At 71.8% G+C, this 43,031-nt stretch carries 38 protein-coding genes, 2 tRNA genes and 1 pseudogene; 17 read left to right on the top strand and 24 right to left on the bottom strand.

Annotated features, from left to right (window positions below; translation table 11 throughout):
- The first annotated feature begins 131 nt into the window (after nucleotides 1–131).
- Entirely contained in the window at nucleotides 132–611 is a 480-nt protein-coding gene (locus AOM09_RS14450) for an acyl-CoA thioesterase (protein WP_062390058.1), read from the top strand.
- Nucleotides 612–781: 170 nt separating this feature from the next.
- Here AOM09_RS14450 and AOM09_RS14445 read toward each other — a convergent pair whose 3' ends face one another.
- The 7 genes from AOM09_RS14445 to AOM09_RS14415 all read right to left on the bottom strand — a co-directional run bounded on the left by AOM09_RS14445 (nucleotide 782) and on the right by AOM09_RS14415 (nucleotide 7,362).
- Nucleotides 782–1,684: a glycine betaine ABC transporter substrate-binding protein gene (locus tag AOM09_RS14445; protein WP_062390055.1), complete on the bottom strand. Its 903-nt coding sequence runs from the start codon at nucleotides 1,682–1,684 to the stop codon at nucleotides 782–784.
- A gap of 142 nt (nucleotides 1,685–1,826) precedes the next feature.
- On the bottom strand, nucleotides 1,827–2,774 hold the full coding sequence (locus AOM09_RS14440) for an ABC transporter permease (RefSeq protein WP_156162396.1): 948 nt from the start codon (nucleotides 2,772–2,774) through the stop codon (nucleotides 1,827–1,829).
- Complete coding sequence (locus AOM09_RS14435; RefSeq protein WP_062390052.1) at nucleotides 2,774–4,072, bottom strand: quaternary amine ABC transporter ATP-binding protein; 1,299 nt, start codon at nucleotides 4,070–4,072, stop codon at nucleotides 2,774–2,776. Before AOM09_RS14435 ends, AOM09_RS14440 begins: the two co-directional genes overlap by 1 nt.
- A 394-nt stretch (nucleotides 4,073–4,466) precedes the next feature.
- Nucleotides 4,467–4,925 (bottom strand): OsmC family protein, encoded by a 459-nt coding sequence (locus tag AOM09_RS14430; protein ID WP_062390049.1) that lies wholly within the window; start codon nucleotides 4,923–4,925, stop codon nucleotides 4,467–4,469.
- 30 nt (nucleotides 4,926–4,955) lie between these two features.
- Complete coding sequence (locus tag AOM09_RS14425; protein WP_062390047.1) at nucleotides 4,956–5,828, bottom strand: acyl-CoA thioesterase; 873 nt, start codon at nucleotides 5,826–5,828, stop codon at nucleotides 4,956–4,958.
- A complete protein-coding gene (locus AOM09_RS14420; protein WP_062390044.1) occupies nucleotides 5,828–6,250 on the bottom strand; it encodes a globin in 423 nt (140 codons plus the stop codon). The genes AOM09_RS14425 and AOM09_RS14420 overlap by 1 nt, the downstream gene beginning before the upstream one ends.
- Before the next feature lie 26 nt (nucleotides 6,251–6,276).
- Nucleotides 6,277–7,362: a mechanosensitive ion channel family protein gene (locus AOM09_RS14415; protein WP_169747673.1), complete on the bottom strand. Its 1,086-nt coding sequence runs from the start codon at nucleotides 7,360–7,362 to the stop codon at nucleotides 6,277–6,279.
- Nucleotides 7,363–7,426: 64 nt separating this feature from the next.
- On the opposite strand from AOM09_RS14415, the gene malQ reads away from it, so the two are divergent.
- The gene (gene malQ / locus AOM09_RS14410) at nucleotides 7,427–9,571 is read left to right on the top strand and encodes a 4-alpha-glucanotransferase (protein ID WP_062390040.1); all 2,145 of its coding nucleotides are present in this window, start codon (nucleotides 7,427–7,429) and stop codon (nucleotides 9,569–9,571) included.
- Between the two features lie 216 nt (nucleotides 9,572–9,787).
- On the opposite strand, the gene pepN (AOM09_RS14405) is transcribed toward malQ, so the two are convergent.
- From pepN (AOM09_RS14405) to AOM09_RS14380, 6 genes are all read right to left on the bottom strand, one after another.
- Nucleotides 9,788–12,355 (bottom strand): aminopeptidase N, encoded by a 2,568-nt coding sequence (pepN, locus tag AOM09_RS14405; protein WP_082099286.1) that lies wholly within the window; start codon nucleotides 12,353–12,355, stop codon nucleotides 9,788–9,790.
- Between the two features lie 395 nt (nucleotides 12,356–12,750).
- Nucleotides 12,751–15,351 (bottom strand): aminopeptidase N, encoded by a 2,601-nt coding sequence (gene pepN, locus AOM09_RS14400; RefSeq protein WP_062390033.1) that lies wholly within the window; start codon nucleotides 15,349–15,351, stop codon nucleotides 12,751–12,753.
- A gap of 12 nt (nucleotides 15,352–15,363) precedes the next feature.
- Nucleotides 15,364–15,885, bottom strand: coding sequence for a MarR family winged helix-turn-helix transcriptional regulator (locus AOM09_RS14395; protein ID WP_062390030.1), 522 nt, complete (start codon nucleotides 15,883–15,885; stop codon nucleotides 15,364–15,366).
- 162 nt (nucleotides 15,886–16,047) lie between these two features.
- Nucleotides 16,048–16,893, bottom strand: a complete 846-nt coding sequence (locus AOM09_RS14390) for a MetQ/NlpA family ABC transporter substrate-binding protein (RefSeq protein WP_062390027.1) — start codon at nucleotides 16,891–16,893, stop codon at nucleotides 16,048–16,050.
- A 31-nt stretch (nucleotides 16,894–16,924) separates the two neighbouring features.
- Nucleotides 16,925–17,605 carry a methionine ABC transporter permease gene (locus AOM09_RS14385; protein ID WP_062390024.1) on the bottom strand — a complete coding sequence of 227 codons (681 nt, stop codon included), beginning with the start codon at nucleotides 17,603–17,605 and terminating at the stop codon, nucleotides 16,925–16,927.
- Nucleotides 17,602–18,576 (bottom strand): methionine ABC transporter ATP-binding protein, encoded by a 975-nt coding sequence (locus AOM09_RS14380; RefSeq protein ID WP_062390022.1) that lies wholly within the window; start codon nucleotides 18,574–18,576, stop codon nucleotides 17,602–17,604. Before AOM09_RS14380 ends, AOM09_RS14385 begins: the two co-directional genes overlap by 4 nt.
- Before the next feature lie 330 nt (nucleotides 18,577–18,906).
- On the opposite strand from AOM09_RS14380, the gene AOM09_RS14375 reads away from it, so the two are divergent.
- Nucleotides 18,907–20,292, top strand: coding sequence for an MFS transporter (locus tag AOM09_RS14375; RefSeq protein WP_228375163.1), 1,386 nt, complete (start codon nucleotides 18,907–18,909; stop codon nucleotides 20,290–20,292).
- A gap of 19 nt (nucleotides 20,293–20,311) precedes the next feature.
- On the opposite strand, the gene AOM09_RS14370 is transcribed toward AOM09_RS14375, so the two are convergent.
- The gene (locus AOM09_RS14370; protein WP_062390019.1) at nucleotides 20,312–20,887 is read right to left on the bottom strand and encodes a DUF3558 family protein; all 576 of its coding nucleotides are present in this window, start codon (nucleotides 20,885–20,887) and stop codon (nucleotides 20,312–20,314) included.
- A gap of 124 nt (nucleotides 20,888–21,011) precedes the next feature.
- On the opposite strand from AOM09_RS14370, the gene AOM09_RS14365 reads away from it, so the two are divergent.
- A complete protein-coding gene (locus AOM09_RS14365) occupies nucleotides 21,012–21,476 on the top strand; it encodes a MarR family winged helix-turn-helix transcriptional regulator (protein WP_169747672.1) in 465 nt (154 codons plus the stop codon).
- A gap of 10 nt (nucleotides 21,477–21,486) precedes the next feature.
- Here AOM09_RS14365 and AOM09_RS14360 read toward each other — a convergent pair whose 3' ends face one another.
- The gene (locus tag AOM09_RS14360; RefSeq protein ID WP_062390014.1) at nucleotides 21,487–21,963 is read right to left on the bottom strand and encodes a tRNA (cytidine(34)-2'-O)-methyltransferase; all 477 of its coding nucleotides are present in this window, start codon (nucleotides 21,961–21,963) and stop codon (nucleotides 21,487–21,489) included.
- A gap of 75 nt (nucleotides 21,964–22,038) precedes the next feature.
- On the opposite strand from AOM09_RS14360, the gene AOM09_RS14355 reads away from it, so the two are divergent.
- The 3 genes from AOM09_RS14355 to AOM09_RS14345 all read left to right on the top strand — a co-directional run bounded on the left by AOM09_RS14355 (nucleotide 22,039) and on the right by AOM09_RS14345 (nucleotide 26,768).
- Nucleotides 22,039–23,886, top strand: coding sequence for an ABC transporter ATP-binding protein (locus AOM09_RS14355; RefSeq protein ID WP_062390011.1), 1,848 nt, complete (start codon nucleotides 22,039–22,041; stop codon nucleotides 23,884–23,886).
- 29 nt (nucleotides 23,887–23,915) lie between these two features.
- Nucleotides 23,916–24,956: a hypothetical protein gene (locus AOM09_RS14350; protein WP_062390009.1), complete on the top strand. Its 1,041-nt coding sequence runs from the start codon at nucleotides 23,916–23,918 to the stop codon at nucleotides 24,954–24,956.
- Nucleotides 24,957–25,067: 111 nt separating this feature from the next.
- The gene (locus tag AOM09_RS14345) at nucleotides 25,068–26,768 is read left to right on the top strand and encodes an alpha-glucosidase (protein WP_062390006.1); all 1,701 of its coding nucleotides are present in this window, start codon (nucleotides 25,068–25,070) and stop codon (nucleotides 26,766–26,768) included.
- A 14-nt stretch (nucleotides 26,769–26,782) separates the two neighbouring features.
- Here AOM09_RS14345 and AOM09_RS14340 read toward each other — a convergent pair whose 3' ends face one another.
- Both AOM09_RS14340 and AOM09_RS14335 read right to left on the bottom strand, forming a co-directional pair.
- Nucleotides 26,783–27,379: a hypothetical protein gene (locus AOM09_RS14340; protein WP_062390003.1), complete on the bottom strand. Its 597-nt coding sequence runs from the start codon at nucleotides 27,377–27,379 to the stop codon at nucleotides 26,783–26,785.
- An 84-nt stretch (nucleotides 27,380–27,463) separates the two neighbouring features.
- Nucleotides 27,464–29,401 (bottom strand): M13 family metallopeptidase, encoded by a 1,938-nt coding sequence (locus tag AOM09_RS14335; RefSeq protein WP_062390001.1) that lies wholly within the window; start codon nucleotides 29,399–29,401, stop codon nucleotides 27,464–27,466.
- A gap of 241 nt (nucleotides 29,402–29,642) precedes the next feature.
- On the opposite strand from AOM09_RS14335, the gene AOM09_RS15405 reads away from it, so the two are divergent.
- Nucleotides 29,643–30,047 (top strand): SgcJ/EcaC family oxidoreductase, encoded by a 405-nt coding sequence (locus tag AOM09_RS15405; protein WP_062389998.1) that lies wholly within the window; start codon nucleotides 29,643–29,645, stop codon nucleotides 30,045–30,047.
- 88 nt (nucleotides 30,048–30,135) lie between these two features.
- The gene (locus tag AOM09_RS14325) at nucleotides 30,136–30,588 is read left to right on the top strand and encodes a ribose-5-phosphate isomerase (RefSeq protein WP_062389995.1); all 453 of its coding nucleotides are present in this window, start codon (nucleotides 30,136–30,138) and stop codon (nucleotides 30,586–30,588) included.
- Nucleotides 30,589–30,607: 19 nt separating this feature from the next.
- Here the strand turns inward: AOM09_RS14325 and AOM09_RS14320 are convergent, their stop codons facing one another.
- On the bottom strand, nucleotides 30,608–31,876 hold the full coding sequence (locus AOM09_RS14320) for a GNAT family N-acetyltransferase (protein WP_062389992.1): 1,269 nt from the start codon (nucleotides 31,874–31,876) through the stop codon (nucleotides 30,608–30,610).
- A 61-nt stretch (nucleotides 31,877–31,937) separates the two neighbouring features.
- Nucleotides 31,938–32,447: a CoA-binding protein gene (locus AOM09_RS14315; protein WP_082099282.1), complete on the bottom strand. Its 510-nt coding sequence runs from the start codon at nucleotides 32,445–32,447 to the stop codon at nucleotides 31,938–31,940.
- 178 nt (nucleotides 32,448–32,625) lie between these two features.
- Between AOM09_RS14315 and AOM09_RS14310 the strand changes: the two genes are divergently transcribed.
- Nucleotides 32,626–33,126, top strand: a complete 501-nt coding sequence (locus AOM09_RS14310; protein WP_062389990.1) for a Dps family protein — start codon at nucleotides 32,626–32,628, stop codon at nucleotides 33,124–33,126.
- Nucleotides 33,127–33,195: 69 nt separating this feature from the next.
- Here the strand turns inward: AOM09_RS14310 and AOM09_RS14305 are convergent, their stop codons facing one another.
- The 3 genes from AOM09_RS14305 to cysK all read right to left on the bottom strand — a co-directional run bounded on the left by AOM09_RS14305 (nucleotide 33,196) and on the right by cysK (nucleotide 35,855).
- Complete coding sequence (locus tag AOM09_RS14305) at nucleotides 33,196–34,128, bottom strand: aldo/keto reductase (RefSeq protein ID WP_062389985.1); 933 nt, start codon at nucleotides 34,126–34,128, stop codon at nucleotides 33,196–33,198.
- A 91-nt stretch (nucleotides 34,129–34,219) separates the two neighbouring features.
- The gene (cysE, locus tag AOM09_RS14300; protein WP_082099281.1) at nucleotides 34,220–34,867 is read right to left on the bottom strand and encodes a serine O-acetyltransferase; all 648 of its coding nucleotides are present in this window, start codon (nucleotides 34,865–34,867) and stop codon (nucleotides 34,220–34,222) included.
- A 52-nt stretch (nucleotides 34,868–34,919) separates the two neighbouring features.
- Nucleotides 34,920–35,855: a cysteine synthase A gene (cysK, locus tag AOM09_RS14295; protein ID WP_062389983.1), complete on the bottom strand. Its 936-nt coding sequence runs from the start codon at nucleotides 35,853–35,855 to the stop codon at nucleotides 34,920–34,922.
- Nucleotides 35,856–36,224: 369 nt separating this feature from the next.
- Between cysK and AOM09_RS14290 the strand changes: the two genes are divergently transcribed.
- The 4 genes from AOM09_RS14290 to AOM09_RS14275 all read left to right on the top strand — a co-directional run bounded on the left by AOM09_RS14290 (nucleotide 36,225) and on the right by AOM09_RS14275 (nucleotide 40,636).
- The gene (locus AOM09_RS14290; RefSeq protein ID WP_062389980.1) at nucleotides 36,225–36,692 is read left to right on the top strand and encodes an SRPBCC family protein; all 468 of its coding nucleotides are present in this window, start codon (nucleotides 36,225–36,227) and stop codon (nucleotides 36,690–36,692) included.
- 63 nt (nucleotides 36,693–36,755) lie between these two features.
- Entirely contained in the window at nucleotides 36,756–37,253 is a 498-nt protein-coding gene (locus AOM09_RS14285; RefSeq protein ID WP_062389977.1) for an SRPBCC family protein, read from the top strand.
- A gap of 72 nt (nucleotides 37,254–37,325) precedes the next feature.
- Nucleotides 37,326–37,742, top strand: a complete 417-nt coding sequence (locus AOM09_RS14280) for a DUF1761 domain-containing protein (RefSeq protein ID WP_062389974.1) — start codon at nucleotides 37,326–37,328, stop codon at nucleotides 37,740–37,742.
- Nucleotides 37,743–37,777: 35 nt separating this feature from the next.
- The gene (locus tag AOM09_RS14275; RefSeq protein ID WP_062389971.1) at nucleotides 37,778–40,636 is read left to right on the top strand and encodes an aminotransferase; all 2,859 of its coding nucleotides are present in this window, start codon (nucleotides 37,778–37,780) and stop codon (nucleotides 40,634–40,636) included.
- Nucleotides 40,637–40,784: 148 nt separating this feature from the next.
- Here AOM09_RS14275 and AOM09_RS14270 read toward each other — a convergent pair.
- Nucleotides 40,785–40,855 (bottom strand) — tRNA-Gly (locus AOM09_RS14270).
- 90 nt (nucleotides 40,856–40,945) lie between these two features.
- On the opposite strand from AOM09_RS14270, the gene AOM09_RS14265 reads away from it, so the two are divergent.
- The 3 genes from AOM09_RS14265 to AOM09_RS14255 all read left to right on the top strand — a co-directional run bounded on the left by AOM09_RS14265 (nucleotide 40,946) and on the right by AOM09_RS14255 (nucleotide 42,620).
- Nucleotides 40,946–41,019 (top strand) — tRNA-Pro (locus AOM09_RS14265).
- Nucleotides 41,020–41,203: 184 nt separating this feature from the next.
- Nucleotides 41,204–41,434, top strand: a complete 231-nt coding sequence (locus AOM09_RS14260) for a helix-turn-helix domain-containing protein (RefSeq protein WP_062389968.1) — start codon at nucleotides 41,204–41,206, stop codon at nucleotides 41,432–41,434.
- Between the two features lie 4 nt (nucleotides 41,435–41,438).
- Nucleotides 41,439–42,620 (top strand): tyrosine-type recombinase/integrase, encoded by a 1,182-nt coding sequence (locus AOM09_RS14255; protein ID WP_062389964.1) that lies wholly within the window; start codon nucleotides 41,439–41,441, stop codon nucleotides 42,618–42,620.
- 17 nt (nucleotides 42,621–42,637) lie between these two features.
- On the opposite strand, the pseudogene AOM09_RS15400 reads toward AOM09_RS14255, so the two are convergent.
- Nucleotides 42,638–43,031: pseudogene (locus tag AOM09_RS15400) on the bottom strand (hypothetical protein); the annotation flags it as partial.

The following is a 43,031-nucleotide window of genomic DNA, read 5'->3' as shown; positions in this document are numbered from 1 at the left end:
CGCCACCCACCCCCTCGCGACCCACCCCCTCGCGACCCACCCCCTCGCGAATGGGGCGCTCACGGTCGCTCTCGCTCCCGCGCCGCTCGCCATGGGGCCTCTGCGGTCGCCGCGGCGCTAGCGTGAGCAGCATGACCCGCATTCACGTGCCGATCACGCTGCGGTGGTCGGACCTCGACGCCTACGGCCACGTCAACAACGCCGAGATGCTCCGGCTTCTCGAGGAGGCGCGCATCCGCGTCTTCTGGGCGGACCGCTCGGCGGCGGAGGAGCACGAGGTTCCGCACACCGCGCTCATCGCCGCGGGGCCCGACGCGGAGACCATGTCGCTCATCGCGGCCCAGCAGGTCGAGTACCTCGAGCCAGTGCCGTACCTGCGCCGCCCGCTCGACGTCCAGCTGTGGATCGGCAAGCTCGGGGGAGCGAGCCTCGAGATCTGCTACGAGGTGTGGTCGCCCGCAGGCGACGGCGAGCGCGTGATGTACGCCAAGGCGGCGACCACGCTGGTGCTCATCGACGCCGCGACGCAACGCCCGCGCCGCCTTACCGACGCCGAGCGCGAGGCGTGGAGCCCGCATCTCGACGAGCCGGTGCGCTTCCGGAAGCGCTGAGCGACCGTCAGCGCCCCGTGGCGCGCAGCGAGGCGCCCCAGACGGCAGTGGATGCCCCATTCGGGTGAGGTGGGGCTCGGGCTGGCACGGGTCCGGGCTGGGGCTGGGGCTGGGAGACGCGGAAGCGCCGGCCGCTCCCGAAGGAGCGACCGGCGCGTGGGGAGCGGTGACTACGCGGTGAGCGAGTCCACCCACTCCTGGTTGGCGGCGACCCACTCGGCCACGATGTCGGCCTGGTCGGCGGCGTCCGCACCGTTGAGCGCGTTCTCGAGGTCGTAGAGGTGGTCGGCGTCCATCGAGAAGCCACCGAGCCACGAAGCGACCTCGGGGAACTCCTCACCCAGGCCCGTGCGGCCGTAGGTCACGATGTTCTCGGCCTCGCCGAGCGTGCCCTCGGGGTCCTCGAGGTTCTTGAGGTCGTACGCCCCGTAGGCCCAGTGGGGCTCCCACAGCGTGACGACGATGTTCTCGCCGTTCGACGTCGCGGTGTCGAGCTCCGAGAGCATCGCCGGGGTCGACGAGGTGATGAACTCGAGTCCCTCGAGGCCGTAGGTCGGGATGACCGCGTCCTGGACGGTCGCGGTGAGGCCCGCGCCGGGCTCGATGCCGACGATGCGGCCGTCGAACTCGTCGGCGTGCTCCGCGAGGTCCGCGAGCGAGTCGATCGGGGCGTCGGCGTTGACCGCGACGGTGAGGGCGGCGGAGTCGAACCAGGCGCCGAGCTCCTCCATGTCGTCGCCGAACTCCTCGAGGTACGAGGCGTGCGTGAGCGGCAGCCACACGTCGGTCACGACGTCGTAGTCGCCGTCCGCGACGCCCTGGAAGACGACGGCCGGGTCGGCGTACTCGAGCTCGACGGTGTAGCCCTTCGACTCGAGGATGTTCTCCCACAGCAGCGAGGTCGCGAGCGACTCGTCCCAGCCGTTGAACACGGCGAGGGTGAGGTCGCCGCCGGCGGCGTCACCGGACGCGGCGGCGTCGGTGGTCTCGTCGGCGTCCGAGGACGAGCAGCCGGCGAGGACGAGCCCGCCGGCGGCGGCCATGGCGACGGGCGCGAAGGCGCGAAGCTTCATGATGATGGTTCCTTTCCCCCGCGGGCGGCGTCTCCGCTCGCGGTGAGCACCGGCCGCCCATCGGTCGAGGCGGGGTGCGCGCGGCTCCCTCAGAAGCCGCGAGGTCTGTGCCATCGTCCGGGCGGACGATGCGGTGGTCGGGTCAGCCGCCGAGGCCGCCGGGGGAGCGGCGCGGCCCGCCGACCTCGAGGATCTCGGCGTCGAAGCGTGCCTGCTCGTCGGCCTCCCGCTGTGCGAGGCGGCGCCTGCGCCACGTCGAGTACAGGCCCATGCCCTTGCCGAACGAGGCGGTGAAGCGGTCCAGCAGGATCGCGAGGACCACCACGGACAGGCCGGCCTCGAAGCCGAGCCCGACGTTGAGCGCGGAGATCGACTGCACCACGTCCTGCCCGAGGCCGGGCGCGCCGACCATGGCCGCGATGACCACCATCGACAGGGACAGCATGATGACCTGGTTGACGCCCGCCATGATCGACGGCATCGCGAGGGGCAGCTGGATCTGACGCAGGATGCGGCGCGGGTGGGCGCCGAAGGCCTGGCCGGCCTCGACCACCTCCTTGTCGACGCCGCGGATGCCGAGCTCGGTGAGGCGCACGCCAGGGGCGATCGCGAAGATGAAGGTCGCGATCACCGCGGGGGCCACGCCGATGCGCAGCAGCGCGAGCGCGGGCGGCAGATAGACGAAGGCCGGCAGCGTCTGCAGGAAGTCCAGGATGGGCTTGAGCGTCTTGGACACCCTGTCGTTGCGCGCCGCCCAGATGCCGAGCGGCACCGCGGCGGCGATCGCGAGGAACGCGGCGACCAGCACCAGCGAGAGCGACGCGACGGCGTTGTCCCACTGGTCGACGCCGACGATGAAGAGCAGCCCGAGCGCGGACCCGATCGCGAACCTCCAGCCGCGGGCGAGGAGCGCACCGACGGCGACGAGCGCGATCACCACGAGCGCAGGCGGCGTGCCGAACACCCAGGCCACCGCATCGTAAAGTCCCAGGAACAGCGAGCGCAGCGGCTCGAAGAACCAGCCGAAGGCCACCTCGACCCAGTCGAAGAAGTCGGCGATCCACGTGCCGACGGGGATACGGATGTCCATCAGAGGGCCTCCTTCGGCTCGGCGGCACCGGCTCCGACCGCGGCCTCCAGGACCTGATCGACCTCGGCGGTCGGCATCGGGTCGGGACGGGGCGCGGCCTGCACGGCCGCCTCCGGTTCGCCGCCGAGCGCGGCGAGCAGCGTGACGCGGGGGATGACGCCGACGAGCCGGTCGCGCGAGTCGAGCACGCCGAGCGGCAGCGCGGCCTCGAGCGAGGGGATGAACAGGTCCGCGAGCGCGGTGTCCGTCGCGACGGCGCCGTGATCGGACTGGATCACCGAGGAGAGGTCCTTGACGCCGCGGCGCACGAGGTCGAAGACGTCGCGATCCCGCACCCAGCCGACGATGCTGCGGTCCTTGCTTACCACGTACGCCCCGGCGACCTGCTCGTCGCGCATGAGGGTGAGCGCGGCGCGGGGGCCGGCGCCCACATGGACCACGGCGCGCGGCTTGCGCATCACCGACTCCGCAGTGAGCACCTTGGTGCGGTCGACGTCCTGGACGAACTGCTCGACGTAGTCGTTCGCGGGATTGGTGAGGATGTCCTCGGGCGAGCCGATCTGGACGATGCGGCCGTCGCGCATGACCGCGATGCGGTCGCCGATGTACATCGCCTCGTTGAGATCGTGCGTGATGAAGATGATGGTCTTGCCCAGCTCCGCCTGGAGCTCGAGCAGCTGGTCCTGCATCTCGCGGCGGATGAGCGGGTCGAGCGCGGAGAAGGCCTCGTCCATGAGCAGCACGTCGGTGTCAGCCGCGAGGGCGCGGGCCAGGCCCACGCGCTGCTGCATGCCGCCGGAGAGCTCGGACGGGTGCTTCTCCTCCCAGCCCTGGAGGCCGACGATCTCGGTGACCCGGCGAGCCCGGGCGATGCGCTCGTCGCGCTCGACGCCCTGGATCTCGAGGCCGTACGCGACGTTGTCGATGACGGTCCGGTGGGGCAGCAGCGCGAAGTGCTGGAAGACCATGGAGATGCGCCTCCGGCGGATCTCGCGCAGACGCTTGGGGGAGATGTCGGTGAGCCGTTCGCCGCCGACCTCGACGGTGCCCGCCGTCGCGCCGTGCAGCCCGTTGAGCATGCGGATGAGCGTGGACTTGCCGGAGCCGGACAGCCCCATCACCACGAAGATCTCGCCGTGGCGCACCTCGAACGAGGCGTCGATGACGGCGGCGGTGGTCGCGGCGCCGAGCTCGTCGCGCGGCGTGCCCCGGTGCAGCGCGATCACCGCCTCGTCGGCGTGGCGCCCGAAGACCTTGTACAGGCCTTCGGCGCGCAGGGCGATCGTGTCGTCGTTCATGTGGTCCTTCAGCTCCTCGAGAGGTGCGCAAGGGCCTCGGCTAGCGAGGGGACTCGCAGCCGTCGGACGGCAATCACGGGCCCGCCGGGCAACGCTGACGCGTCGCTACTAACACTCCGACGCGTCTACCGGGGACGGGGCGCGTCAGGAGGCCTTTGGCTGGTCATTGGCGCTCGCTTGACGGTTTCTTGCCAGGCGATGCGGCCCTGCGACCGTAACAACCGGGACCTGTGTCCTGTCCACCTGAGACGGGCTTCGTTATGCAAATGAAACAATTGCTCACGTGCAAAGAACGGCGCCCCGCCCCGGCATCGTCCTTGGCACATGCCCTAGTCGGGGAGGCCGGGCCGAGGCGGATGCCGGCCGTCGAGGCCCGACGTCGCGATCCCGTCCCTCACGCGAGCTCGATGCTGGGCTCGACGACCACGTCCGCGAGGAGGCTGTTCGCGATGTAGCACTCGTGGTGCGCCTGCTCCACCAGCTCCGCGATGCGCGCGGCGGACGCCCCGCGCGCGACGATGCGCGGACGCAGGACGATGCGCGTGAGGCGCAGCCCGGTCTCGCCGAGCCTCACGGTGCGCGGCATGACACCCTCCGCCTCATCGTCGTAGCGGGTGACCTCCACCCCGGCGCGTGCCGCCACCGCGAGGAACGAGAGCAGCTGGCACGAGCTCGCGGCGGCGACCACGAGCTGCTCCGGGTTGGGCAGCGACGCGTCGCCGCGGAACGCCGCGTCGGCGGACATGCGGAGCGTGCCGCCGGCGAGGGTGACCTCGTGCGCGCGGTCGTAGCCCTCGTACGTCGAGGTCCGGCCCGACCACGTGGTGGTGCTCGTGTAGGTGTGTGCGCTCATGCGCTCACCGTAGATCCACGTGGTCGCGCGTCAGAGCCGGATCATGCCCTCCTGTGCCGCGGACGCGACGAGGCGCCCGTCCTCGGAGAAGATCCACGTGCCGGTGAGGCCGCGTCCGCCCTGGGCGGTCGGGGAGTCCTGGACGAAGAGCAGCCACTCGTCGGCGCGCGCCGGGCGGTGCCACCACATGGCGTGGTCGAGGCTCGCGAAGGAGATGTCCGGCGTCACCCATGAGGCGCCGTGACGGCGCAGCAGCGGCTCGAGCATCACCTGGTCGGAGCCGAAGGCGAGGAAGGCGCGGTGCAGCAGATCGGCGCCCTCGATCGGCTGGCGCAGGCGCATCCACGCGGCCTGATGCGCCTTGGGGCGCTTGTCCGGGCCGAGGAACAGCGACCCCTCGACGTGGCGGACGTCGAACGGCGCCTCCGTGAGCCAGAAGTCGGCGGAGGGGTGGCCCTGGAACGGCGCGAGCACCTCGATGCCGGACCGGACCGTCTCCGGGCCCGGCACCTCGGGCATGCGCACGGCGTGCTCGGGCCCCTCCTGCTCGATCTGGAAGGACGCGATCATCGACAGGATGGGCCTGCCGTCCTGCAGGGCATGGGTGCGGCGTGCGGAGAACGACCGGCCGTCGCGGAGCACCTCGACCTCGAACTGGATCGGCTTCGAGGCGTCGCCCGCGCGCAGGAAGTAGCCGTGGAGCGAGTGCGCGAAGCGGTCCTCCGGTACGGTCGCGCCCGCCGCGAGCAGCGCCTGCGCGAGCACCTGACCGCCGAAGACGCGTCCGCCCGGCATCGGCATCGAGTCGCCCTCGAAGCTGGTGTCGCCCTGCCGGCGCAGCGTGAGCGCGGCGAGCCCCGCGGCGACCGCGGACTCCGCCCACGCATCCTCGATGACGGACATCAGGCCTCCTCGGTCGGCTCGAACGTGTTGACCATCGAGTGAGCCGCGCGCTCGAGGTAGTCCATGAGGGTGACGGCGTGCAGCGGCGCGAGGTCCTGCCGTGCGACGGCCTCGCGCATGTGAGAGATCCAGCGGTCGCGCGCGTCGGGGTTGACCCTGAACGGCTGATGCCGCATCCGTAGGCGCGGGTGCCCGCGCTGCTCGGAGTAGGTGGTCGGGCCGCCCCAGTACTGCTCGAGGAACATGGTGAGGCGCTGGACCGCCCCCTCCATGTCGTCGGCCGGGTACATCGGCGCGAGGACCGAATCCGCCTCGACGCCGTCGTAGAAGGCGCGCACGATCGCCTCGAACGTCGCATGGCCGCCGACCGCGTCGAAGAAGGACTGGCCCTGGTCCTGCGCGGGCCCGGCGCCCACGGACATCCCGGGGGCGGGCGGGGTCGAGGCTGTCACTCGTCGTCTCCATCGTTCGCGGGCGGGAGCGGCCGGCCGTCCTCGTCGGTGGGCTGCTCGTCGCCGTCGGGGCGCGCCGAGTCGTGCAGCGCGCGATGCTGACGTCCAGTGTCCACCACCATCGCGTCGCCCGGGACCGCGAGCTCGATGCCGCGTTCGGCGAAGATCCGGCGCATCTCGTGGCGGACCTCGCGCTGCACGTCCCACTGGGTCGACGGGTTGACCTGCACCAGGAGCCGCAGCATGACCGCGTTGTACTCGAGCGACTCGATGCCGGCAACCTCGGCCTCGCCCAGGATCGCCGAGGCGACCTTCCGATGCCCCGCGCGCGCGGCCTGCACCGCGTCGATCATCGCCTGGCGCGCGGCCTCGATGTCGGTGTCGTACGCGAAGCGCACCTCGATGAGCGCGCGCGACCACATGCGCGTCATGTTGCCCACGCGCGTGATCTCGCCGTTGGGGACGTACCAGACGGTCCCGTCGAGAGAGCGCAGCCGCGTGCACCGCAGGCCCACCTCCTCGACCGATCCCGTCGCCTCGCCGAGGTTGACCACGTCGCCCACGCCGTACTGGTCCTCGAGCAGCATGAAGACGCCGCTGAGCACGTCCTTGACCAGGGACTGCGCGCCGAAACCGAGCGCGACGCCCACCACTCCGGCGGACGCCATGAGCGGGCCCACGGGCACCCCGATCATCGACAGCAGGGTGGTGATCCCGATGGTGACGAGCACGACCGCGAGCGTCGAGTTGAGCACGCGGCCCAGCGTCTGCGCGCGCTGGCGGCGGCGCTCCGCCTCGAGGCGGAGCTCCATGGTCGGCGGGTCCGCGACCGGGATCTTCGCCTTGCGCAGCGCGCGCCGTGCGCGGCCATCCAGCGGGGTGCCCTTCTCGACTCCCATGACGATGCCGCGGATGATCGCGCGGCCGATGAACCATGCCGCGATCAGCAGGAGGAGCGCCAGCCCGAGGCCCAGGAACTGGCCGCTCGTGTCGCTTGTGAGGTCCTCCCACAGGTTCTGCACATCGCTGGCAGGTCCCTCGAGGGTGGCTGAGGGTGAGGGCTCGGGCGTGAGACGCAGCATTGGACCAATGTAACCAGCGCGCGGCGCTCGACCTATCGACCCTCGCATCTGGCAGGATTGCAGTGTGATCGATGCGCCCGAGGTCGAGCGCGAGGCTCCATCGGAGGCACTCGTCGCGCTCGCGCGCGCGTGCCAGGTCTCGGTGGAGTACTACGCCATCGACGGAACCCAGGTCCAGTGCTCCGCCGCGGCGATCCGTGCCGCCCTCACGGCGATGGGCCTCGACGCCTCGTCCGACCGTGCGTGCGAGCGTTCCCTCGCGGCGCTCGAGGACCAGGAGTGGCTGCGCCTGGTGCCGCCGGTGACGGTGGTCGTCGCGGGCGAGCCGCGCGACATCCCCGTCCACGTGGTCGACGGCGAGCCCGCCGCGCTGACGCTCCGGCTCGAGTCGGGCGAGGAGCGCGAGCTCGCCCAGCTCGACCGCTGGGTGCCGCCGCGGGACGTGGGCGCGCAGACGATGGGCCGCGCGACCTTCGAGGTGCCGGGCGACCTTCCGCTCGGCTGGCACCTGGTCGAGGCCGTGACCACGGGTCGCAAGGGTCGCGGCTACGTGGTGGTGACCCCGCGCGAGGTGACCGTGCCGGCCGAGGTTCGCGAGCATCGTCCCTGGGGGCTCACGGTGCAGCTGTACTCGCTGCGCTCGTCGCGGTCGTGGGGCATCGGCGACCTCGCCGACCTCGCCGACCTGTGCGCGCTGGGCAAGGCCCGTGGCGACGCCGACTTCGTGCTCATCAACCCCCTGCACGCGACCGAGCCGGTACCGCCGATCACCAACTCGCCGTACCTGCCGACCTCCAAGCGCTACATGTCGCCCCTGTACATCCGGGTCGAGGACATCGCCGAGGTCGCCTACCTGCCGTCGCAGCAGCGCGCGCTGCTGGCGTGGGAGGCGGAGCGCCCCCAGCGCACCAACGACACCGACGACCAGCTCGACCGCAACGCCATCTGGCGCCTCAAGTCGGCCGCGCTGGAGGAGGTGTTCCGCGCGCCGCGCTCGGCCGGGCGCGAGGCGCTCTTCGAGCAGTTCTGCATCCGCGAGGGCGCCGCGCTCGAGGACTTCGCGACATGGTGCGCGATCGCCGAGGCGCACAAGGGCCTGCCGTGGCCGGCCGAGCTCGAGTCCTCGACGGGCTCCGCGGTGGCCGCGTGGCGCGACGAGCACGCGGACCGCGTGCTCTATCACGCGTGGCTGCAGTGGATCTGCGAGGAGCAGCTCGCGAGCGCGCAGGCGACGGCCGAGCGCGCCGGGATGAGCATCGGCGTCATGATCGACCTCGCCGTGGGCGTCCACCCCGAGGGCGCCGATGCGTGGTCCTATCAGCGCGTGCTCGCCCAGGGCATGAGCATGGGCGCGCCGCCGGACTTCTACAACGCGCTGGGCCAGAGCTGGTCGATCCCGCCGTGGCAGCCGCGCGCGCTCGAGGCCGCCGCCTACCTGCCGTTCCGCGACATGGTGCGTGCCGCGGTGCGCAACGCGGGTGCGCTGCGCATCGATCACGTGCTCGGGATGTTCCGCCAATGGTGGGTGCCGGAGGGCCACACGCCCGTCGACGGCGTCTACGTCTACGTCGACCACGAGGCGCTCGTCGGCATCATCGCTCTCGAGGCCGAGCGCGCCGGGGCCATCGTCATCGGCGAGGACCTCGGCACCGTCGAGCCGTGGGTGCGCGATTACCTGCACGGCCGCGGCATCCTCGGGACGTCCATCACCTGGTTCGAGCGCCACGACGACGGCACGCCGCGCCTGCCCGAGGACTACCGCGCCGACACGCTCGCGGCGGTGACCACGCATGACCTGCCGCCGACGGGCGCCTACCTCGAGGGCGAGCACGTCCGCCTGCGCGCCGAGCTCGGGATGCTGGGCGAGGGCTCCGTCGAGGATGCCCAGGCCGAGGCCGCGCGCGAGCGTCAGGCCTTCATCGACGTCATGCTCGAGCGCCGCTGGATCCTCGCGGACTACAACGAGGAGGACCTCATCGCGGGGCTGCACCGGTGGGTGCTGTCGAGCCCCGCGCTCCTCACCGGCGTCGCCCTGACCGATGCGGTGGGCGAGCGGCGCGCGCAGAACATGCCGGGCACGGACACCGAGTACCCGAACTGGTGCATGCCCATCACCGACGGCAACGGCGTGCCGGTGCTGCTGGACGACCTGTTCGAGCACCCGCGCGTGCGGCGCCTGTTCCGCGCCGTCAAGTCCGCGCGGGGCTGACGGCCGGGGCGGGCGGCCCCGCATCGCGGCGCGCCTGCCGAGTCACGCGTGCCCATGCCCCACGTCACGGATCTGAGGCCTCCCGGGTCGGCTCCCCGCAGGGAGGCGGGACCGAGCGTCTCCAGATCCGTGACTTGTGGCGACGGCTACAGTCGGTGCGCCGCGCGGGGCTGGCGGCCGGACGATGCGGCACTCGCCGCATCGTCCGGCGACGCGTCAGCCCGCGGCGGCCATGCGGCTGGTGGTCTGCGCGATCTGTGCACGGCGCACGTGATCGAGGGCCTCGACCACCACCTTGCGCAGCACGCTCGGAGCATCCGCGTTCGCGGCAAGCCATTCCTCGAGCTTCGCGGCGAGGCCGTCGACGCGGCCCACCAGGTTCACGGGCACCACGAGCCGCGCCACGCGCACGCCTACGAAGCCCGCGTTGGCGTCGTAGTAGTCGCGTAGCGATCCCAGCAGGTCGTCGACGAGCGGCGCGAGGAGCGCAGGGTCGATCGCCCGTGCGAGTCCCGCGGCGGTCTCGAACTGGACGGCGTTGATCGCGGGACCCTCGGCGGGCCGCACGAGCGCATCCCACGCGGCCTGCTTCGCCTCCGCCGTCGCGACGGCGGCCCTCACGCCCGCCGCGCGCCGCTGGCCCGCCGCGCTCACGTCCTGCGAGGCGTAGTGGTCGACCTCGTCGAGGTCGATCCCACCCGCGGCGGCGAGCCCGCCCAGGAGGTCCCACGTGAGGTCCGAATCGACCTCGAGGCCGGACACCTCGGCGGTGCCCTCGACGAGCGCGCGCAGCCGCAGCGCCTGCTCGGTGGTCGCCGCGACCTGCGCGTAGCCCTTGAGCAGCTGGAGCTGGATGTCGGAGCCGGGCTCCGCCTCGCCGAGCGCATGCCACAGCCGCTCGGCGGCGGCCTCGGTGACCTTGGCGACGTGCTCGGGCGCGAGGTAGCGGCGCAGGGTCACGACCATGAGCTCGAGGTGCGACTCGGCGGTCGCGGAGTTGAGCAGCCGGGGTGCGAGGGCGAGCACGGCGTCGATGTAGCGCTGCGCGGGAAGGGAGCCGTCGCGCACCATGTGCCACAGCGCGTCGAGGACGGTCGCCTGCGCCATCGCGTCGTCGACCTCCGCGATGTGCGCCTCGAGGTTCGCGAGCGACTGCTCGTCCAGGTGGAGCTTGGCGTACGTGAGGTCGCGGTCGTTCGCGAGGAGCAGCGCCGGCCGGGCCTCGCCGACGGCCTCGGGGACCTCGGTGAGCCCGCCGTCGATGGTCGTGGGCACGGTCCAGGTGCGCGCGAAGGTGCCCTCGCCCAGCGTGTAGCCCGCGATCTCGATGCCGTGGGGTCGGTTGACCGGGTGCTCGGCGGGGACGTCCTCGGCGACCGCGAGGCGGGTGACCACCCCCGCATCGTCCGTCGCCAGAATCGGACGCAGCGTGGTGACGCCGGGCGTCTCGAGCCAGACCTCCGCCCAGTCGCCGAGAGGCCGGCCCGCGGCCGCCTCGACCTCGGCCAGGAACTCCGCGAGCGTCGCGTTCCCGTGGCGGTAGCGCCGCAGGTAGGAGGCCACTCCGCCGAAGAACGCGTCCTCGCCGACGAACTGCGCGAGCTGCTTGAGCGCCGAGGCGCCCTTGGCGTACGTGATCATGTCGAAGGCGGACACGGTGGCCTCGGTGTCGGGCACCTCGGTGACGATCGCGTGGGTGGTCGGGAGCTGATCCTGGACGTACGCGACGGACTTGCGGTCGGCGGCGAACGTGACCCACGCGTCCTTCCACTCGGAGACCTCCGCCGCCGCCCACGTGCCGATGAACTCGGCGAAGGACTCGTTGAGCCATAGGTCGTCCCACCACTTCATCGTGACGAGGTTCCCGAACCACATGTGCGCGAGCTCGTGGAGCACCACGACCGTGCGGAACTCGAGCTCGGCCGCGGTCGCTCGGCCGCGGAAGAGCAGGCGGTCCTCCGAGATGGTGACGCAGCCGATGTTCTCCATCGCGCCCAGGTTGTACTGCGGGACGTAGATCTGGTCGTACTTCTCGTACGGGTACGGGGTCTGGAAGACGCGCTCGTACAGCTCTAGGCCCGCCTGCGTGTCCTCGAGCACGCGGTCGCCGTCGAAGTGCTGCTCGAGCGACGGCCGGCCGTACACGCGCGCCGGGATGTCGCCCTCCTGGCCATGGAGCGTGCCCTCGTGGAACGAGTACGGGCCGGCGACCACGGCCGCACCGTAGCTCGGGATCGGGACGGTCGGGGCGAAGGACCAGCGCGCGCGGCCGTCCTCGAGGGCCTCGGGCTCGGGCGTCGGGGAGTTCGAGATCACCACCCAGTGGTCGGGCACGGTCACGGTGAAGGTGAACTCGCCCTTGATGTCGGGCTGGTCGAAGCAGGCGAAGGCCGCGCGCGTGTCGTTCGCCGCGAACTGGCTGTAGAGGTACACCTCGCCGTCGGCGGGGTCCACGAACCGGTGGATGCCCTGGCCGTCGTTGCGGTACCCGAAGTCGCCGGCGACCCGCAGCGTGTTGTGCTCCTGGAGGTTCTCGAGCGGGATCCGCCCGTCCTCGTGGAGGGCGGCGTCGATCGGCTCGCCGTTGAGCTCGACGAGGTCGATGTCCGCCCAGGCGGCCTCGACGAACGTGCTCGCGCCGGCCGTCGCGTCGAACTCGATGGTGGTGTCGGAGCGGAACGTCCGTCCCGTCGCGGCGAGGTCGAGGGCGACGGCGTAGCGGGCGTTCGAGATGGTCGCGAAGCGCTCCGCGGCCTCGCGCTTGGTGAGGTTCATGCCTGGCATGCGTCAAGTCTGGCAGGGAGCGCGCCCGAGTGCCGCCCGGTGCCGGGTCGCGGTGCGGGGTCGAGGCGCGGCCTGCCGCGCCATGGGGCGACCACGGTCGTTCTGCGCCGTCCACCGCGCGCCATGGGGCATCCGACGTCGCTCGGACCTGCCAGGGCGGGCTCCGGACACGCCGACAGCCGCCGCGGGATTCACCGCGGCAGCCGTCGACAGGTGCCCCATGGGAGGCGCCGACGCCTCGGAACCGACCGTCAGCGCCCCATTCGGTCGCGGGGTGGGGACGGACGGTGGGGACGCACGGCGGGGGCGGGACGGGTGGTGGGCGGGGCCGGATAGCGGGGGTTCCGCCGAGTGGCGGCGGCGCCGAGTGGCGGCGGCGCCTCGGGGTGCGAGGATCAGCCCTGGTAGGCGAGGTCCTCCGCCTGGGCCTTGAGCGCGCGACGCACGCCGTCGGAACCCTCGCGGACCAGGCGCTTCAGCGCATCGTGCGCGTCGGCGTTGGCCTCGAGCCACGCGAAGGCCTTGTCCTGGAGGTCCGGGACGCGGCCCGCGAGCTCCACCGGGTAGAGGCCCTCGATGAGGTTCGCCGCGATCTCGTTCGTCTTGGTGCCGTAGATGCGACGCAGCGCCCCGAAGTACTCGTCCACGAACGGCACCAGCAGGTCGAGGTCATGCGCGTGGTTGAAGCCCGCGATGGTCTCGTACTGGAGCGCGTTGGGCAGGTCCGTCTCGGCGTTGACGAGCACGTCGAACGCGGAGCGCTTCGCCTCGGCGGTCGCGATCGCGGCGCGGGCGTGCGCGGCGCGCCGCTGACCCGACGCGGTCGCGTCCTTGGTGAGCTGGAGCTCGATCGCGACGTCGCCCGCGCGGCCGCCCGCGGCGAGGGAGATCAGCAGGTCCCAGGCGAGGTCGGCGTCGACGGTGAGGCCGTCGAGCTGGAGCTTGCCGTCGATGAGCGCCTGCACCGTGTCGAACATCGAGTCGACGCACGCGAGCCCCGCGAACGCGCGCACGAACTGGAGCTGGTTGTCCGAGCCCGGCTCCGCCGCCATGATGAGCTGCCAGATCTCGCGCGCGGCGGCGGCCTGGACCTCGTCGGTGTGCGTCGGGTGGACGTACAGCGAGATCGTGGTCGCGAGCTGGCGCAGCAGCACCAGCACGGTGGTGGACTCGGTCTCCTGACCGATGTTCTTGACCACCAGGTCGACGTACTGGCGCGCGGGCATCTCGGCGTCACGCGTCATGTCCCACGCCGCCGCGAGCACCATCGAGCGGGCCAGGGGGTCGGTGAACTTCGACACGTGCTCGACGGCGGTCGCGAGCGAGGCCTCGTCGAGGCGGACCTTCGCGTAGGCGAGGTCGCCGTCGTTGACCAGGACGAGCGCCGGCCGCTGCTTGCCCACCAGCGCGGGAATCTCGGACAACGCACCGTCGATGTCGACCTCGACGGACCAGGTCTGCGAGAGGACCTCGTCGCCCTCGGTGTCCACCGTGAGGTCGTAGCCGCCGATGCGGAGACGATGCGGGCGCTGGGTCGGCCACTCGGCCGGGACCTCCTGGGCGACGGCGAAGGACGTGATGACCCCCGCATCGTCCGTCTCGATGACGGGGCGGAGCGTGGTGACGCCGGCCTTCTGCAGCCACACGTCGGACCAGCCGGACAGGTCGCGGCCGGAGGCCTTCTCGAGCTCGACCAGCAGGTCGTTCAGCGTCGCGTTCGCGTGGTGGTGCTTGCGCATGTACTCGGCGACGCCGGCGAAGAACTCGTCCTGGCCCACCCAGGCGACCAGCTGGCGCAGCACGGACGCGCCCTTGGCGTAGGTGATGCCGTCGAAGTTGACCTCGACATCCTCGAGGTCCTTGATCTCGGCCATGATCGGGTGCGTCGACGGGAGCTGGTCCTGGCGGTACGCCCAGGACTTCTCGAGCGCGTTGAAGGTCACCCACGAGTTGCGGTACTTGGTGACCTCGGCGGTCGCGAGCGTCGAGGCGAACTCGGCGAACGACTCGTTGAGCCACAGGTCGTTCCACCACTTCATGGTGACCAGGTCGCCGAACCACATGTGCGCGAGCTCGTGCAGCACGGTGACGGTGCGGCGCTCGACACGGGCCTGAGCGGTCTTGGAGCGGAACACGTAGTCCTCGAGGAACGTCACGCAGCCCGCGTTCTCCATGGCGCCCGCGTTGAACTCGGGGACGAAGATCTGGTCGTACTTCTCGAACGGGTAGTCCGTCTCGAACTTCTCCTCGTAGAACGCGAAGCCCTGCTGGGTGTCGTCGAGGATGACGTCGGCGTCGAGGTACTGCGCGAGCGCCTTGCGGCAGTAGACGTTGGCCTGCAGGGTGCCCTTGCGGCTCTCCACGGTGCCTTCGACCTCGTGGTACGGACCGGCGACGATGGCGGTGACGTAGCAGGGGATGCGCGTGGTCGGGGAGAAGTCCCAGCGAGCCTTCGCGTGCTCGGTGCCCGCGACGGTGATGGTGCCCTCGACCGCGGCCTTGGTGGCGGGGGAGTTGGACAGCACGTGCCAGTGCTCGGGCGCGACGGCGGAGAAGGTGAAGGACGCCTTGAGGTCGGGCTGCTCGAACACCGCGTAGACGCGGCGGGTGTCGGCGACCTCGAACTGCGAGTAGAGGTAGACCTCGCCGTCCTCGGGGTCGACGAAGCGGTGGAGGCCCTCGCCGGTGTTCATGTAGGCGCAGGTCGCCTCGATCACGAGCTCGTTGTCGGCGGCGAGGCCGGGCAGCGCGATGCGGGAGTCGGCGAAGTGGGCCGCAGGATCGAGCTCGGCGCCGTTGAGGACGATGCGCTCGACGCTCGGGGCGATGAGGTCGATGAACGTGCTCTCACCCGGGGTCGCGGTGAAGCGCACGGTCGAGGTCGAACGGAAGGTGGTGTCCGACGTGGTGAGGTCGAGATCGACGGTGTACGAGTCGACGGCGACGATGGCGGCGCGGGCCTCGGCCTCGGCGCGCGTGAGGTTGGTACCTGGCATGGCGTGATTGTGTCACGCTCCATCGAGGAACAGCGGCGGGACCGCCCTGAGGTCCCGGAGGGGGTTGCCGCGTCGTCGCGCGAGCTCAGCCGCGACCTCAAGCAGCCGGTGGAGCTCGCGCACGTCGCCGTGGCGCTCGGACTCGAGCAGCGCGCTCACGTCCCGTTCGACGCGTTCGAGCCGCGGTGCGGCGTCGCGCCACGCGCGACGGCCCGGGCCGGTCAGCCGTGCGGTCACCTCACGGCCGTCGAAGCCGATGTCGCGCTCGACCAGGCCTTTGCGCTCGAGCCGGGTGAGGAGCCTGCTCGCCGCGGGAGCGCCCGTCCCCAGCTCGAATGCGAGGTCGCTGATGGTCCGGCCCGCGCGGCGGGTGTCGAGCACCATCGCGGCGCGCGCCTGGACGGGCGTGAGGGTCGCGCCGCGGAACTCCCGGTCGAGTGCGAGCTCCAGCACGTGGGCCGCGCGAAGAACCGCATGGATGGTGGGCGCGGGCCCGGCCGGAGCGGTGCGGCCGAGCCCCCACAGGTCGAACATGGCCCCACGCTAGGACGTCGACGCGCCGGGCGCGCGAGGCCTGTGGACAGGGGCGGAGGGCGACGTGTCGACCGCCGGAATTGCTTGCCATGGCAATCCTCAGGATTGCCATGGCAAGCAATCTCGGTGCGAGGGGGGCCGTGCTGTCCCCCCTCGGCGGGCTCAGGCGCCCGGCAGCACGTCGCCCGAGGGCCAGGTCTCCGAGATGAAGTCCGCGACCTCGGGCGAGTGGAGCAGCTCCTCGAGGACGGCGACGCCCTCGTTGTCGTTGTCCGCGCGCCACACGAGCAGGTTCGCGTTGGGGTTGCCCTCGACGGACTCGACCAGCAGCGCATCGTCCGTGTTGAGGCCGGCCTGCAGGATGAAGTTGCCGTTGACGAACGCGAGATCGATGGCCGGGTCGTCGATCTGCTGGACGATGACCTCCGGCTGGTTCTCGACGAACACGAAGCCGTGGGGATTCTGCTCGTCGGTGAGGTTGATCGCGGAGGACTCGTCCGTCACGCCGTTCAGCAGCCCCGCCGAGTCGAGCAGGCGCAGCCCGCGCAGCTGGTTCGCGACGTCGTTGGTGATGGCGATGGTGGCGCCGTCCGGGAGCTCGTCGATCGAGGCGTAGGTGGACGAGAACGCTGCGTAGGGCTCGATGTGGACGCCCGCGCCGTGCTCGAACTCGTACCCCTTGTCCGCGATCTGCGACTCGAGGTACGGCAGGTGCTGGAAGTAGTTCGCGTCGAGCTCGCCCGAGGCGAGCGACTCGTTCGGCAGCACGTAGTCGTCGAACTCCACGATCTCGAGGTCGATGCCCGCGTCCGCGGCGAGCTCGGAGTCGATGAACTCGAGGATCTGGGCGTGAGGCACCGGGCTCGCGCCGACGGTGACCGTGGTGAGGCCGTCGGACGATGCGGCGGTCGCCTCCTCGCCGGACGCGTCGGCGCTGCAGCCGGCGAGCCCGAGGACGGCGATGCCCGCGAGGGCGGTGGTGGTGAGGTGGGTACGCGTGAGACGCATGATCTCTCCTGGGTTGAGGGGGGGATGGTGGCTAGCGGTGGTCCGTGCGGCGCACGAGGGCGTCGCCGGTGGCCTGAACGGCCTGGACGAGGACGACGAGGACGATGAGCACGACGACCATGACCTCGGGCTGATAGCGCTGGTAGCCGTAGTTGTAGGCGAGGCGGCCGAGGCCGCCGCCGCCGACCAGGCCGGCCATCGCGGAGTAGCCGATGATGGTGACCACGGTGGTGGTGACGCCCGCGATGAGCGCCGGCAGCGCCTCGGGCAGCAGGACCCGGAGCACGGTCTGGCGACGGGTCGAGCCCATGGCGTGGGCCGCGTCGACCTTGCCGGATGCGACCTCGCGCAGCGCGGACTCGACCAGCCGCGCGAAGAACGGCACGGCGGCGACCGTGAGCGACACCGATGCGGCGATGGGGCCGATCGACGTGCCGACGAGCGCGCGGGTCACGGGGATGAGCGCGAGCATGAGGATCGCGTACGGGATCGAGCGCGTGATGTTGACGATGATCCCGGACAGCACCGTGTTGACCGCGCGGTTCTCCGCCATCCCGCCGCGCTGGGTCACGTGCATCGTCACGCCGAGCGGCAGGCCGAGCGCGACCGTCGCGGCGCTCGCGATGCCCACCATCTGAGCGGTCTCGAGCGCGGCCGGCGCGAGCGCCTCCGTGATCGCCGGGTTGGACAGCAGGTCCTCGAACCAGCTCATCGGGCCACCTCCTGGGCGTGGGCGCCGTGCGCCGTGAGCGCGGTCACCAGCGCGCCGGGCGCGAACCCGGGAGGCGTCGCGAGGCGGAGCCGGTGGAACGTGGTGCCGCCGAGCGTCTCGACGGTTCCGGCGACGATGCGCGGCGCGGCGCCGAGCGCGCGCGCGGTGGCCTCGAGCGCCGGCTCGCGGCCGGGCGTGAGGGCGTCGAGCACGTCGACGTCGCCGTCGACCAGCTCGCCCGGCAGCGCGAGCAACGACTCGCTGAGCCGGCTGCCGAAGGCCCCGACCACGGCGGCGAGCGGGCCCGACTCCGCGATCTCGCCGCCCTCGAGCAGCGACACCGTGTCGCAGATGCGCTTGACCACGTGCATCTCGTGGGTGATGACCAGCACCGCGAGGCCCAGCCGTGCCTTGAGCGCGGCGATGAGGTCGAGGATCTCGTCGGTGGTGCGCGGGTCGAGCGCGCTCGTGGGTTCGTCGCAGAGCAGCACGTCCGGGTCGGTCGCGAGCGCGCGGGCGATGCCGACGCGCTGGCGTTGGCCGCCCGAGAGCTGGGCCGGGTGGGCGCCCGCCGCGTCCGCGAGGCCGACCAGGCCGAGCAGCTCGAGCGCGCGTTCCCGGCGCTCGCGCCGCGCGACGCCGGCGATCTCGAGGGGGTACGCGACGTTGTCGAGCACCGTCCGCGAGTCGAACAGGTTCGCGTGCTGGAACACCACGCCCAGGCGCCTGCGGGCCTGGCGCAGCTGCCCCGCCGGCACTGCGGCGAGGTCGACGCCGTCGATCTCGACGGTGCCCGAGGTGGGCCGGTCCAGGAGCGCGAGGCAGCGCACGAGCGTGGACTTGCCCGCGCCGGAGGGGCCGATGACGCCGTGGACGGAGCCGGCGGGCACCTCGAGGCTGACGCCGGCGAGGGCGTGGATGTCGCGTCCGGCCTGGGAGTAGACCTTGGCGAGGCGGGTGACGGTGATCAACGCGTGCCTTTCGTGGGTGATCCCGGTCGGGATCGGGCGAGGGTGCGCTCAGGCGTCGCCGAGCAGGGGACGGCGGCCCGCGGCGGGAGTGAGCGAGAGGGTGCGCGAGCGGCAGCGTCCGCCGAGGGCTCGGGGCCCGTCAGGGGGAGGGTGCGGCTAGGCGCGGAGGGTTCGGCTCAGGTGCGTCAGCACATTCGCATGCACATGGGCGCCGAGGCAGCGAGGTTCGCGCGGGCGGGCATCATGAGCATGGTGAACACGGGACGCAAGGTACCCCGACAAGGTCCCGGCGGACAAATCGACACCTGTGCGCCCCACTAGACTCGGCCGGTGACCCACGACCCCATCGACGCCCCCGAGGCGCCCGACGCCGAGGCCCCCGCATCGTCCCGTCGCGGGCTCTCCCGCCACCTCGTGGACATCGCGCCCCTCAAGGCGAGCCCCGCCTTCGCCCGCCTCTGGATCGGCGGTGCGATCTCCGGGATCGGCGCGTTCATGACGCAGGTCGCGGTGGGTCTGCAGATCTACGACATCACGGGCTCCACCTTCGCGGTCGGCCTGGTCGGCGGCATCTCCCTGGTGCCGATGATCATCGCCGGCCTGTGGGGCGGGATGATCGCGGACGTCTTCGACCGGAGGAAGGTGCTCATCGCATCGTCCCTGGTGTCATGGGCGTCGACGCTCTCGCTCGTGGTCCTGTCCTTCTGGGATCTGCACCTGCAGCAGGCGGGCGGCAACGCCGTGGTCTGGCCGTTCTACCTGGTGACCACCGTCAACGCGATCGCCTCGACCATCGCGAGCGCGACCCGCGGATCCGTGATCGGGCGCATCCTTCCCGAGGACATGATCAGCCGCGCGACCGCCCTCAACGGCATCTCGTTCGGCGCGATGCTCACCGTGGGGCCGGCGCTCGCGGGCGTGCTCGCCGCCGGCATCGGCCTGCCGTGGACCTTCGCCGTCGATGCTGTGCTGTTCACCGCCGGCTTCCTGGGCATCTGGATGCTGCCGCCGCTGCCGCGGCTCGGCGAGCCGGTGGAGGCGGGGTGGCACGTCCTCAAGGAGGGGCTGTCGTTCCTGCGCCACGCGCCGAACATCCGCATGAGCTTCATCGTCGACATCGTCGCGATGACGTTCGGGCGCCCGTACGTGCTGTTCCCCGCGCTGGGCGCGCTGGTGATCGGCGGCGGTGCGCTCACGGTCGGCGCGCTCACCGCGGCGGGTGCGATCGGGACGATGCTCACCAGCCTGTTCTCGGGGCCCGTGGGGCGCGTGCACCGCCACGGCGTCGCGATCTCGCGGGCGATCCAGGTGTACGGGCTGTTCGTCGGCCTGTTCGGCGTGACGGCGCTGCTCGCCTCGCGGACCGGTCACGCGGCGGGCGAGGGCTGGTCGGGCACCGATCTGTCGATGCTCGCGCTGCTGTCGCTGTGCATGGCCGGGATGGGCGCCTCGGACGAGGTCAGCGCGATCTTCCGTCAGACGATGATCATCCAGGCCGCGCCCGACGAGATGCGCGGCAGGCTCCAGGGCGTGTTCATCGTGGTGGTCACGGGCGGTCCGCGCCTAGGCGACATGTACGCGGGCGCGCTCGCCGCCGTCACCGCGCTGTGGTGCCCGCCGCTGCTGGGCGGCGTCGCGATCATCGGCCTCATCGCGATCCTCACCCGCGCGCAGCGGGCGTGGCGCGACTACGACGCCCAGGCGCCGACGCCGTAGGCGTGCGGTACCGGCCGGGTCAGGCGGACAGCCCGGCGGCGATCTCGCGCGCCGCGTCCACGCAGGCGTTGAGCGCGACCTTCTTCTTCGCCTTCGGCTTGATGTAGGACACCTTGACGAAGTAGTCGCCGACGGTCATGCCCAGCGTGCGGCGGCCCGGGCTGGTGTAGACGTCGCTCGCGCCCTCGATCTCGCGGTCGAGGTCCGAGGTCGCGCCGAACACCTCCTCGGCGAGCGCGCGGTGCTCCGCGGCGTCGGGGAAGGCCCAGTTGACCTCGACCTGGAGGCGCGGCTCGGACTTCTCCTCGTTCGCCGGGCGCCACTCGCAGATGTTCCGGCCGTCCGAGGACACGCCCGCGTCGAACTCGCCCGCGCTCATCTCGGTGCCCAGGATCTCGGAGGCGCGCTCGGCGCCGATCATGGCGCACGGGTCGGGGGTCCCCGCGGGCGCGGTGGCGAGCACCGTCGTCGTCGGCTCCGTCGACGGGGTCGCCGAGGCGCTCGCGTCCGGTCCGCTGCTCAGCGGCGTGCACCCCGCGAGGAGCGCGACGCCGGTGACGGCGGCCACGCAGGCAGGCAGGAGACGATGCGTCATGGGGGTCCCTTCGATCACGATGACGCTAGCATCCGCGCGGCCGCGCCCGGTGACGGCCCAGGTGACGTCGGGACGGCGCGTCGGCGGCGCGCGACCCGTGCGGCGGCGGGACTACCGTAGGGGCGTGCCCGACGATGCGAGCCCCGCCACCGAGTCCACCCTCGCGAGCTCGCGCGCGCTCCTCGGGATCGTCGCACGCTCGCTGGTGCCCGCGCTCGCGGAGGTCACGGTGCCGCAGTTCCGGGTGCTGGTGGTCCTGTCCCAGGGAGGGACGTCGCGGATGGGGGACCTGGCCGAGCGCATCGGCGTCCACCCCTCGACGCTGACGCGCACCGTCGAGAGGCTCGAGCACGGCGGCTGGATCGCGCGCGCGGCGGTGCCCGAGAACCGGCGCGAGGTCCGGGTGGGCCTCACCCCCGCGGGCTCGCGCCTGGTCGCCACGGTGACCGAGCGGCGCCGCGCCATGATCGCGGAGGTGATCGACGCGATGGCGCCGGCGGATCGCGAGGCCCTGCGCGTGGGCATGGAGGCGTTCGCGCGCGTCGCGGGCGAGCCGTATGCCGCGGACCTGCTCGAGCTGGGGATCTGAGCCGCGGCCGCTACTCCATGTCGGAGAAGCCCAGCTGCCGCGCGGCCTCGTACGCCACGATCGCCGCGGCGTTCGAGAGGTTGAGCGAGCGCCGGCCGGGCAGCATGGGGATGCGCACCCACGCGGTCATGCGCGGGTGGTCGAGGACCGCGTCCGGCAGCCCGGTGGGCTCGGGGCCGAAGAGCAGCACGTCGCCGGGCGCGTACGCGACATCGGTGTAGACGGTGTCGGCCCGCGCGGTGAACGCGTAGACGCGGGCGTCGGGGAGCGCCTCGAGCAGCGCGTCGAGGTCGGCGTGCACCGTCACGTTCGCGAGGTCGTGATAGTCGAGGCCCGCGCGGCGCAGCTTCGAGTCCTCGAGCTCGAAGCCCAGCGGCTCGATGAGGCGCAGCGGGGCGCCGGTGACGGCCGACAGGCGGATGGCGTTGCCGGTGTTCTCCGGGATCCGGGGCTCGAAGAAGGCGATCGACGGGAGGGGGACGGGCATGGCGTCAGTGTCGCACGCAGGTCCTAGGCTCTCTGCATGAGCCATCCCGCCCCCGCCGGCAGCCGCCGCGCCGCCATGGGCGGCGGCAAGAACGGCATGCGGCTCGCGAGCTTCGACGAGGAGGCGCAGCGCGCGCTCAACGCCGAGGCGCCGGACATCCCCGACCTGTGGCCCCGCGTGGTGGCGCTCTTCCGGCCGTACCGCGGCGCGCTGCTCACCACCGCGGCGCTCGTCGTGGTGGCCGCGGCCGCCACGGTGGTGCCGCCCCTCATCGTCGAGCGGATCTTCGACGATGCGCTGTTCCCGGACGGGGGTGCCGTGCAGGTGGGCCTGCTCGCGGAGCTGGTCGCCGTCATGATCGCGATCTACATCGTCGCCGCCGGGCTGCAAGTCTGGCAGACCTATCTCACCTCGTCGGTGGGCAACCGGGTCACCGGGGACCTCCGCGAACGGCTGTTCGCGCGGCTGCAGTCGATGGAGCTCGCGTTCTTCACGCGCACCAAGACAGGCGTCATCCAGTCGCGCCTGCAGAACGATGTGGGCGGCGTCTCCGGCGTGCTCACCACGTTCGTGTCGAGCATCGTCGGGAACACGGTGACGGTGGCCGCGAGCCTCGTCGCGATGATCCTGCTCGACTGGCGCCTCACGGTGCTCGCGGTCATCCTCATGCCCGCGCTCGTCGCGGTGCAGCGGCGCGTGGGGCGCGTCCGCGCGCGCATCGCCGCGCGCACGCAGGAGTCGCTGTCGGAGCTCACCGCGATCACGCAGGAGACGCTCTCGGTGAGCGGCATCCTGCTGTCCAAGGTCTACAACCGCCAGCGCCTCGAGACCGAGCGGTTCCAGGCGGAGAACGCCACCCAGATCCGGCTCCAGGTCCAGCAGGCCATGACCGGGCAGTGGTTCTTCGGGCTCGTCACCATCGTGATGTCGTCGGTGCCGGCCGTGATCTACCTCGCGGCGGGCCTGCTCATCTCGCAGGGCTCCACCGTCCTCACCGCGGGCACCATCGTCGCGTTCACCGCCGTGCAGTCGCGCCTGCTGTTCCCGCTCATGGCGCTCATGCGCGTCGCGCTCGAGGTGCAGACGTCGCGCGCGCTGTTCGCGCGCATCTTCGAGTACCTCGACCTCGAGCCCGCCATCCGCGACGCGGACGATGCGGTGGGCGTGGAGCGCGCGCCGGGGCCTCTCGGTGCCGTCGAGTTCCGCGACGTCGAGTTCCGCTACCCGGGCGCCCGTCAGGACGCGCGCGCGACCCTCGACGGGGTCTCGTTCCGGGTCGAGCCCGGCACCACGCACGCGTTCGTGGGGCCGTCCGGGGCGGGCAAGACCACCATCGTCTACCTCGCCGCGCGGCTGCACGAGGCCACCGGGGGAGCGGTGCTCTTCGCGGGCGAGGACGTGCGACGGCTGCGTCACGAGTCGGTGGTCGAGCACATCGGCGTCGTGTCCCAGGAGACCTACCTGTTCCACGCGACGATCGCGGAGAACCTTCGCTACGCCCGACCCGATGCGACCGATGCCGAGCTCGAGGACGCGTGCCGGCGCGCCAACATCCACGACGCGATCGCGTCGTTCGAGCACGGCTACGACACGATCGTGGGCGAGCGCGGCTACCGGCTCTCGGGAGGCGAGAAGCAGCGCGTCGCGATCGCGCGGGTGCTCCTCAAGGACCCGCCGGTGCTGCTGCTCGACGAGGCGACCAGCGCGCTCGACACCGTGTCCGAGCGCGTGGTGCAGGCGGCGCTCGACCGCGCGGCCCAGGGACGCACCACGCTGGTGGTCGCGCACCGTCTGTCCACCATCAAGGGCGCCGACGTCATCCACGTGGTCGAGGACGGGCGCATCGTGGAGACGGGACCCCACGAGGAGCTGCTCGCGCGGGGCGGCCTGTACGCGAGGCTCGCGGCGGAGCAGAGCGGCTGAACCGCCGGGTGACGCTAGGGTCGGGCGCCATGAGGGGAACGTTCTCGGCCGCGATCGCCCTGGTCCTCGCCATTGCGCTGGCGGCGTGCTCGGGCGTGCCGGTGGACGCCGACGGCGGGATCGGCGGCGCGTCGCCCGCGGCGGCGGCCGCGAGCCCCGGCGACGCGGCGACCGACGGTGCCGCGCCTGCGGCGTCCCTCCGGCCGGCCGCGGCGACCCTGACGGACGCGGAGCTGGCCGCGGTGCCCTACTTCGCGCTCCACGCGGGGCTGTACGAGGACCCCGCCTCCGCCATCACGCTGTGGGAGAACTGGCGCGCGGGCGTCGCGGCACAGCGGTGCATGGAGGACGCGGGCTTCGCCTGGCTGCTCGAGGTGCGCGACCTGGGCGTCGCGACGGCCGCCGCCGTCGAGGACCTCGGCTACGCGGGCGGCGACCCGCTCGCGTTCCTGCGGGCGCCGTTCACCAGCCCCGCAGCGAACGACGCTCGCCTGCGCGACTTGGGACACGTGCGGGCGTTCGAGGAGTACCGCGCGTACTACGGCGACGCGCTCGTCGACCGCTTCGCGGACTTCGGCATGGGCTTCGAGCAGTACACCCGCCCCTCCACGTCCTACTGGAACGCCGACGCCTACCCCGGCGGGTGCTACGCGCGCGGGCTCGAGGAGCTCGACGTGGACCTGCCGAGCGAGGCGCTCGCCCAGGAGCTCGCCACGGAGCTCGCCGGGGTGCGCGAGACGCCGGAGCTCGCCCAGGCGCGCGCGGCCTTCACCGTGTGCGTCCGCGGCAACGGCCTCGACATGGACGTGGATCCCGCGGCCGATGGCGACATCGAGCTCGCGGAGGAGCTGCCGGGAGGCTACGACGCCGTGTTCCCATGCCTCACGGACCTGTCGGACACCGAGGCCGCCTGGAGCGACGCCGTCGTGGCCGAGTTCGTCGCCGCGCATGCCGACACGCTGCGCGCGGCGGCGGCGCAGGCCGCGGACCTGCGCGACAGGATCGACGCCGACGCGGGTTTCGCCGCGTTCCTGGAGGAGCTGTCGCAAGGGCTCGTCGAGCAGAGCTGAGCCGCGCAGAGCTGAGCCGAGCGCAGCCGAGCGGCGCGCCCGCGCGGCGCGCCCGCGCGGCGCCCGCACTAGGGTGGTCAGAGCCCCGCCCGACGCCGAGAGGAGCCTCCCGTGAGCGACGACTGGTGGAAGTCCGCCGTGGTCTACCAGGTGTATCCGCGCAGCTTCCAGGACTCCGACGGCGACGGCATCGGGGACCTCCGCGGCATCCTCCGCCGCCTCGACCACCTCGAGTGGCTGGGCGTCGACGTGATCTGGCTGTCGCCCATCTACGCGTCGCCTCAGGCCGACAACGGCTACGACATCTCCGACTACGAGGCGATCGACCCGACGTTCGGGACGCTCGAGGACTTCGACGAGCTCCTCACCGCGGTGCACGCGCGCGGCATGAAGCTCGTGATGGACCTGGTGGTCAACCACACCTCCGACGAGCACCCGTGGTTCCTCGAGTCGCGGTCGTCCGTGCGCAGCCCCAAGCGCGACTGGTACTGGTGGCGCCCGCCGCGCGACGGCTTCGAGCCCGGTGCGCCGGGCGCCGAGCCCACCAACTGGCGCGCCTTCTTCTCGGGATCGACGTGGGCGTTCGACGAGGAGTCCGGCGAGTACTTCCTCCACCTCTTCCACCCCAAGCAGCCGGACCTCAACTGGGAGAACCCCGAGGTCCGCCAGGCCGTGTACGCGATGATGAACCGCTGGCTCGACCGCGGCGTCGACGGCTTCCGCATGGACGTCATCAACCTCATCTCGAAGGAGCTGCCGCTGCGTGACGGCGAACCGCTGCCGGGCGGGCTGGGCAACGGCTTCCCGCTGTACGCGTGCGGGCCGCGCAACCACGAGTTCCTCCAGGAGATGCATCGCGAGGTGTTCGCGGGCCGCGAGGGCCGCCTCCTCACCGTCGGCGAGACGCCGGGCGTCACCGTCGACGATGCGGTGCTCTTCACCGATCCGGCGCGGGCCGAGGTCGACATGGTCTTCCAGTTCGAGCACGTCGACGTCGACCACGGGCCGCTCGGCAAGTTCGACCCGCAGCCGCTCGACCTGGTGCGCCTCAAGGCGATCCTCGCGCGCTGGCAGGCCGCGCTCGGCGAGCGGGGCTGGAACTCGCTGTACTGGGACAACCACGACCAGCCGCGCGTGGTGTCGCGCTTCGGCGACGACCGCGACCACTGGGCCGCCTCCGCCAAGGCGCTGGCGGCCGTGCTCCACCTCCAGCGGGGGACCCCGTACGTCTACCAGGGCGAGGAGCTCGGGATGACGAACGCCGGCTTCACCTCGATCGACCAGTACCGCGACATCGAGTCCCTCGGCGCCTACGACGAGCTCCGCGAGATCGACGTCCCCGAGGCCCGCATCCTCGACGGGCTCGCGGCCATGAGCCGCGACAACGCCCGCACCCCGGTGCAGTGGGACGCCTCGCCGCACGCCGGCTTCACCACGGGCACCCCGTGGCTGCCCGCGACCCCGAACCACACCTGGCTCAACGCGGAGGCGCAGCGCGGCGACCCCGACTCCGTCGCATCGTTCTACCGCGCGCTCATCGCTCTCCGGCACGCCGAGCCGGTGGTCGCGCATGGCACCTTCGAGATGCTGCTGCCCGACCATCCTCAGGTGTTCGCCTACCGCCGCGCGCTCGGCACGACGGTGCTCACGGTGGCGGCCAACCTGTCGGGCGCCGACGCGGCCGCGCGCGTCGACGGCACGCACGGGTCGCTGGTGCTGCACAACCTCGGCTCGGCGGCGACCCCGTACCCGGCGGGGTCGGGTGAGATCCCGCTCGGTCCGTGGGAGGTGCGGGTCTACCTTGCGCGATAGCGTCGCATCCGCCGTCAGAGGTTCCCGATCGCGGCCTCGGCGATCGCGACCGTGGTGCCCGTGACATCGTCGCCGCTGGCCTCCATGTAGGACACCTGCACGAAGTCCTGCCCCACGCGCATGCCCAGGATCGAGCCGGATGCGAGCGCGTACGCGTCCGCGGCCCCCGCGACCTCGACGTCCGTGGTCGCGCCCATCCACTCCTCGGCGGTGTCGCGTTGAGAGCGGACCACGTCGCCCACGTCGGGCAGCACGAGGACCTGCACGATGGCGAGCTGGTCGCCGCCGTGCGTCCAGTTGCACACCAGCTGCGCGTCGCTCGACAGGTCCGTGTCGAAGACGCCCTCCTCGAACGTGAGGCCGGTGATCTCCTCGAGGTCCGCGGGGCTCACCAGCGCGCACACGTCGCGATCGCCGGAGGCGGCGGTGTCGCCCCCGGATGCCGGCGCATCGTCCGACGCCCCGCCGCCCGAGGACGGGCTCGAGTCCTCCGAGACCACCTGGTCCACCGAGGGCGGCGCCTCGCCGCCTCCGCATGCGGCGATCCCGGTCGCCGCCGCGACGGCGACCGCGACGGCCGTCGCTCGCCGCGCCGCTGCTCGTGTGCGCATGTCGGAGCCCCCCCGTCCGCATCGTCCCGCCCCCTTCGTTGTAGCACCGGAGGGCGAGGCGCGCGGGCCGGGGGGGCCCGACGGTCACCAGATGGAGACGCGCTCCTCGGGCTCGAGCCACAGCTCGTCCTCGGCCGCGACATCGAAGGCCCCGTACCAGGCGTCCATGTTGCGCACGATGCCGTTGACGCGGAACTCGCTGGGGGAGTGGGGGTCGGTCGCGAGGCGCGTCACGAGCGCCTCGGAGCGGACCTTCATGCGCTCGGTGAGCGCGTAGCCGATGAAGAAGCGCTGGACGGCGGTGAGCCCGTCGAGCTCGGGCGCCTCGTCGATCGGGTGACCGAGCGCGATCTCGTAGGCCTTGAGGGAGATCTCGACGCCCGCGAGGTCGCCGATGTTCTCGCCCACGGTGAGCGCGCCGTTGACGTGGTGCGAGCCGTCGAGCTGGCGCGGCGAGTAGCCGTTGTACTGCTCGATCAGCTTCTTCGCGCGCTCCATGAACGCCGCGCGGTCGGCCTCGGTCCACCAGTCCTCGAGCGCTCCGGTGCCCGAGTACTTCGAGCCCTGGTCGTCGAAGCCGTGGCCGATCTCGTGCCCGATCACGGAGCCGATGCCGCCGTAGTTGACCGCGGCGTCCGCCTCCGGGTGGAAGAACGGCGGCTGGAGGATCGCGGCGGGGAAGACGATCTCGTTGGCGACCGGCAGGTAGTACGCGTTGACGGTCTGCGGCGTCATGAGCCACTCGGAGCGGTCGACCGGCTGGCCGATCTTCGCCCACTCCCAGTCCTCCTCGAACGCGCTCGCGGCGCGGAGGTTGCCCACCAGGTCGTCAGGGTCGACCGAAAGCCCGGTGTAGTCGCGCCACTTGTCGGGGTAGCCGATCTTCGGGGTGAACTGGCGCAGCTTCTCCAGCGCCTTGTCCTTGGTCTCGGGCGTCATCCAGTCGAGGGCCTCGATCGAGACCCGGTAGGCCTCGATGAGGTGGCCCACCAGCTGGTCCATCTGCGCCTTGTACTCCGGCGGGAAGTGGCGCGCGACGTACTCGCGGCCCACCAGCTCACCCACGACGCCCTCGACCAGGCCGACCGCGCGCTTCCAGCGCTCGCGCTGCTCGGTCGCTCCGCTCAGCACGGTGCCGTAGAAGTCGAAGTTCGCCTTGGAGAGCTCCTCGGTGAGGTACGCGGCTCGCGAGTTCACGATGCGCCAGCGCAGGTACGCCTTCCAGCTGTCGAGGTCCGTCTCGGCCCAGATCTTCGCGAAGGCCGTGAAGTAGCTGGGCTCGCCCACCACGAGGAGCCCGTGCGCGGACTCCGGGAGGCGGATCGCGTCGGCCCACACGTCCCACGCGAAGCCGGGCGCGTCCGCGACCAGCCCGGCGAGCGTGGTCGGGTTGTGGGTGAGCTCGGCCTCGCGGGTCTTCACCACGTCCCAGTGCTCGCGCGCGATCGCGGTCTCGAGGCCCACCACGGTCGACGAGTCGAACGCGAGGCCCGTGAGACCCGCCATGCGGTCGACGTGGGCCACGTACTTCGCGAGGGCGTCGGCGTGCGCGTCCTCCCGGTAGTAGGCCTCGTCCGGCAGGCCGATGCCGGACTGGCCCAGGTAGACGACGTTGCGATCGGGATCGAGCCGGTCCGCGAACACGTAGTAGCCGGCGGCGCCCGACACCCCGTCGCGCTGGAGCTCGCCCATGGCGCGCGCGAGCTCCTCATGGCTGGCGGCGGCCTCGATCCTCGCGAGGTCGGGCTCGAGCGGCGCGGTGCCGAGCGCGTTGGCGCGCTCGACGTCCATGAAGCTCGCGTACAGCGCGCCGATCTGCGAGGTGCGCTCCGCCTCCTCGATGATGACGCGGACCTGCTTCTCGGCCTCGTCGCGCAGCGTGTAGAACGAGCCGTCCGCGGAGCGGTCGCCCGGGATCTCGTGGGTGTCCTCCCAGGGCCCGGAGACGTACCGGAAGAAGTCGTCCTGCGGGCGGACGGTCGGGGAGAACTCGGACTGGTCGATGCCGGTGCGAAGCGTCATGGGGCCACCCTACGGGCGGGCGCCGACATGCCGGGGGCGGTTTCGCTCACGGCGAGGCGCTAGCATCGGCGGCGGAGACCAATGTCTAGGAGCGCGAGCTCCGAAGGGATCGATGAGTCGGTCCTCCAGCGAGCATGACGCCCGCCCCGCAGGATTTCCGCCAGGCGCACATCCGTGCCGCGGCCCCTGCGCACCCGTCGCCGTCCGGGGCCCGCCTGGTCCGACGAGCGAAGGAGACAACATGTCCATCGACGTGACATATGCGGACGAGGTCGCGATCCGCGATCACTACCAGCGAATGATCGACGCCTGGGGCGATGCGCCCGCGTACGCCGAGTGCTTCACCCCCGACGCCGACTACATCATCGCGAACGGGATGATCGAGCGCGGCTGGAAGGAGATCGTGGACGGCCACCAGATCATCTTCGGCGCCTGGGCACGCGACAGCCGTCTGGTCGGGGTGATCGACAGCATCCGCTTCATCACCACGGACGTCGCGCTGCTGATCGCGCATGGCCACATCGAGTACCTCGACCACCGGTCGAGCGATGGCAACAAGCGCACCGTCTACTCGTTGGTCGCTCACAGGACCGGCGGACGCTGGCTCTTCGCGGCCTACCAGAACACGCCGATCGGCGGCCGCTGACGCATCTCCGGTGCCGCTCCCGTCGGCGAGTCCTCTCTGGCGGGAGCGGCACGTCAGAGACCCTCGCGCACGCTGGCACAATGGGCCCATGCGCCTCCACATCGCCGCGGACCACGCCGGCTTCGAGCTCAAGCAGCACCTCGTCTCGCACCTCACCGACGCCGGGCACGACGTGGTCGACCACGGGGCCCACGAGTACGACGCGCTCGACGACTACCCGCCGATGTGCATCGCCGCCGCCGAGGCCGTGGCCGCGAGCGACGGCGCCGACCTGGGGATCGTCATCGGCGGCTCGGGCAACGGCGAGCAGCTCGCCGCGAACCGCGTCACCGGCATCCGGGCCGCGCTCATCTGGTCGGTCGAGACCGCCAGGCTCGCGCGCCAGCACAACGATGCGCAGATCGGCTCGATCGGCGCGCGCATGCACTCGCTCGACGAGGCCACCGCGATCGCCGACGCGTTCATCGCCGAGCCGTTCTCGGGCGACGAGCGTCACCAGCGGCGCATCGACCTCATGAAGGACTTCGAGGCGCGCCGCTGACGTCGCGGCGCACCCGACCTCAGAAGAACAGGTTGCACACCGGCGCGGACGTCGACTCGAACGCCGCGGCGAGGGCGCGCACCGCGCCGGGCGACCGCTCCTCGATCAGGCCGGCCGAGGCGAGCGCCGTCAGGCTCACCCCGCCCAGGTAGGCGGCCGAGAGCTCCTGCACCCCGAGCACCAGGTCGGGTGTCGCGCCGGGCGCGGACTCGACATGCCCCGTGCCCTCGCGCGACGTGATGCGCCAGGGGCCGGCGTTGTCGTGGAACAGCGGATCCGAGACCTCGATCACCGCGTCGACGGGGCACAGGTACTCGCGCGCCGTGAGCGCCGCCGGCACGTCGACGATGCGCAGCCAGACGTTGTCGCGCAGGCGTGCGCGGGCGCCGCGAGGATCCTTGAGGAGCCACAGCAGCGGATCGTCGAGCGCGAGCGGTGAGGCCTCGACCGTGCCCATGAGGTCCAGGTCGAGCAGCACGGACCACAGGCGGTGCGTCGCGGCGGCGCCGATCGCGCCGCTCGACCACACGTGCACCTTGCCGCCGGGGACGCCGTCCTCGTCCCACGTGCCCGACCGCCGGAAGAACGCGTACGCGACGGGCTCTCCGCCCGCCTCCTCGATCAGCAGGATCCGCATGCGCTCGCTGTCGCGGCGGTGCGCGACCGGGTCCGCGAACCGCGCGCGGAGCGCCTCGTCGTGGTCGAGCGTGGGGGTGCCCGGGCGCTCGATGCGCCGCTGGATCGCCGCGACGGCGCCGCCGTGCCGCGCGAGGCTCGCGTCCTCGAGGCGCACGCGCAGGCCGTCCGCGCCCGGGACGTCGCGCAGGGCCGCGCCGCGCGAGAGCCGCAGGTCGAGCTGGCGTGCGGCGAGCCCGTAGCCGAAGCGCTGGTAGATCTCGGTCTCGGCGGCGTACAGCGCGGAGGCCGCCTCGCCGCGCGCGCGAGCGTCGGCGAGGTGGTCGCCCATCATCGCGCGGAGCAGCCCGCGGCGGCGGTGGCCCGGGTGGACGCCGACCCAGGTCAGGCCCGCGACGGGCACGAGCGCCCCGCCGGGCACGCGCATCCGGTAGGTGTACGACGCGGCGACGCCGGCGAGGCCGCCGACCTCGCCATAGGTCGGGTCCACGATCTCCATCGCGCGGGTGCGCGAGAAGGGGATCTCGGACGCGTACGCCTCCTGGTCCTCGGCGCGCATCTCGCCGGTGAAGGCCCACGTGTTGACTGCGAGCATCTCGCCCGCACGGTCAGGGGCGAGGGAGACCAGGCGATACCCGGGTGTGACGGACATATCGCCATGGTGTCATCCGGGACGATGCGCGGCGCAGCGGCGGCGCGGCGAGTCGCCCGCGTCAGAGCGCGCGGAAGGACTCGATGCGGTCCTCGAGGCGGCGGTACTCGACCTTGATGCAGCGGTTCTGGACGGCGAGCATGCCTGCCGCGCGGGCGCCGGCCATCGCATCCGGGTGCGTGATGCCGAGCTGCAGCCACAGGGCCTTCGCCTTCGCGTCGACCGCGGCCGTGGCGACGGCGGGGGTGTGCTCGGGGCGGCGGAACACGTCGACGAGGTCGATCGCGACGGGGATGTCTCCGAGCGAGTCGTAGAAGCCGTGGCCCAGGATCTCCTCGCCGGAGGCGGCGGGGTTGACCAGGTACAGCTCGTAGGGCGTGTGCTCCATGAGCCAGACCGCGATCTGGTAGCTGGTGCGCGAGGGGTTGGGCGAGGCGCCGACGATGGCGACGCGGCGGGTGCGCGCGAGCGCGAGCGCGAGCTCGTCGTCACCGGGCGCATCCGAGTAGGCGGGGGCGGGGCAGGACTCGGCGGCGGCCTTGCGATGCGGGTCGAGGCTGATGTGCTCCATGGCTCCGGAACGTATCAGGCGATCGGGTCATTCCGGCAGGGTGCGGGTGGACGATGCGTGGCCCGGCGCCGCGCGGGAGGCGCGATCGGCGGGGAATGCCGGGCGCGCCGGCACGGTTGGCACGTGCGGACGGCGCCCCACCCCGGCGGCGCCGCGGACACCCCCAGGAGGAGGAGACATGGCTGCCACGACGCCGATCCGTACCACCGAGTCGAGCCCGAAGATCGGGATCAAGGCGGACGATCTCAAGGCGATCAACGCGGGCCTCGCGCAGGTCCTCGCCGACACGTTCACGCTGTACCTCAAGACGCACGGCTACCACTGGAACGTGGTCGGGCCGCACTTCCGCTCCCTGCACCTCATGTTCGAGGAGCAGTACCAGGAGCTGTGGGCCGCCGCCGACGTCCTCGCGGAGCGCATGCGCGCGCTCGGCTCGGGCGCGCCGGGCTCGTTCGCGGAGTTCCTCGAGCACGCGTCGATCACGGACAACGAGCGCACCACCGACGCCATGTCGATGGTCGAGAACCTCGCCCGCGACCACGAGACGCTCGCGCGCCTGGTCCGCCCGCTGGTCGAGGTCGCCGAGGACGCCGGCGACGGCGCCACCGCGGACCTGTTCAACGCGCGCCTCGCGGCGCACGAGCAGGCGGCGTGGATGCTCCGCTCGTTCGCGGCGTAGCCCGCACCGCCGACGCACGACGCCCCGGTCGCCATGACGGCGGCCGGGGCGTCGCGCATCGTCCCGCGGTCAGGGGACGGTATACCCGGCCGCGCGGAACATCTCGTACCACTCGGCGCGCGAGAGGTGCACGTCGGCGCCCTTCGCCGCGCCCTCGACGCGCGACGGGGTGGTGGTGCCCAGCACCACCTGCATGCGCGCGGGGTGGCGGGTGAGCCACGCGACCGCGATGGCCTCGGCGGGGACCTCGTACTTCCATGCGAGGCGGTCGATCACGGCGTTGAGCTCGGCGTACTTGGGGTTGCCCAGGAACGGCCCGTCGAAGAAGCGCGCCTGGAACGGCGACCATGCCTGGATCGTGATGTCGTGCAGGCGGCAGTAGTCGACGATGCCGTTGTCGCGGTCGATCGACTGATCGAGGTCGCCCATATTCATCGCGATCCCGCTCGCGATCGACGGCGCGTGCGTGACCGACAGCTGGATCTGGTTGGCCACGAGCGGCCGCGTGACCGAGCGCCTGAGCAGCTCGATCTGGCCGGGCGTGTGGTTCGAGACGCCGAAGTGGCGCACCTTGCCGGCCGCGTGCAGATCGTCGAACGCGCGCGCGACCTCGTCCGGTTCCACCAGCGCGTCGGGGCGGTGCAGCAGCAGGATGTCGAGGTAGTCGGTGCCGAGCGCCGCGAGCGAGCCGTTGACGGACTCGACGATGTGCTCGTAGGAGAAGTCGAAGTACGGTCCGGGCTGGCGGATGCCGCACTTGGTCTGGATGGTGAGGGACTCGCGCTCGCTCGGGGAGAGGCGGAGGGCCTCCGCGAAGCGGCGCTCGCACCCGTGGTACGGCGGTCCGTAGAGATCCGCGTGGTCCATGAAGTCGATGCCGGACTCGAGGGCCGTCTTGACCAGCGTGCGGACCTCCTCGTCGGACTTCTCGACGATGCGCATGAGGCCGAGCACCACCGCGGGCACGGTGATCTCGGTTCCGGGCAGGGTGAACGTCTTCATCGACACTCCTTGTAGTGGTGCGGGGGATTGGTCCCAGTCTAGGGACGCGACGAGGGCCCCCGCCGTGCGGCGAGGGCCCTCGGTACCCGGCTCAGATGTAGTACATCGCCGGCTCGTGGGACTGGACCGGCGGGGCGTCCGGGTCGGGGTGGCGGTGCGAGTCGCCCGAGTCGACGGACGATGCCGCGGTCGAGGCCTCGGTGGCCCCGGGGTGGTTGCGGATCACCGCGGGGATGCCCACGGCCGTCGCGCCGTCCGGCACGTCCTTGACCACCACGGCGTTGGCGCCGATGCGCGCGTCGGGGCCGACGCGCAGCGGGCCGAGCACCTTGGCTCCCGCCCCGATCACCACGCGATCGCCGATGGTGGGGTGGCGCTTGCCCGGGCTCATCGTGGTGCCGCCCAGGTTGATGCCGTTGAACATGAGCACGTCGTCGCCCACCACCGCGGTCTCGCCGATCACCACGCCCATGCCGTGGTCGATGAACACCCGCCGGCCCAGGTGGGCGCCGGGGTGGATCTCGATCCCGGTGGCGCGGCGGGCGTACTGGGAGACGAGGCGCGCGTACGAGTGCGCGCCCCGGTTCCACAGCCAGTGCGCCACCCGGTGGTACCAGACGGCGTGGACTCCCTGGTAGGAGCCTGCGATGACCCACCACGCGGGTGCGGCGGGGTCACGTCGCTTGGCGGTGCGGACATCCTCGATCATGCGGGCGAAGACGCCGATCTCGCGAGCCATGTGGATACCTTCCGGGTGGGGACTGGACTGCGGAACGCGCGCGGGCGCGCGTTTAATCCATGAGGTCCGAGTAGAGGACCGAGGACAGGTAGCGCTCGCCGAAGGACGGGATGATCGCGACGATCGTCTTGCCTGCGTTCTCGGGTCGCTTCGCGACCTCGATGGCGGCGTGGATCGCGGCGCCCGAGGAGATGCCCACGAGCAGGCCCTCCTTGCGAGCCGCGGCACGCGCGGTCGCGACGGCCGTCTCGGCGTCGACGTCGATGATCTCGTCGTAGATCTCGGTGTTGAGGATCTCGGGGACGAAGTTCGCGCCGATGCCCTGGATCTTGTGCGGGCCCGGCTGACCGCCGTTGAGGATGGGCGACTCCGCGGGCTCGACGCCGATGATCTGGACGGAGGGCTTCTTCTCCTTGAGGACCTCGCCCACGCCGGTGATGGTGCCGCCGGTGCCGATGCCGGCGATGACGATGTCGACCTCGCCGTCCGTGTCCTCCCAGATCTCGATCGCGGTCGTCTTCCGGTGGATCTCCGGGTTCGCCTCGTTGGCGAACTGGCGCGCGAGGATCGAGCCGGGACGCTCCTCGGCGACCTTGTTCGCGGCCTCGACCGCGCCGCGCATGCCCTCGGTGCCGGGGGTGAGGATGAGCTCCGCGCCGAACGCGCGCAGCAGCGCGCGGCGCTCCTTCGACATCGTCTCGGGCATCGTCAGGACGACGTTGTACCCGCGCGCCGCGCCGACCATCGCGAGCGCGATGCCGGTGTTGCCCGAGGTGGCCTCGACGATGGTGCCGCCGGGCTTGAGCGAGCCGTCCGCCTCGGCGGCGTCGACGATGGCGACGCCCAGGCGGTCCTTGACGGAGTTGGCCGGGTTGTAGAACTCGAGCTTGCCCAGCACGGTGGCGTCGACGCCCTCGGTGAGCGTGTTGATCTTGACCAGCGGGGTGTTGCCGATGAGGGCGGTGGCGTCCTCGTAGATGCGAGCCATGGCTTCTCTTTCCCTTGAGAGATGGGTGGGACCGGGTGCAACGCAGGGGCATCGGTGACGATGCCGGGGCGAGCGCTGGTGGTGGGCGGGCCCGGTCGTGGACCGGGCGGCGCTTGCCAGCGCTCTACAGACAGCAGCAGCCGCAGCAGCGGCAGCAGGTGTCGGCGAGAGCGCACGGGCGGACGGCAGAGGCGGGCGCGAGGGTCGCGCAGCGCTCGATGCTCATCGTCCGGACCTTTCGTGGGCTTCGCGCTCAGGCTAGCGCCGCGCCCGCGATCGGGGCAACCCTGCTGACGTACCGCCGCACCAGCGATTACGGTGGGGCGAACGGGGGCGAATCGGACCCCCGGGGATCCCCGAGGAGGCGTCATGTCCGGGCCGCTGGATGTCTCGGTCGAGCGCGAGGGCGTGGTGCCCGCGCCCGCCGACGAGGTGTGGCGCGCGCTGACGGAGCCGGAGCTGCGCGTCGAGGTGTTCTCGATGGTGACGCAGGCGGTCACCGAGGAGGGCGTCCCGGGCGAGGTCGGCCACGTCATGCAGTTCATGGAGAAGGACCCCGCGAGCGACTCCGGGGTGGTGCGCCTCACCACGGTCGCAGCCGAGCCCTTCCGGCGCCTCGTCCAGGAGCGGGTCGGCGCCGACGGCACGTTCACCTCCACGACGTTCCTCACGGAGATCGAGGGCGGCACCCTGGTCAAGCGCGTGTTCCACGTCTACCAGCCGGAGCCGTCGCTCGCGGAGCGGGCGATGCGCAAGGCCATCGCGACGTTCTTCTCCCTGGGAGGGACGGTGCGCCTCAAGGCGGACATCGGCGACCTTGCCAGGCACTTCGCCTGAGGCTCGACGCGCCGGGCGCGGCGCCGCGCGTTAGCCTGGGCGGAGCCGAGGAGGGGATGGACGATGGTCGGGCACAGCGTGCGCGCGGAACGCGAGATCGCGGCGGCGGTCGAGCGCGTGTGGGAGGTCATCACGGACCTCGACTTCGCGACCGAGGTGATCCCGTCGATCCTGCGCATCGAGCGCCTCGAGGGCGAGGGCTACGAGGTCGGGGTGCGGTGGCGCGAGACCCGCAAGATGTGGGGCCGCGAGGAGACCGAGGAGATGTGGGTCGAGGCGGCGGACGCCCCGGTGTCGACCACCATCCGCGCGGAGTCGCGCGGCACCGAGTACGTCACCGTCTACACGCTCGAGCCCCGCGACGGCGCCACGCTCATCGTGTGCGACTTCAGCGCGGAGACGCCGAGCCCGGGTCCCGCCCAGCGTCTCGGCTGGGTGCTGTTCGGCAAGGCCGGGATGAAGGCGACGCAGAAGGGGCTCGAGCAGGACCTCGAGCACATCGCGCGCGCCGCCGAGCATGTCGACGAGGAGACGGGGCCGGACACGGACGACGCCGGCTGACGCGGCGCCTCGGCGCGGGTCTAGGCTCGCGCTGAGGGGACGCGCCGCGGCCCGCGGACCCGGGGAGGGGTCATGGACTGGTTCACCTTCGAGGGCATTTCGTGGATCGGCGTGCTGGTGGCGTTCATCGTCAGCTTCGCGCTCGGCTGGTGGTGGTACTCGCCCGCCGGCTTCTGGAAGGTGTGGCGCGACAAGGCAGGCGTGACGGACGACCTGATGAAGGATGCCAACATGGGCGCGGCGTTCGGCGGCACCATCCTCGCGAACATCCTCGGCGTCATCCTTCTCGCGATGCTCATGGCCGGGCTCGGGGTCGACGACTGGTCGGGCGGGCTGTTGCTCGGCGCGATCGTCGGCCTCGTGTTCCGCGGCGGCGCGCACGCGCTCCACAACGGCTTCGCGGTGCGCAGCCCGGGGGTGACGCTCATCGACGCGGCGCACGACACGGTGGCGCTCGGTCTTGCGGGGCTGGTGCTCGGGCTCTTCTGAGCGCGTCGCGCCGGCGGGCTGCTCGGGGTGAGACGATGCGCCTCGTGACCGCCGACCTCTCGCTCGCCGCCCTGACCGCTCTCGCGTCGCGCGAGTGGGGCGTCGACGTCGCCGATGCGCGCGACCTCGGCTCGAACGAGGACCGCAACGTGCTCCTCGCGCTGGCGGACGGGCGGCGTCGCCTGCTCAAGGTCTCGCATCCCGGGATCTCGGTGGGCGAGCTCGACGCGCAGGGTGCGGCGCTCGCGCACCTCGCTGCGGCCGGCGTCGCGGTGCCGCGCGTGCATCCCGCGCGCGACGGACGCACGGTGGTGCCGCTCGACGGCGCGGGACACGCGCGGCTGCTCGACTTCCTCGAGGGCGACCCGCCGGGCGGCGCCCGGCTGCCCGAGGGGCTCCCCGCCGCGCTCGGCTCGACGGCGGGCGCGGTGGTCGCCGCGCTCGCGGACTTCGATCACCGGGGGCTCGGCGAGGGCGGCGACTGGGACCTGCGCGAGGCGCGCCGGGTGCTCGAGGGGTGCGCGCCGCACCTCGGAGCGGAGCGGGCGGGCGATCTCCGTGGCGTGCTTCAGGGTGCGCTCGACCAGCTCGCCCACACGCGCGATGCGCTGCGCGTGCAGCCGATCCACGGCGACCTCACCGCCGACAACGTCGTGGTCGGGCCGGACGGTTCGATCGCGGGCGTGATCGACCTGGGTGACCTCGGGCACGGGTGGCGGGTCGCTGAGGTGGCCGTCCTCGCGTGCTCCCTGCTGCAGCACGACGGCGACGCCGTGGGGGACGCGATCGCGGCCATCGCCGCGTTCGACGCCGTGGTGCCGCTCACCGCGTCCGAGGTCTCCGCCGTCTGGCCGCTCGTGGTCGCGCGGGCCGTGGTGCTCGCGGCGGCGGGGGAGCGCGTGCTGGCTCAGGACCCGTCGAACGACTACGCACGCGTGCGCCGCCCACTCGAGGACCGCATGCTCGAACGTGCTCTCTCGCTCGGGTACGACGAGGCCGAGCTGCTGCTGATGCAGCGGCTCGGACGGACGGCACCGGTGACGTTCGAGGGCCTCGCGCCGATGCTGACGGGGCTCGCGGAGGCGCCCGAGGTGGACCTCTCGGTGCTCGGCGATGCCGCCGATGGGGGAGCGTGGCTCTGGCGTTCCTGGCCGCGAGACGTGCTCGCTGCGGCGGCCGGCGAGGGCGCGGCCGTCACGCGCCACGGCGAGCGCCGGCTGACGCCGGAGGCGACCGGCGAGCATGCGCCGCGGTCCGTGGCGCTCGGCATCGACGTGCTCGTGTCCGCGGGCACCGAGATCCGGAGCCCCGGCCCCGGCTTCGCTGCGCGGCACGGCCGGTTCGATGTCGCGATCCAGCTCGAGTCCGGGCTGACGGTATTCCTCTCGCGCGTGTCCACGGTGGTGGGCGCGGACCAGGAGATCGTCACGGGCACGCTCCTCGCGCGTGCGGACGGCCCCTTCCACCTCCAGGTGTGCGCGGTGCCTGGATCGCCGCCGCCCGAGGCCGTGACGCCCGAGCATGCCGAGGCGTGGCTCCGCCTGTGCCCGGACCCCTCGCCGCTGCTCGGTCGGGCGGCCGCCGCATCGTCCCTTCGCGCCGCGGGCGACCTCCTGGAGGCGCGCGACGCATCGTTCGCCGGTGTGCAGGAGCACTACTACGACGCGCCGCCGCGGATCGAGCGCGGATGGCGTCACCACCTGCTCGACACCGAGGGTCGGGGCTACCTCGACATGGTGAACAACGTCGCGATCCTGGGCCACGGCGAGCCCCTCCTCGCTGCGGCCGTCGACCGTCAGCTGCGGCGCCTCAACACCAACTCGCGCTTCCACTACGAGGCTGTCGCGGAGCTCTCCGCGGCGCTGGCGGCGCGGGCTCCGGAGGGGCTCGACACCGTGCTGCTGGTCAACTCCGGCTCCGAGGCCGTCGACCTCGCGATCCGGATCGCGCGCGCCGCGACCGGGCGCACCGACGTCCTCGCGCTCACCGAGGCGTATCACGGTTGGACCGTAGGGGCTGATGCGATCTCGACGTCGCTCGGGGACAACCCCGGGGCGCTTGATTCGCGGCCGTCCTGGGTTCATCTGCTGGACGCGCCGAACACCTATCGCGGGCGCCACCGCGGGGCCGACGCGGGGCGCTATCTGGACGATGCGCTCGACCGGCTGTCCGCGCTGGACGCGGCGGGCGTCGCGCTCGCGGGGCTGGTCGCCGAGCCGATCTTCGGCAATGGCGGAGGGATCCTGCTGCCCGACGGCTACCTGTCCGGGGTGTGGGAGGCGGTGCGCGCGCGGGGCGGCCTGGTCGTGTCGGACGAGGTGCAGGTGAGCTACGGCAGGCTAGGCGAGCACTTCTGGGGCTTCGAGCAGCAGGGCGTGGTGCCCGACGTGATCGCGGTCGCGAAGGCGATGGGCAACGGCCACCCGCTCGGGGCGGTGATCACCACGCGCGCGATCGCGGACGCGTTCGCCGTGGAGGGGTCCTTCTTCTCCTCGGCGGGAGGCAGCCCCGTGAGCTGCGTGGTCGGGTCGACGGTGCTGCGCGTGCTTGACGAGGACGGCCTACAGGAGAACGCGCGCGTGGTCGGTGCGCTGCTCGCCGACGGCATGCGGCAGCTGTGCTCCCGATTCGCTGCGCTCGGAGAGGTGCACGGGATGGGCCTGTACCTGGGGCTCGAGGTGGTGGACGGTGGTCCGGACGCGCCGGACCCGGTCGCGGCGCGCGAGATCTGCGAGGCGATGCTGCTCGAGGGTGTGATCGTGCAGCCGACCGGGGACCACAAGAACGTCCTCAAGATCAAGCCGCCGCTCACCATCGACGCGCTCGCCGTGGAGCGGTTCCTCGGTGCGCTCGAGCGGGTGATGGTGCGCCGCGAGGCGTGGGCGGCGCTGTAGCGGTGCGCATGGTCCCGCTCCCGACTTCGCGCCCCAGGAGGTCCTCAGTGCTCGGAATCACGGGATTCGGGCGCTGAGCACCTCGCAGCGTGCACGGACCCGCAGACGACGAAGGCCCCCACCTGACGGAGAGGGCCTTGTGCGCGAGAGCGGGTGACGGGAATCGAACCCGCACCATCAGTTTGGAAGACTGAGGCTCTACCATTGAGCTACACCCGCGAAGCCGACCGGCGCTGACGCGCGCTCGGCGCGTACTAGAGTAGCGGAGCCTCGCTGCGGCGAGGGACATCGCGCCGCCGCCGGCGCGAACGGGGTGTGGCGCAGCTTGGTAGCGCATCTGCTTTGGGAGCAGAGGGTCGCAGGTTCAAATCCTGTCACCCCGACGGTGAAAGTCCTGGTAACTCGCGAGTTTCCACGACCTTCATTGGACGTGAAAAGTGACCAAGTCATCTTTTACTCATCACTTTGGCCTCGCTGAGGCCCCTATCCGAAGCCGCGTTACGGCAGCGGAGCGACGGTGCGAGTTGGTCCCAGACGTCGTGGGTGCGTGCTCCGCACCTCTGCGATATGAGCACCGAACGCCACACTGTGGACAACTCTTGGGGCCTCGAGCCGCTGCTCGACGTAGCCGAGCTCGCTGCCTACCTGGGCGTGCCGGTCTCGACGGTGTACGACTGGCGCAGTCGTGGAGTCGGCCCGCGCGCGTACCGCCTCGGCAAGCACCTCAAGTTCGCCGTCTCCGATGTGCGGACGTGGATCGAAGGGCAGCGCGAGGGCTCGTCCTCCGAGGGGCGGTGACCTCATGGCACGCGAGCGCCTGAACATCGGCACCTATGGTGAAGTCGGCTACCTCGGCGCCCCGAACGGGCGTGTGGTTGCGCGGACGCGCTACCGCGACTGGGATGGGAGGAGCCGCCTCGTTCAGGCAACCGCGAGCACCCGCAAGCAGGCCGAGCGTGCGCTCAAGGCGAAGCTTGCGGCAAGGAGTCTGCTCCAGCCCGCCGAGTCCGTTCTGTCGCCGGCGAGCCCGTTCCCCGACCTGGTGGCCTACTGGCTCGAGGACCTCGAGCTCGAGGGTCGGGTGACCAAGCGCACGCTGCAGCTGTACGAGCGCGACATGCACAGGCTCGTGCTCCCGGCCTTCGCGGGCCTCACACTGCGCGAGATCGGCGTCGCCCGTTGCGACCAGTTCCTCAAGCAGCTCGCGAAGCAGAGCTACAGCCGCGCGAGGCACGCACGCGTGGTGCTGCGGCTGGCACTCGGCTTGGCGGTGAGGCACGAGGTGCTTCCGCGGAACCCGATGGATCACGTGGCTCGACTTCACCGCCCGGCCTCGACGCCGAGCGCATTGACTCCGACCGAGGTGAACGCGGTGCGCGCGGCGACTACGTATTGGGAGGCGGGGCGCTCATCCTCCGGACCACGCCCGGACGGGCAGCTTGGCGCGATCGTCGAGGTGATGCTCGGCACCTCGGCTCGTATTGGCGAGGTCCTAGCCATCCGCCGGTGCGATGTCGACGTGACCAGCGCGACACCGTCCATCCGCATCGCGGGGACGATCGTCAGCCAACGCGGCGAGTCGGCGTTGCGCCAGGATCATCCCAAGACGGCGAAGTCCCGGCGAACGGTGGCGATCCCTTCCTTTACCGCCGAGGCGGTGCGCCGCCGGCTGGCGCGGCTGGAGGACTCATCTCCGGACGCGCTGCTGTTCTGCACGCGCAAAGGGACGCCGGTGACGACGAACAACGTGCGCCGGCAACTTCGACAGGTCCTCGACCTCGCGGGCATCACCGGAGTCACGCCCCACATGTTCCGTAGGACGGTTGCGACGGCGATCAACGAGCATGGCGGTGTCGAGCTTGCCGCTGAGCTGCTCGGTCACACCGACCCGCGGATCACCATCCAGCACTACATTCGTCGCAGCGAGATGGTGAATCCGGCGACCGCCGAGATGCTTGATCGAGTGTTCGCGAGAGAGGAGTGAGGCCGTGTATCGGGGTCTCACGTCACCGCGTGCGCGGCGATGAACGCGTCCTCCATCGCGCGGCGGCGGGTGACGTCGGCGTCGACGAACGCGGCGAAGTCTGCGTCGCGGTCAGCGATCACGACCTCGTCCACCGACGGCGGGTGGGGCTCGCCTGGCCAGGCGGTGACGCGGGTGGGGCGGTCGCGATCGAGCCTTGTGCCACAGTCGGCGGTCCAGTTCTTCAGCCGCACACACGCGTCCTGGAGATCGCGGTGCCATGCCAGCGGCGCGGACCCGTGCTGCTGGGGGTCGTAGGCGCACAGCCAGTGGAGATGTAGCGCCGAGAGTTCCCACACCAGTTCCCAGTGGCGGTACCAGAACGGGGGCAGCGTCGTCGGCCCGAGCCCGTAGGTGTCGCGCAGCCACTTG

It is taken from the genome of Demequina iriomotensis (assembly GCF_000971395.1).
In the GTDB taxonomy this organism is placed as follows: Bacteria; Actinomycetota; Actinomycetes; order Actinomycetales; family Demequinaceae; genus Demequina; species Demequina iriomotensis.
The sequence above is the reverse complement of the archived record's forward strand: the minus strand, read 5'-3'. Positions and strand labels throughout refer to the sequence as shown.

Coding starts and splice junctions, on each gene's coding strand:
- AOM09_RS14450 (WP_062390058.1), top strand. CDS start 132: ATGACCCGCATTCACGTGCCGATCACGCTGCGGTGGTCGGACCTCGAC.
- AOM09_RS14445 (WP_062390055.1), bottom strand. CDS start 1,684: ATGAAGCTTCGCGCCTTCGCGCCCGTCGCCATGGCCGCCGCCGGCGGG.
- AOM09_RS14440 (WP_156162396.1), bottom strand. CDS start 2,774: ATGGACATCCGTATCCCCGTCGGCACGTGGATCGCCGACTTCTTCGAC.
- AOM09_RS14435 (WP_062390052.1), bottom strand. CDS start 4,072: ATGAACGACGACACGATCGCCCTGCGCGCCGAAGGCCTGTACAAGGTC.
- AOM09_RS14430 (WP_062390049.1), bottom strand. CDS start 4,925: ATGAGCGCACACACCTACACGAGCACCACCACGTGGTCGGGCCGGACC.
- AOM09_RS14425 (WP_062390047.1), bottom strand. CDS start 5,828: ATGTCCGTCATCGAGGATGCGTGGGCGGAGTCCGCGGTCGCCGCGGGG.
- AOM09_RS14420 (WP_062390044.1), bottom strand. CDS start 6,250: ATGTCCGTGGGCGCCGGGCCCGCGCAGGACCAGGGCCAGTCCTTCTTC.
- AOM09_RS14415 (WP_169747673.1), bottom strand. CDS start 7,362: ATGCTGCGTCTCACGCCCGAGCCCTCACCCTCAGCCACCCTCGAGGGA.
- pepN (WP_082099286.1), bottom strand. CDS start 12,355: ATGCCAGGCATGAACCTCACCAAGCGCGAGGCCGCGGAGCGCTTCGCG.
- pepN (WP_062390033.1), bottom strand. CDS start 15,351: ATGCCAGGTACCAACCTCACGCGCGCCGAGGCCGAGGCCCGCGCCGCC.
- AOM09_RS14395 (WP_062390030.1), bottom strand. CDS start 15,885: ATGTTCGACCTGTGGGGGCTCGGCCGCACCGCTCCGGCCGGGCCCGCG.
- AOM09_RS14390 (WP_062390027.1), bottom strand. CDS start 16,893: ATGCGTCTCACGCGTACCCACCTCACCACCACCGCCCTCGCGGGCATC.
- AOM09_RS14385 (WP_062390024.1), bottom strand. CDS start 17,605: ATGAGCTGGTTCGAGGACCTGCTGTCCAACCCGGCGATCACGGAGGCG.
- AOM09_RS14370 (WP_062390019.1), bottom strand. CDS start 20,887: ATGACGCATCGTCTCCTGCCTGCCTGCGTGGCCGCCGTCACCGGCGTC.
- AOM09_RS14360 (WP_062390014.1), bottom strand. CDS start 21,963: ATGCCCGTCCCCCTCCCGTCGATCGCCTTCTTCGAGCCCCGGATCCCG.
- AOM09_RS14355 (WP_062390011.1), top strand. CDS start 22,039: ATGGGCGGCGGCAAGAACGGCATGCGGCTCGCGAGCTTCGACGAGGAG.
- AOM09_RS14350 (WP_062390009.1), top strand. CDS start 23,916: ATGAGGGGAACGTTCTCGGCCGCGATCGCCCTGGTCCTCGCCATTGCG.
- AOM09_RS14340 (WP_062390003.1), bottom strand. CDS start 27,379: ATGCGCACACGAGCAGCGGCGCGGCGAGCGACGGCCGTCGCGGTCGCC.
- AOM09_RS14335 (WP_062390001.1), bottom strand. CDS start 29,401: ATGACGCTTCGCACCGGCATCGACCAGTCCGAGTTCTCCCCGACCGTC.
- AOM09_RS15405 (WP_062389998.1), top strand. CDS start 29,643: ATGTCCATCGACGTGACATATGCGGACGAGGTCGCGATCCGCGATCAC.
- AOM09_RS14325 (WP_062389995.1), top strand. CDS start 30,136: ATGCGCCTCCACATCGCCGCGGACCACGCCGGCTTCGAGCTCAAGCAG.
- AOM09_RS14320 (WP_062389992.1), bottom strand. CDS start 31,876: ATGTCCGTCACACCCGGGTATCGCCTGGTCTCCCTCGCCCCTGACCGT.
- AOM09_RS14315 (WP_082099282.1), bottom strand. CDS start 32,447: ATGGAGCACATCAGCCTCGACCCGCATCGCAAGGCCGCCGCCGAGTCC.
- AOM09_RS14310 (WP_062389990.1), top strand. CDS start 32,626: ATGGCTGCCACGACGCCGATCCGTACCACCGAGTCGAGCCCGAAGATC.
- AOM09_RS14305 (WP_062389985.1), bottom strand. CDS start 34,128: ATGAAGACGTTCACCCTGCCCGGAACCGAGATCACCGTGCCCGCGGTG.
- cysE (WP_082099281.1), bottom strand. CDS start 34,867: ATGGCTCGCGAGATCGGCGTCTTCGCCCGCATGATCGAGGATGTCCGC.
- cysK (WP_062389983.1), bottom strand. CDS start 35,855: ATGGCTCGCATCTACGAGGACGCCACCGCCCTCATCGGCAACACCCCG.
- AOM09_RS14290 (WP_062389980.1), top strand. CDS start 36,225: ATGTCCGGGCCGCTGGATGTCTCGGTCGAGCGCGAGGGCGTGGTGCCC.
- AOM09_RS14285 (WP_062389977.1), top strand. CDS start 36,756: ATGGTCGGGCACAGCGTGCGCGCGGAACGCGAGATCGCGGCGGCGGTC.
- AOM09_RS14280 (WP_062389974.1), top strand. CDS start 37,326: ATGGACTGGTTCACCTTCGAGGGCATTTCGTGGATCGGCGTGCTGGTG.
- AOM09_RS14275 (WP_062389971.1), top strand. CDS start 37,778: ATGCGCCTCGTGACCGCCGACCTCTCGCTCGCCGCCCTGACCGCTCTC.
- AOM09_RS14260 (WP_062389968.1), top strand. CDS start 41,204: ATGAGCACCGAACGCCACACTGTGGACAACTCTTGGGGCCTCGAGCCG.
- AOM09_RS14255 (WP_062389964.1), top strand. CDS start 41,439: ATGGCACGCGAGCGCCTGAACATCGGCACCTATGGTGAAGTCGGCTAC.